At 70.8% G+C, this 53807-nt stretch carries 63 protein-coding genes (2 of these 63 only partly in view); 30 read left to right on the plus strand and 33 right to left on the minus strand.

The genetic code is table 11. The features are described from left to right. Together uraD and AB3X52_RS08205 are read left to right on the plus strand one after the other, a co-directional pair. Nucleotides 1-66: the 3' portion of a 2-oxo-4-hydroxy-4-carboxy-5-ureidoimidazoline decarboxylase gene (gene uraD, locus AB3X52_RS08200; RefSeq protein ID WP_367993133.1), read on the plus strand. It extends 438 nt beyond the left edge of the window; only the last 66 of its 504 coding nucleotides appear in the window; its start codon lies beyond the left edge, outside the window; its stop codon occupies nt 64-66. Next, nucleotides 63-542 (plus strand): nucleoside deaminase, encoded by a 480-nt coding sequence (locus tag AB3X52_RS08205; protein ID WP_367993135.1) that lies wholly within the window; start codon nt 63-65, stop codon nt 540-542. Before uraD ends, AB3X52_RS08205 begins: the two co-directional genes overlap by 4 nt. 22 nt (nt 543-564) lie before the next feature. Here AB3X52_RS08205 and AB3X52_RS08210 read toward each other — a convergent pair whose 3' ends face one another. After that, nucleotides 565-1290: an NUDIX hydrolase gene (locus tag AB3X52_RS08210; protein ID WP_367993137.1), complete on the minus strand. Its 726-nt coding sequence runs from the start codon at nt 1288-1290 to the stop codon at nt 565-567. 88 nt (nt 1291-1378) lie between these two features. Between AB3X52_RS08210 and AB3X52_RS08215 the strand changes: the two genes are divergently transcribed. Both AB3X52_RS08215 and AB3X52_RS08220 read left to right on the plus strand, forming a co-directional pair. Further along, nucleotides 1379-2422: an SPFH domain-containing protein gene (locus tag AB3X52_RS08215; protein ID WP_367993139.1), complete on the plus strand. Its 1044-nt coding sequence runs from the start codon at nt 1379-1381 to the stop codon at nt 2420-2422. After that, complete coding sequence (locus tag AB3X52_RS08220) at nt 2419-3312, plus strand: NAD(+)/NADH kinase (protein WP_367993140.1); 894 nt, start codon at nt 2419-2421, stop codon at nt 3310-3312. Before AB3X52_RS08215 ends, AB3X52_RS08220 begins: the two co-directional genes overlap by 4 nt. A 260-nt stretch (nt 3313-3572) precedes the next feature. Here the strand turns inward: AB3X52_RS08220 and AB3X52_RS08225 are convergent, their stop codons facing one another. The 7 genes from AB3X52_RS08225 to AB3X52_RS08255 form a co-directional block, all read right to left on the minus strand. After that, nucleotides 3573-4289, minus strand: a complete 717-nt coding sequence (locus tag AB3X52_RS08225) for a YoaK family protein (protein ID WP_367993142.1) — start codon at nt 4287-4289, stop codon at nt 3573-3575. A gap of 26 nt (nt 4290-4315) precedes the next feature. Continuing rightward, nucleotides 4316-5791 (minus strand): mannitol dehydrogenase family protein, encoded by a 1476-nt coding sequence (locus AB3X52_RS08230; protein ID WP_367993144.1) that lies wholly within the window; start codon nt 5789-5791, stop codon nt 4316-4318. Then, on the minus strand, nt 5788-6675 hold the full coding sequence (locus AB3X52_RS08235) for a carbohydrate ABC transporter permease (RefSeq protein ID WP_367993146.1): 888 nt from the start codon (nt 6673-6675) through the stop codon (nt 5788-5790). The genes AB3X52_RS08230 and AB3X52_RS08235 overlap by 4 nt, the downstream gene beginning before the upstream one ends. Next, nucleotides 6675-7628, minus strand: coding sequence for a carbohydrate ABC transporter permease (locus tag AB3X52_RS08240; protein WP_367993148.1), 954 nt, complete (start codon nt 7626-7628; stop codon nt 6675-6677). The genes AB3X52_RS08235 and AB3X52_RS08240 overlap by 1 nt, the downstream gene beginning before the upstream one ends. A 22-nt stretch (nt 7629-7650) precedes the next feature. Further along, nucleotides 7651-9015, minus strand: coding sequence for an ABC transporter substrate-binding protein (locus AB3X52_RS08245; protein WP_367993150.1), 1365 nt, complete (start codon nt 9013-9015; stop codon nt 7651-7653). A 152-nt stretch (nt 9016-9167) separates the two neighbouring features. Beyond that, nucleotides 9168-9929 carry a DeoR/GlpR family DNA-binding transcription regulator gene (locus AB3X52_RS08250; protein ID WP_367993152.1) on the minus strand — a complete coding sequence of 254 codons (762 nt, stop codon included), beginning with the start codon at nt 9927-9929 and terminating at the stop codon, nt 9168-9170. Between the two features lie 92 nt (nt 9930-10021). Next, nucleotides 10022-11704 (minus strand): FAD-binding dehydrogenase, encoded by a 1683-nt coding sequence (locus tag AB3X52_RS08255; RefSeq protein WP_367993153.1) that lies wholly within the window; start codon nt 11702-11704, stop codon nt 10022-10024. A 117-nt stretch (nt 11705-11821) separates the two neighbouring features. Here AB3X52_RS08255 and AB3X52_RS08260 point away from each other — a divergent pair, with 117 nt between their 5' ends. After that, the gene (locus AB3X52_RS08260; RefSeq protein WP_367993155.1) at nt 11822-13465 is read left to right on the plus strand and encodes a purple acid phosphatase family protein; all 1644 of its coding nucleotides are present in this window, start codon (nt 11822-11824) and stop codon (nt 13463-13465) included. A 47-nt stretch (nt 13466-13512) separates the two neighbouring features. Here AB3X52_RS08260 and AB3X52_RS08265 read toward each other — a convergent pair whose 3' ends face one another. Next, entirely contained in the window at nt 13513-14088 is a 576-nt protein-coding gene (locus AB3X52_RS08265; RefSeq protein WP_367993157.1) for a helix-turn-helix domain-containing protein, read from the minus strand. 66 nt (nt 14089-14154) lie between these two features. Between AB3X52_RS08265 and AB3X52_RS08270 the strand changes: the two genes are divergently transcribed. Then, the gene (locus AB3X52_RS08270; protein ID WP_367993159.1) at nt 14155-14976 is read left to right on the plus strand and encodes an IclR family transcriptional regulator; all 822 of its coding nucleotides are present in this window, start codon (nt 14155-14157) and stop codon (nt 14974-14976) included. 7 nt (nt 14977-14983) lie between these two features. Here the strand turns inward: AB3X52_RS08270 and AB3X52_RS08275 are convergent, their stop codons facing one another. The 8 genes from AB3X52_RS08275 to AB3X52_RS08310 all read right to left on the minus strand — a co-directional run bounded on the left by AB3X52_RS08275 (nt 14984) and on the right by AB3X52_RS08310 (nt 22410). Then, complete coding sequence (locus tag AB3X52_RS08275) at nt 14984-15373, minus strand: hypothetical protein (protein WP_367993161.1); 390 nt, start codon at nt 15371-15373, stop codon at nt 14984-14986. After that, on the minus strand, nt 15373-16935 hold the full coding sequence (locus AB3X52_RS08280) for an acyl-CoA synthetase (protein ID WP_367993163.1): 1563 nt from the start codon (nt 16933-16935) through the stop codon (nt 15373-15375). Before AB3X52_RS08280 ends, AB3X52_RS08275 begins: the two co-directional genes overlap by 1 nt. Continuing rightward, nucleotides 16932-17819 carry an SDR family NAD(P)-dependent oxidoreductase gene (locus AB3X52_RS08285; protein WP_367993165.1) on the minus strand — a complete coding sequence of 296 codons (888 nt, stop codon included), beginning with the start codon at nt 17817-17819 and terminating at the stop codon, nt 16932-16934. The genes AB3X52_RS08280 and AB3X52_RS08285 overlap by 4 nt, the downstream gene beginning before the upstream one ends. A 79-nt stretch (nt 17820-17898) precedes the next feature. Then, entirely contained in the window at nt 17899-18756 is an 858-nt protein-coding gene (locus AB3X52_RS08290) for an alpha/beta fold hydrolase (RefSeq protein ID WP_367993167.1), read from the minus strand. A gap of 96 nt (nt 18757-18852) precedes the next feature. Beyond that, nucleotides 18853-19443: a 3-phenylpropionate/cinnamic acid dioxygenase subunit beta gene (locus AB3X52_RS08295; protein WP_367993169.1), complete on the minus strand. Its 591-nt coding sequence runs from the start codon at nt 19441-19443 to the stop codon at nt 18853-18855. A gap of 2 nt (nt 19444-19445) precedes the next feature. Then, entirely contained in the window at nt 19446-20723 is a 1278-nt protein-coding gene (locus tag AB3X52_RS08300) for an NAD(P)/FAD-dependent oxidoreductase (protein ID WP_367993171.1), read from the minus strand. A gap of 2 nt (nt 20724-20725) precedes the next feature. Continuing rightward, nucleotides 20726-21061, minus strand: coding sequence for a non-heme iron oxygenase ferredoxin subunit (locus tag AB3X52_RS08305; protein WP_367993173.1), 336 nt, complete (start codon nt 21059-21061; stop codon nt 20726-20728). Then, complete coding sequence (locus AB3X52_RS08310) at nt 21058-22410, minus strand: aromatic ring-hydroxylating dioxygenase subunit alpha (RefSeq protein WP_367993175.1); 1353 nt, start codon at nt 22408-22410, stop codon at nt 21058-21060. Before AB3X52_RS08310 ends, AB3X52_RS08305 begins: the two co-directional genes overlap by 4 nt. A gap of 101 nt (nt 22411-22511) precedes the next feature. On the opposite strand from AB3X52_RS08310, the gene AB3X52_RS08315 reads away from it, so the two are divergent. From AB3X52_RS08315 to AB3X52_RS08330, 4 genes are read left to right on the plus strand one after another with little or no spacing between them, the layout of a single operon-like run. Continuing rightward, nucleotides 22512-23492 carry a zinc-binding dehydrogenase gene (locus tag AB3X52_RS08315; protein ID WP_367993177.1) on the plus strand — a complete coding sequence of 327 codons (981 nt, stop codon included), beginning with the start codon at nt 22512-22514 and terminating at the stop codon, nt 23490-23492. Continuing rightward, the gene (locus tag AB3X52_RS08320) at nt 23489-24433 is read left to right on the plus strand and encodes a 3-carboxyethylcatechol 2,3-dioxygenase (RefSeq protein WP_367993179.1); all 945 of its coding nucleotides are present in this window, start codon (nt 23489-23491) and stop codon (nt 24431-24433) included. The genes AB3X52_RS08315 and AB3X52_RS08320 overlap by 4 nt, the downstream gene beginning before the upstream one ends. Further along, nucleotides 24433-25029, plus strand: coding sequence for a cysteine hydrolase family protein (locus AB3X52_RS08325; RefSeq protein WP_367993181.1), 597 nt, complete (start codon nt 24433-24435; stop codon nt 25027-25029). Before AB3X52_RS08320 ends, AB3X52_RS08325 begins: the two co-directional genes overlap by 1 nt. A 9-nt stretch (nt 25030-25038) precedes the next feature. Beyond that, the gene (locus AB3X52_RS08330) at nt 25039-25512 is read left to right on the plus strand and encodes a DinB family protein (RefSeq protein ID WP_367993183.1); all 474 of its coding nucleotides are present in this window, start codon (nt 25039-25041) and stop codon (nt 25510-25512) included. A 13-nt stretch (nt 25513-25525) separates the two neighbouring features. On the opposite strand, the gene AB3X52_RS08335 is transcribed toward AB3X52_RS08330, so the two are convergent. Then, the gene (locus AB3X52_RS08335) at nt 25526-25912 is read right to left on the minus strand and encodes an iron chaperone (RefSeq protein ID WP_367993185.1); all 387 of its coding nucleotides are present in this window, start codon (nt 25910-25912) and stop codon (nt 25526-25528) included. Between the two features lie 210 nt (nt 25913-26122). Between AB3X52_RS08335 and AB3X52_RS08340 the strand changes: the two genes are divergently transcribed. The 5 genes from AB3X52_RS08340 (at nt 26123) to AB3X52_RS08360 (ending at nt 29323) form a co-directional block, all read left to right on the plus strand. Beyond that, nucleotides 26123-26383 carry a hypothetical protein gene (locus AB3X52_RS08340; RefSeq protein ID WP_367993187.1) on the plus strand — a complete coding sequence of 87 codons (261 nt, stop codon included), beginning with the start codon at nt 26123-26125 and terminating at the stop codon, nt 26381-26383. A 52-nt stretch (nt 26384-26435) separates the two neighbouring features. Then, nucleotides 26436-27368, plus strand: coding sequence for a hypothetical protein (locus tag AB3X52_RS08345; RefSeq protein ID WP_367993189.1), 933 nt, complete (start codon nt 26436-26438; stop codon nt 27366-27368). A 171-nt stretch (nt 27369-27539) separates the two neighbouring features. After that, the gene (locus AB3X52_RS08350) at nt 27540-28580 is read left to right on the plus strand and encodes a hypothetical protein (protein WP_367993191.1); all 1041 of its coding nucleotides are present in this window, start codon (nt 27540-27542) and stop codon (nt 28578-28580) included. A gap of 105 nt (nt 28581-28685) precedes the next feature. Next, nucleotides 28686-28910 (plus strand): hypothetical protein, encoded by a 225-nt coding sequence (locus AB3X52_RS08355; RefSeq protein WP_367993193.1) that lies wholly within the window; start codon nt 28686-28688, stop codon nt 28908-28910. A 134-nt stretch (nt 28911-29044) separates the two neighbouring features. Beyond that, nucleotides 29045-29323, plus strand: a complete 279-nt coding sequence (locus AB3X52_RS08360) for a hypothetical protein (protein WP_367993195.1) — start codon at nt 29045-29047, stop codon at nt 29321-29323. On the opposite strand, the gene AB3X52_RS08365 is transcribed toward AB3X52_RS08360, so the two are convergent. The 10 genes from AB3X52_RS08365 to AB3X52_RS08410 all read right to left on the minus strand — a co-directional run bounded on the left by AB3X52_RS08365 (nt 29304) and on the right by AB3X52_RS08410 (nt 36015). After that, the gene (locus AB3X52_RS08365) at nt 29304-29813 is read right to left on the minus strand and encodes a GNAT family N-acetyltransferase (RefSeq protein WP_367993197.1); all 510 of its coding nucleotides are present in this window, start codon (nt 29811-29813) and stop codon (nt 29304-29306) included. The genes AB3X52_RS08360 and AB3X52_RS08365 overlap by 20 nt on opposite strands. A gap of 57 nt (nt 29814-29870) precedes the next feature. Next, nucleotides 29871-30296 carry a type II toxin-antitoxin system VapC family toxin gene (locus tag AB3X52_RS08370; RefSeq protein ID WP_367993199.1) on the minus strand — a complete coding sequence of 142 codons (426 nt, stop codon included), beginning with the start codon at nt 30294-30296 and terminating at the stop codon, nt 29871-29873. Beyond that, complete coding sequence (locus tag AB3X52_RS08375; protein WP_367993201.1) at nt 30293-30532, minus strand: type II toxin-antitoxin system Phd/YefM family antitoxin; 240 nt, start codon at nt 30530-30532, stop codon at nt 30293-30295. The genes AB3X52_RS08370 and AB3X52_RS08375 overlap by 4 nt, the downstream gene beginning before the upstream one ends. 129 nt (nt 30533-30661) lie before the next feature. After that, nucleotides 30662-31141 carry a GNAT family N-acetyltransferase gene (locus AB3X52_RS08380; protein WP_367993203.1) on the minus strand — a complete coding sequence of 160 codons (480 nt, stop codon included), beginning with the start codon at nt 31139-31141 and terminating at the stop codon, nt 30662-30664. A gap of 4 nt (nt 31142-31145) precedes the next feature. Continuing rightward, a complete protein-coding gene (gene ychF / locus AB3X52_RS08385) occupies nt 31146-32237 on the minus strand; it encodes a redox-regulated ATPase YchF (protein ID WP_367993205.1) in 1092 nt (363 codons plus the stop codon). Nucleotides 32238-32286: 49 nt separating this feature from the next. Then, nucleotides 32287-32520 carry a hypothetical protein gene (locus AB3X52_RS08390; protein WP_367993207.1) on the minus strand — a complete coding sequence of 78 codons (234 nt, stop codon included), beginning with the start codon at nt 32518-32520 and terminating at the stop codon, nt 32287-32289. A gap of 61 nt (nt 32521-32581) precedes the next feature. Continuing rightward, nucleotides 32582-33700 (minus strand): ABC transporter substrate-binding protein, encoded by a 1119-nt coding sequence (locus AB3X52_RS08395; RefSeq protein ID WP_367993209.1) that lies wholly within the window; start codon nt 33698-33700, stop codon nt 32582-32584. Between the two features lie 14 nt (nt 33701-33714). Beyond that, nucleotides 33715-34587, minus strand: coding sequence for an ABC transporter permease (locus tag AB3X52_RS08400; protein WP_367993210.1), 873 nt, complete (start codon nt 34585-34587; stop codon nt 33715-33717). Next, nucleotides 34584-35423: an ABC transporter ATP-binding protein gene (locus AB3X52_RS08405; RefSeq protein ID WP_367993212.1), complete on the minus strand. Its 840-nt coding sequence runs from the start codon at nt 35421-35423 to the stop codon at nt 34584-34586. The genes AB3X52_RS08400 and AB3X52_RS08405 overlap by 4 nt, the downstream gene beginning before the upstream one ends. A 10-nt stretch (nt 35424-35433) precedes the next feature. Continuing rightward, nucleotides 35434-36015 (minus strand): flavin reductase family protein, encoded by a 582-nt coding sequence (locus AB3X52_RS08410; protein ID WP_367993213.1) that lies wholly within the window; start codon nt 36013-36015, stop codon nt 35434-35436. 105 nt (nt 36016-36120) lie between these two features. Between AB3X52_RS08410 and AB3X52_RS08415 the strand changes: the two genes are divergently transcribed. Genes AB3X52_RS08415 through AB3X52_RS08425 form a run of 3 tightly spaced genes read left to right on the plus strand, consistent with a single transcriptional unit; the run spans nt 36121 to nt 38562 of the window. Next, on the plus strand, nt 36121-36921 hold the full coding sequence (locus AB3X52_RS08415) for an exodeoxyribonuclease III (protein ID WP_367993215.1): 801 nt from the start codon (nt 36121-36123) through the stop codon (nt 36919-36921). Between the two features lie 53 nt (nt 36922-36974). Further along, on the plus strand, nt 36975-38060 hold the full coding sequence (locus AB3X52_RS08420; protein WP_367993217.1) for a DNA recombination protein RmuC: 1086 nt from the start codon (nt 36975-36977) through the stop codon (nt 38058-38060). Between the two features lie 31 nt (nt 38061-38091). After that, nucleotides 38092-38562 (plus strand): DUF6542 domain-containing protein, encoded by a 471-nt coding sequence (locus AB3X52_RS08425; RefSeq protein WP_367993219.1) that lies wholly within the window; start codon nt 38092-38094, stop codon nt 38560-38562. Nucleotides 38563-38591: 29 nt separating this feature from the next. Here the strand turns inward: AB3X52_RS08425 and AB3X52_RS08430 are convergent, their stop codons facing one another. Together AB3X52_RS08430 and AB3X52_RS08435 are read right to left on the minus strand one after the other, a co-directional pair. Further along, nucleotides 38592-39218, minus strand: coding sequence for an L-threonylcarbamoyladenylate synthase (locus tag AB3X52_RS08430; protein WP_367993221.1), 627 nt, complete (start codon nt 39216-39218; stop codon nt 38592-38594). Nucleotides 39219-39225: 7 nt separating this feature from the next. Continuing rightward, entirely contained in the window at nt 39226-40236 is a 1011-nt protein-coding gene (locus AB3X52_RS08435; protein ID WP_367993223.1) for a 4-hydroxy-3-methylbut-2-enyl diphosphate reductase, read from the minus strand. A 138-nt stretch (nt 40237-40374) separates the two neighbouring features. Between AB3X52_RS08435 and xseA the strand changes: the two genes are divergently transcribed. Together xseA and AB3X52_RS08445 are read left to right on the plus strand one after the other, a co-directional pair. Continuing rightward, the gene (xseA, locus tag AB3X52_RS08440) at nt 40375-41628 is read left to right on the plus strand and encodes an exodeoxyribonuclease VII large subunit (RefSeq protein ID WP_367993225.1); all 1254 of its coding nucleotides are present in this window, start codon (nt 40375-40377) and stop codon (nt 41626-41628) included. Beyond that, nucleotides 41621-41842 (plus strand): exodeoxyribonuclease VII small subunit, encoded by a 222-nt coding sequence (locus tag AB3X52_RS08445; protein ID WP_367993227.1) that lies wholly within the window; start codon nt 41621-41623, stop codon nt 41840-41842. Before xseA ends, AB3X52_RS08445 begins: the two co-directional genes overlap by 8 nt. A 22-nt stretch (nt 41843-41864) precedes the next feature. Here the strand turns inward: AB3X52_RS08445 and AB3X52_RS08450 are convergent, their stop codons facing one another. Next, nucleotides 41865-42455, minus strand: a complete 591-nt coding sequence (locus tag AB3X52_RS08450; protein ID WP_367993229.1) for a DUF4245 family protein — start codon at nt 42453-42455, stop codon at nt 41865-41867. A 46-nt stretch (nt 42456-42501) separates the two neighbouring features. Between AB3X52_RS08450 and AB3X52_RS08455 the strand changes: the two genes are divergently transcribed. The 7 genes from AB3X52_RS08455 (at nt 42502) to AB3X52_RS08485 (ending at nt 49055) form a co-directional block, all read left to right on the plus strand. Next, nucleotides 42502-43815 (plus strand): SLC13 family permease, encoded by a 1314-nt coding sequence (locus AB3X52_RS08455; protein ID WP_367993231.1) that lies wholly within the window; start codon nt 42502-42504, stop codon nt 43813-43815. Between the two features lie 110 nt (nt 43816-43925). Further along, nucleotides 43926-44315: a TOBE domain-containing protein gene (locus AB3X52_RS08460; protein WP_367993233.1), complete on the plus strand. Its 390-nt coding sequence runs from the start codon at nt 43926-43928 to the stop codon at nt 44313-44315. Continuing rightward, nucleotides 44316-45095 (plus strand): molybdate ABC transporter substrate-binding protein, encoded by a 780-nt coding sequence (gene modA / locus AB3X52_RS08465; protein WP_367993235.1) that lies wholly within the window; start codon nt 44316-44318, stop codon nt 45093-45095. It abuts the gene before it with no gap. Next, on the plus strand, nt 45073-45951 hold the full coding sequence (locus AB3X52_RS08470) for an ABC transporter permease (protein WP_367993237.1): 879 nt from the start codon (nt 45073-45075) through the stop codon (nt 45949-45951). Before modA ends, AB3X52_RS08470 begins: the two co-directional genes overlap by 23 nt. Beyond that, a complete protein-coding gene (locus AB3X52_RS08475) occupies nt 45948-47078 on the plus strand; it encodes a sulfate/molybdate ABC transporter ATP-binding protein (RefSeq protein ID WP_367993239.1) in 1131 nt (376 codons plus the stop codon). The genes AB3X52_RS08470 and AB3X52_RS08475 overlap by 4 nt, the downstream gene beginning before the upstream one ends. Nucleotides 47079-47087: 9 nt before the next feature. Further along, nucleotides 47088-48125 (plus strand): class II fructose-bisphosphatase, encoded by a 1038-nt coding sequence (glpX, locus tag AB3X52_RS08480; RefSeq protein WP_367993241.1) that lies wholly within the window; start codon nt 47088-47090, stop codon nt 48123-48125. Between the two features lie 6 nt (nt 48126-48131). Then, a complete protein-coding gene (locus AB3X52_RS08485; RefSeq protein WP_367993243.1) occupies nt 48132-49055 on the plus strand; it encodes an alpha/beta fold hydrolase in 924 nt (307 codons plus the stop codon). Nucleotides 49056-49076: 21 nt separating this feature from the next. On the opposite strand, the gene AB3X52_RS08490 is transcribed toward AB3X52_RS08485, so the two are convergent. After that, a complete protein-coding gene (locus AB3X52_RS08490) occupies nt 49077-49706 on the minus strand; it encodes a ribonuclease H family protein (RefSeq protein WP_367993245.1) in 630 nt (209 codons plus the stop codon). A 125-nt stretch (nt 49707-49831) separates the two neighbouring features. Between AB3X52_RS08490 and AB3X52_RS08495 the strand changes: the two genes are divergently transcribed. Next, the gene (locus AB3X52_RS08495) at nt 49832-50845 is read left to right on the plus strand and encodes a cytochrome c oxidase assembly protein (protein ID WP_367993247.1); all 1014 of its coding nucleotides are present in this window, start codon (nt 49832-49834) and stop codon (nt 50843-50845) included. A gap of 51 nt (nt 50846-50896) precedes the next feature. Here the strand turns inward: AB3X52_RS08495 and AB3X52_RS08500 are convergent, their stop codons facing one another. After that, the gene (locus tag AB3X52_RS08500) at nt 50897-51979 is read right to left on the minus strand and encodes an ABC transporter ATP-binding protein (protein WP_367993249.1); all 1083 of its coding nucleotides are present in this window, start codon (nt 51977-51979) and stop codon (nt 50897-50899) included. A 282-nt stretch (nt 51980-52261) separates the two neighbouring features. Here AB3X52_RS08500 and AB3X52_RS08505 point away from each other — a divergent pair, with 282 nt between their 5' ends. Both AB3X52_RS08505 and AB3X52_RS08510 read left to right on the plus strand, forming a co-directional pair. Continuing rightward, nucleotides 52262-53524 (plus strand): extracellular solute-binding protein, encoded by a 1263-nt coding sequence (locus AB3X52_RS08505; RefSeq protein ID WP_367993251.1) that lies wholly within the window; start codon nt 52262-52264, stop codon nt 53522-53524. Further along, nucleotides 53521-53807, plus strand: partial view of a carbohydrate ABC transporter permease gene (locus AB3X52_RS08510; protein WP_367993253.1) — the start only. The gene runs 673 nt beyond the window's last position; the window shows 287 of its 960 coding nt (coding positions 1-287); the start codon lies at nt 53521-53523; its stop codon lies beyond the right edge, outside the window. Before AB3X52_RS08505 ends, AB3X52_RS08510 begins: the two co-directional genes overlap by 4 nt.

The following is a 53807-nucleotide window of genomic DNA, read 5'->3' on the forward strand; positions in this document are numbered from 1 at the left end:
ACCCGGGAGCAGCTCGGCGAGATCGCGCTGCTGCGCCTCCAGCAACTGTTCGACGTGGCGCCATGACGAGCACGGACGAGCACTGGCTCCGGCAGGCGGTCGCGCTCGCGGTCACCAACGTGACCGAGGGTGGCGGGCCGTTCGGCGCAGTCGTCATCCGCGACGGTGAGCTGGTCGCCACTGGCCAGAACCGCGTCACCCGCGACCACGACCCGAGCGCCCACGCGGAGGTGCTGGCGATCCGCACGGCCTGCGCGGAGCTCGGCGCCTTCTCCCTGGCCGGCGCCACCCTCTACGCCTCGTGCGAGCCCTGCCCCATGTGCCTGGCGACGACGCTGTGGGCGCGCCTGGACCGGGTCGTCTATGCCGCCGACCGGGACGACGCGGCGCGCGCCGGGTTCGACGACCGCGCCTTCCACGACCTCTTCGGCACCGACCGTGCCCGCGCCGGCTGGCCGAGCCGCCTCGAGCAGCACCGGCTGGACGAGTCCGATGCGCCGTTCGACGCCTGGCTGGCGAAGGGCGACCGCGCCGCCTACTGACCGCCGCCGGGCACGGCGTCCGTCACGGCGTCCGTCGCAGCAGCGGCGGGTAGAGCACCTCGACTCCCCCGCGCCGGAAGAGCTGCGCGGGGCGACCGCCGTCCCGGCTCGTCGTGGCACCCGTCGGCTCGAGGAAGCCCTCGGTCCGGGTCACCTTGCGATGGAAGTTGCGCGGGTCGAGCGTGACGCCCCAGACGATCTCGTAGACCCGCCGCAGCTCGGCGACGGTGAACTCGGGTCGGCAGAACGCCGCCCCCAGCGGGGTGTACTCCAGCTTCGACCGCGCCCGCTCGACGCCGTCGCGCAGGATCGCCGCGTGGTCGAAGGCGAGCTCCGCGCCGCCGCCGGCGAGCAGCTCCTCGACCGGGCACCACTCCGCCCCCGCGGCGTCACCCCCGGCGGCGGGTGTCGGCAGGTCGGGCGCGAGCGCGAGGTGGGCGACGGTGACGACCCGCATCCGCGGGTCACGATCGGGGGCGCCGTACGTCGCCAACTGCTCGAGGTGGACCGCCCCGGGGGTCAGCCCCGTCTCCTCGGCGAGCTCGCGGACAGCGGCGTCCCGCAGATCCTCCCGCTCACGGACGAACCCGCCCGGGAGCGCCCGCCGGCCGGCGTACGGCTCCTCGCCGCGGCGGACGACGAGCGCACAGAGCGCGTCGTCGCGGACGGTGAGCACGACGAGGTCGGCCGTCACGGCGAACGGGGGGAAGTCGGCGGGGTCGTAGTCGGCGCTCGAGATGTGAGCCATGCCGCCCATCCTCCACTAATCATCATCTTGACGACAAGTGCCGTCGTCACTTATCGTCAGTTTAACGATAACCACTCAGGAGGTTCCGATGGCCGACATCGCCCGCTACCCCTTCGTCCGTCACCTGCGCGGGACGGCGACCACGCACGTCCAGCACGTCAAGGGAGGCCGGACCGTCCACAGCGGCACCGGCCAGTCGTTCTGGTTCCGGCCGCTCTCGGCGGTCCTCTCCGAGGTCCCGGTCGACGACCGCGAGCTGCCGCTCTTCTTCCACGCCCGCACCGCCGACTTCCAGGACGTCACCGTGCAGGCGACGGTCAGCTTCCGGATCGTCGACCCGGCCGTCGTCTCGGCGCGCATCGACTTCTCCCTCGACCCGGAGAACGGCCGCTGGCGCGGCAGCCCGCTCGACCAGGTGGCCGGGCTGCTCACCGAGACCGCGCAGCAGTACGCGCTCGACCTGCTCGCCGGCACGACCCTCACCGCCGCGCTCGCGGCGGGCGTCGGGCCGGTCCGCGACGCCATCGCCGCCGGCCTCGCCGCGGACAGCCGGATCACCGAGACCGGGCTCGCCGTCATCGGCGTCCGCGTCGTCGCCCTGCGTCCCGAGCCCGAGGTCGAGAAGGCCCTGCTCACCCCGACGCGCGAGCAGGTCCAGCAGGACGCCGACAAGGCGACCTACGAGCGTCGGGCGCTGGCCGTCGAGCGCGAGCGGGCGATCGGTGAGAACGAGCTGCAGACCCAGATCGAGCTCGCCCGCCGCGAGGAGCAGCTGGTCGCCCAGCGCGGCGCCAATGCCCGCCGCGAGGCGGAGGAGCAGGCCGCGGCCGGCCGGATCGCCACCGAGGCGACGGCGGAGCGCACCCAGGTGATGGCCGAGGCCGACGCGGCCGCGACCCGCGTCACCGGGCTGGCCGCCGCCGACGCGGAGAGCGCCCGCCTGGCCGCCTACGCCGACCTGCCCGAGGGCGTCCTGCTCGGCCTCGCCGCCAAGGAGCTCGCCACCCACCTGCCCGCCATCGACAACCTGGTCCTCACCCCGGACCTGCTCGCACCGGTCCTGGCGAGGCTCGGCGCCGGCAGCGCACGCCGTACGGCCGGGCCCGAGGGCACGGCGAGGAGCGAGTCGTGAGCGTGGCACCCCGGGTGGTCGTCGTACGCCGCCGGACGGAGCTCGAGGAGCTCGTGGCGCACCACGGGACGATGGGCCAGGTCGGCTTCTTCCTCTCGACGCGCGGTCGCGACCTGGCGGAGGTCCGCGACCGCCACGAGGCGACCCGGGCGGCGCTCGACACGGTCACCGCGGCCATCCCGCTCGACTGGCGCCAGGGTGCGGTCGAGCGGGCCGACCTCGACCGGTTCCTCTTCGCGCCCGAGGACATCGTGATCGTCGTGGGACAGGACGGTCTGGTCGCCAACGTCGCGAAGTACCTCACCGGGCAGCCCGTCGTCGGCATCGACCCCGAGCCGGGCCGCAACCCGGGTGTCCTCGTCCGCCACCCGGCCGACGCCGCCGGCGCGCTCCTCCACGACCTGGCTCGGGGCCGCCTGGGCCTCGAGGAGCGGACGATGGTCGAGGCGGTGGCGGACGACGGCCAGCGTCTGCTCGCGCTCAACGAGGTCTACGTCGGGCACGCCAGCCACCAGACCGCCCGCTACCGCCTCACCGCTCCCGGCGACGCCGGCGAGGACCAGGCCTCGAGCGGCCTGATCGTCGCGACCGGAACCGGCGCGACCGGTTGGTGCCGCTCGACCTGGCTGGAGCGCCACAGCGACCTCGTCCTGCCACAGCCGGCCGAGGCGCGGCTCGCCTGGTTCGTCCGTGAGGCCTGGCCCTCTCCCGCGACCGGGACGCGCTGCACGGAGGGCGAGCTGCGCGACGCCGAGGAGCTGAGCATCGACGTCGCCTCGGACCGGCTCGTCGTCTTCGGCGACGGCATGGAGAGCGACAGCCTCGCGCTGGGCTGGGGCCAGCGGGTCGTCGTACGACGCTCCGCGCGGACGCTCCGGCTCGCTGCCTGAGCGTCCTGCCCGCCCACCGGCGGGGCCGTCTACGGTTCATCGAGCCGCGACAGCTGCGTGGCCGGCCGCCTCCCACCGGCTTCGGCGGCACGGCTGGGTCTCGCCGTTGCCGAGGACGCCGAAGGAGCCGGGCGCGTTGACCGACCGTTCGGTCAATGCCCGCACCACGTCCTCGACGAGCCGCGCGGAGCTGCGCGCGGCCGGGGGCCAGGTGGCCGCAGTCGGCCGACGACGCCAACGCGGGCTCGCGCGCCCCGATCTCAGAGGATCGTGGTCACGGCCCGGTGGTGCCAGCTGCCGACCGCGGTGGTGACGGCGATGACGACGCCGGCCGTGAGGAGCCCGGCGCCGAGCTCCACCCGGAGCAGCCCCGCCCCGACGAGGGCACCCAGGAGGATCAGCGCGACGGCGACGAAGCGACGCGCCGTGCCGCCGTCGAGCCAGCCGGCCTTGCCGGCGCCGATCGGGCTGTCGGCGGCGAGACCCGTGAGCGTGCTGGTGACGACGACGGTCGTGACGTCCTTGACCGCGATGTGGCGGGCGGCCGCGGCCTGGGTGCCCATGGCGATGGCCGCGAGCGTCGTCGTGATCGTCATCACCGCCCGCGAGGGGTCCTCGCCGGCCGAGAACAGCAGCGCGGCGAGACCCAGCATGATCGCCGCGACCAGGGCGAAGAGACCGGTGGCGCGCGGGCTCCACGGCTCCTTCTCCGCCTTGAGCACCCGCCCGCCGAACGCCGCGCCGGCGAGGAAGCCCAGCAGCGCGAGCGCAGGGCCCACGACCGGGAGACCGGTGTCGCCGACGAGCGCCATGCCGAGGACGACCACGTTGCCGGTCATGTTGCCGGTGAAGACCTTGTCGAGCCCGAGATAGCCGACGGCGTCGTTGATGCCGGTGGTGAAGGTCAGCACCAGCATCAGCCACAGGTGCATCGTCTCGGTCGGGACGGCGCGGAGTCTCTCGGTCACGGCCGCCATTGTGGGGGACGACGGCGCGGGACTGCTCAGAAGGCCTCCCCGACCTCCAGCGTCCGGCGCGCGCCGACCTCGTGGAGGGACGCCAGCGCGGCGAGGTACGGCTCGGTGAAGCGCGCCTCCTCGGCGAGGGGCCCGAAGAGGTCGGGATCGCGCAGGAAGGCGAGCGGGTCGTCCCGCTGCTGGGCCGCGCGCGCCATCACCTCGTCGCGGCGGCGGTCGACCACCGCGATGGGCTCGCCCTGCTCGTCGACGCCCTCGGCGTAGCGGGCCCAGGATGCGACGACCAGCGCGGACCGGCGGATCTCGCCGCCGTGGTCGAGCTGGTGGCGGATCACCGGCACCAGCCACTTCGGGATCCGGTCGGAGCTCTCCGCGCACAGCCGTGCCAGGGTGTCGCGGATGTGGGGGTTGGCGAAGCGTGCGACGAGCTCCTCGCGATAGGCCGCCAGGTCGACGCCCGGCACGGGCGCCAGCGTCGGCGTCCCCTCCTGCTCCATGTAGCCCAGCAGGAAGCCGACGAAGAGCGGGTCCTGGCACACCTCGTGCGCATAGCGGTAGCCCGCGAGATAGCCGAGGTAGGCCAGCGCCTGGTGGCTGGCGTTGAGCAGGCGCAGCTTCATCAGCTCGTAGGGCTCGACGTCGTCGACGACCTGGACGCCGGCCTTCTCGTACGGCGGCCGCCCGTCCCCGAAGCGCTCCTCCAGCACCCACTGGGTGAACGGCTCGCAGACGACCGGCCAGCCGTCCTCGACGCCGAAGCGGAGCGCCAGCAGCTCACGGTCGTCGTCGGTGGTGACCGGCGTGATCCGGTCCACCATCGAGTTGGGGAAGGCGACCTCCGCGGCGATCCAGGCACCGAGCTCAGGGTCGCGAAGCGTGGCGAAGGCGCCGATCATCCTGCTCGCCACGTGGCCGTTGCCCGCGATGTTGTCGCAGGACATGACCGTGAATGGCGCGACGCCGGCCGCGCGTCGTCGCGCGAGCGCCTCGACGAGGAACCCGAACGCGGTCCGCGGCGTCGCGCCGGGTCGCAGGTCCGCCTGGATCTCCGGGTCGCCGGGATCGAACTCACCGGTGGCCTGGTTGACGTGGTAGCCACCCTCGGTGACGGTCAGCGAGACGATCCGGGTGGCCGGGTCGGTGAGCCGGGCGAGGACGGCGTCGGGGTCGTCCGGGGCGAACAGGTAGTCGACGATCGACCCGATGACGCGCGGCCGCAGCTCGCCGTCGGCCTCCTTCTCGACCAGCGTGTAGAGACACTCCTGGGCGTGCAGCACGTCGCGCATGTGCGCGTCCTGCGGCATCAGCCCCACCCCGACGATCCCCCAGTCGAGCGCCAGCCCGTGGTTCATCAGCTCGTCGACGTACCTGGCCTGGTGCGCGCGGTGGAAGCCGCCGACGCCGAGGTGGACGATCCCCGGCGTCACCGCGCGGCGGTCGTACGACGGGACCGGGACCCGCTCGGCGAGAGCCCCTAGCGTGGCGGTGCCGAGCCGGGTCACTTGACCGCTCCGAGCGACAGGCCCTGGACCAGCTTGTCCTGCGCCGCGAAGCCCGCGATCAGCACCGGGATCGAGATCATCGTCGCGCCGGCGGAGAGCTGGGCGAGGTAGGAGTGCTCGGTCTGGATCAGCGTGTTGACGAAGACCGGCCCGGTCTCCGCGGTGACGCTGGTGAGGACCTTGGCATACAGCTGTTCGTTCCAGGCGAAGATGAAGCAGATGAGCGAGGTGGCCGCGACGCCCGGCATCGCGATCGGCCCGATGATCCGGGTCATGATGGTCATGGTCCCGGCACCGTCGATCGACGCGGCCTCGACGAGGGCGGGCGGCACCTCGGCCAGGAAGGACCGCATCATCCACACCGCGATCGGCAGGTTCATCGCGGTGTAGAGCACCACCAGCACGAACACGTTGTCGGGCATGTGGATGATCTTCGTGGTGAAGAGGTACACCGGCAGGATCCCCGCCACCATCGGCAGCATCTTCGTCGAGAGGAAGAAGAACATCGCGTCGCTCCAGCGGCGGACGGGCTTCACCGCGAGGGCGTAGGCCGCCGGGATCGCCAGTGCCAGCACGATGAGCGTCGACACGACGCTGCAGAACAGCGAGTTGAGCAGCGGCGCCCCGATGCCGTCGGACGTGGCGAAGAGATCGTGGTAGTTCGAGAACGTCAGCGGCGCACCCCAGCTGGGCGGGTAGGTCTGCGCGTCCCCGGGATGGTGGAGCGAGGTCAGCACCATGTAGAGGATCGGCACCACGAAGATGATCCCGATCACCCAGGCGAGGAGCCCGAGCAGCATGGTCGCGGTCCTCCGCTTGCGCCGGACCCGGGCGACGTGGGCCACGGTGGCCGGCGCGTGCGCAGTGCGGGCGATGGCGGTCATCAGCTCTCCTCCTCGGTGAGCAGCGAGGACACGACGCGCAGGCCGAAGGTGGCGACGATGATCGACCCGACCACCACGACCACCCCGAGGGCGGACGCGACGCCGTAGTCCTTCGCGGAGTAGAAGACCTCGTAGACGGCGTACGGGATGTTGGTCGAGTTGAGGCCACCCGTCATGCCGAGCACGGAGTCGAAGTTCTGGACGATGAAGATGGTGCCGAGGACGACGCTGAGCTCGAGGTAGCGACGGATGTGGGGCAGCGTCATGTGGACGAACGTCTGCCAGGCGCTGGCACCGTCCATGCTGGCCGCCTCCATCACCTCCGGGTCACGCGACTGCAGCCCGGCGAGCAGGATCAGCATCATGAACGGCGTCCACTGCCAGATGAGCTCGATCTCGATCGCCAGCTTGGGGTGGCTGGTCAGGAACGAGATGTTCTGGGCATCGTGGACACCCAGCTGGCCGAGCAGCCCGTCGACCAGGCCGAAGCCGGTCTGCAGGACGCCGTTGCCCCAGAAGACGGCGGCCGCGATCGGCACGATGAGGAACGGCGCGATCATCATCGTGCGGACCACTCCGCGGCCGAGGAACTTCCGGTCCAGCAGGAGCGCGATGACCAGCGCCAGCACGGCACTGACCACGACGATCGTGACGGTCATCTCGATCGTGGTGAAGACCGCCTGGCGGTAGGCCGGGGTCGTGAACACCGTCTTGAAGTTGTCGAACCCGGCGAACGACTTGCCGGGCGCGTCCGGCTGGGCGCTCCATCTGATGAACGACATGACCAGCGTCGCCACGAACGGCAGCTGGGTCACCACGATGAGGAACACCAGCGCCGGCAGCAGCGGCGCGCGACGCGCCCAGGACTCGCGCCCCCACTTCCGGTAGGCCGCCACGGGCGGTCCGGCGCTCGTCGTCCTCACGACGTCGTTGTCGGCCACGGTCACGGTCATCTCTGTTCCCTCCTGCGCCCGTTCACTGCTTCTGCCGCTCGCCCGCGGCCTGGGCGAGGCTCTGGCAGCTGTTCAGCGCGGAGTCGGTGCTCTGCGAGCCGGCGATGGCACTGCTCATCAGCTTCGCGCACTCCGTGCCGAAGTCGGTGAAGGACGGGATCCCCACGAACTGGATGCCGGAGTAGGGCCGCTTCTGCACACCCGGGCTCTTCGCTGGCGCGTGCTCGATCGCGCTGCGCGTCGGCTTCGCGAACGCCGAGGCGACCTTGAGATAGGCCGGGTCGGAGTACGTCGACAGCCGCTTGCCCGCGGGGACGTTGGTCGGCCCGCCCGTGTCGCTCCCCGTGTCCTGCTCGACGAGCTTCTCGTACTCCTTGCTGGAGGCCCAGCTGACGAACTTCATCGCGTCGGCCCGGTGCTTCGAGGCCTTCTCGACGGCCCAGGCCCAGGTGTAGAGCCACCCGGACCGCGGGGTCTGGTCGTGCGGTGCGGCGACGTAGCCGATCTTGCCCTTGACCGGCGAGTCGGGGGCCTCGAGCGACCCCGCACCGGCCGTGGAGTCGTACCACATCGCGACCTTGCCCTGCTGCAGCGCGTTGAGGCACTGCGGGAAGCTGAAGGTCGCCGCGCCCGGCTCGCCGTGCTTGCGGACGAGGTCGACGTAGAAGTTCGCCGCCTTCTTGAAGCCGTCGGTGTTGACCTGGGCGTTCCAGTCGTCGTCGAACCAGGTGCCGCCCATCGTGTTGACGACCGTCGTGAGCGGCGCGAGATTGTCGCCCCAGCCGGCGAGACCGCGCAGGCAGATGCCCTTCATCCCCTGCTCCGACTGGTCGACCTTGGCCGCCCACTGGGCGACCTGGTCCCAGGTGGGGTCGGTCGGCACGTCGATGCCGAGCTTGGCGAAGACGTCCTTGCGGTACATCAGGAACGAGGACTCGCCGTAGAACGGCTCGCCGTACACGGTGCCGTCGTACGACAGGGCCTGCGTCATCGACGGGAAGATGTCGGACTGGTCGAAGGAGGGGTCCTTGGCGACGCTCTCCATGCTCGCGATCCAGCCCGCCTTGGCGTAGTAGGGGATCTCGAAGTTGGACAGCGTCGCGACGTCGTAGACCCCGGACTGGTTGGCGAACTCGGTGCTGGCGGTGTCGCGCATGTCCTGCTCGACCTTGACCACGAAGCGCACCTTGATGCCGGTGTCCTTCGTGAAGTGCTTCGCCGTGAGCTTCTGCAGCTCGAGCATCTGCGGGTTGTTGACCATCAGCACCGTGACGGTGTGGGCCCCGCCGCCGACGAACTGCCCGGCGCCGGCCGCGCACCCGGTCATCGCCCCGCCCGCCAGCGCGAGCGACGCCATCGCGGCGGCGGCCCTGGTCGTTCCACGCATGCTGTCTCCTCGTGACGTCGGTCACAGGAAACGATGGTCCAGATCAGCCTCGGACACCTAGCCCGGTGAGGGCGCTCGGGGTGCCCGGTTCATGCCCGGTTCAGGGTCTGCTCAGGCCCGCCTCAGCACGCGCTCAGGCTGAGCAGCCCTGCTCAAACGCGCAGGACGGGCGCGCCGAGCGCGGCATACCGATGCGCCTCCGCGGCCGGGAGCTCCACTCCGGTCACGACCGCCTCGAAGTCGCGCAGCTCCGCGAAGCGGCACAGGCTGCTGGCGCCGAACTTCGTGTGGGCGCCGAAGAGGATGCGGCGCCGGGACCGCTCGATCGCCGCCCGCTTCACGGCCGCGACGGCGGGATCCTGGGTGGTCACCCCATGGTCGCGGGAGATGCCGTTGGCGCCGATGTAGGCGAGGTCGACGACCAGCTCGCCGAGCATCCGGACGGCCCAGTGGTCGACGGTCCCCTGGGTGTGGCCGCGGACGCGTCCGCCCAGGAGGAGCACGGTGACGTCCGGCTCCACCGACAGGCGCGTCGCCACCGGCAGGGACGGCGTCACGACCGTCATCGGGCCGGAGCCGACGAGCGCCTCGGCGATGAACTGCGGCGTGGCCCCCTCGTCGATGTAGACGGTCTCTGCGCCCTGGCGGCGCTGCGCGGCCGCGGTGGCGACACGGTGCTTCTCGGTGACGTCGGAGGCGGAGCGGAAGTCGAGGTCGGTCTCGAAGCCCGCGGTCTCGACCGCGACGGCACCGCCGTAGACCCGCTGCACGACACCGCGGTCCGCGAGGATCTTCAGGTCGCGACGGAGCGTCTCGACGGCGACGCCGAGCTCGGGCGCGAGCGTCGTCACGCTGACGCGTCCCTCGGCGCGCGCCCGCGCGAGGATCGCCTGATGCCGGGCCTCGACCTCCATCCCGCCATCATGCCCGATCCGTGCCCGGAACGGACGGATCGGGCGCCCGGTCCGCGCCCGGTCGACGCACGATGCGGGTTCGCGGGGTGGCGTCAGAGCGCAGCGGCGGCCGCCCGGCCCGCCGTACGCCCGGAGAAGAGGCAACCGCCGAGGAAGGTCCCTTCGAGGGCGTTGTAGCCCATCATTCCGCCCCCGCCGAAGCCGTTGACCTCGCCCGCGGCGTAGAGGCCGGGCAGGGGTACGCCGGCCGACGTGAGGCAGCGACCCGACAGGTCGGTCTCGAGGCCCCCGAGCGTCTTGCGGGACAGGATGTGGAGCTTCACCGCGATGAGCGGACCGGCCGCGGGGTCGAGGAGCGCGTGCGGTTTCGCCACCCGGGAGAGCTTGTCGCCGCGGTAGTGGCGGGCAGCGTACATGGCCGTGATCTGCGCGTCCTTGGCGTAGGGGTTCGCGATCTGGCGGTCGCGCGCCTCCATGATCCGGCGCAGCTCGCCCTCGTCGATCCGGGGGCCGGTCGGCTCCACCTCGGCGAGCCTGTTCATCCCGGCGACCAGATCGGTCAGGGTGTCGGCGACGACGAAGTCCTCGCCGTGCTGCTTGAACGCCTCGACCGGCCCCGGCCCCTTGCGTGCCCGGTCGATGACGCCGCGGACGTCCTTGCCGGTCAGGTCGGGGTTCTGCTCCGAGCCGGAGAGGGCGAACTCCTTCTCGATGATCCGCTGGGTCAGGACGAACCACGAGTAGTCGTAGCCCGACTCCCGCAGCACCTTGAGCGTGCCGAGGGTGTCGAAGCCGGGGAAGTTGGGCGCGGGCAGTCGCTTGCCGGCGGCGTCGAGCCACAGGCTGCTCGGGCCGGGGAGGATCCGGATGCCGTGGTTGGCCCAGATGGGGTCCCAGTTGCGGATGCCCTCGACGTAGTGCCACATCCGGTCGTCGTTGATGATCCGCGCGCCGGCGTCGCGGGTGATCTGGATCATCCGGCCGTCGACGTGGGCGGGCACGCCACTGACCATGCTCGCCGGCGGGCTGCCGAGCCGGGCGGGCCAGGCCTTGCGGACCAGGTCGTGGTTGCCGCCGATGCCGCCACTGGTCACAATCACCGCCTGGCCCCGCAGCTCGAAGTCGCCGACCTCCACCCGGGAGCTGGCGGTGCCCCGCTCGAAGGCCGGCGGCACCGGCTCCAGCACCTTCCCGCGTACGCCGACGGCGGCCCCGCCCTCGACGGCGACCTCGTCCACGCGGTGCCGGAACGCGAAGGCCACTCGCCCCGCCTCCACATGCGCGCGGACCCGCCGCTCGAAGGGCGCGACGACCCCGGGGCCGGTCCCCCAGGTGATGTGGAAGCGCGGCACAGAGTTGCCGTGACCGTCGGCGCGGCCGTCGCCGCGCTCGGCCCAGCCGACGACCGGGAAGATGCGGTGGCCCATCTGGTGGAGCCAGGCCCGCTTCTCGCCCGCGGCGAAGTCGAGGTAGGCCTCCGCCCAGCGACGCGGCCAGAAGTCCTCGTCCCGGTCGAACTGCGCGCTGCCCATCCAGTCCTGCAGCGCGAGCTCACGCGAGTCCTTGATCCCCATCCGGCGCTGCTCGGGACTGTCGACGAGGAACAGCCCGCCGAGACTCCAGAAGGCCTGGCCACCCAGGCTCTGCTCCGGCTCCTGGTCGACGAGGAGCACCTTCCTCCCGGCGTCGGCCGCCTCCGCGGCGGCGACGAGGCCGGCGAGGCCGGCGCCGACGACGATCACGTCGGCCTGGGACACGGCGGTGCGCTGCGACATGGATCGCATACTAGGGAGTAACCATGGGCGGCGTCAGCCGCGGCGCCGATGACGATTCGCCGGACGTTCGCCTGTGCTTAGCGTGGCTATCCATCTGGGCGCGCCAGCCTGACGTCCGTGACTGACACCACCACTCCTGTCTCGGGCCCCTCCCCCTCTACCCAGGGCTCCGACTTCTCCCGCCGCAGTCTGCTCGCCGCCCTCGGCGCCACCGGGGCGGCCGCCACCCTCGGCCTCGTCCCCGGCAGTGCCGACGCGCAGCCCGCCGGGTCCGTCGCGCCTGCCGCGCACACCGGCCACTCCCCCGTCCCGTCCCCGTCGCCCACGCCGGCCGCTCCGGTGCCGCCGGTCGCCGGCCTGCACGTGACCTTCGGCGCTGACCCGACCACGTCGGCGAGCGTCACCTGGCACGCACTCGAGACGGTCAAGAACCCGCGGGTCCTGATCGCGAAGGACGGTGGTGCCTACGAGCAGACCGTCCGAGCGGTCGCCGCCTCCTACACCGACGCCAAGTCGGGCACGTTGGTCCACGCCTACCACGCCCGCGCGACCCGGCTCCGCCCGGACACGGCGTACGTCTATCTCGCCGTGCACGACGGTGCGGCGCCGGAGTTCGGCACCTTCCGGACCGCGCCGAAGGGACGCCAGGCGTTCCGCTTCACCAGCTTCGGCGACCAGGGCACGCCGACGATGGGCAAGCAGGTCAACGGCACCTATGTGAACGACAACCTCGGCTCGCCCGCGGCAGGCGACACGACCGCCGGCGTGGAGAGCCTCAGCCCGCTGCTCCACCTCTTCAACGGCGACCTCTGCTACGCCAACCTCGCCACCGACCGGGTCCGGACCTGGTCGGACTTCTGGAACAACAACACCCGCAGCGCCCGCCACCGCGCGTGGATGCCCTCGCCCGGCAACCACGAGGACGAGCTCGGCAACGGGCCGATCGGGTACGCGGCGTACCAGACCTACTTCGACCTCCCGAGGCAGGCCGGCCAGACCGACGTGACCCGCGGGCTCTGGTATGCCCTCACCGTCGGCGCGGTGCGGTTCGTCTTCCTCGCCAACGACGACGTCTGCTACCAGGACGGTGGCGACAACTACGTGCGCGGCTACTCGAACGGCGCGCAGAAGGCCTGGCTGGAGAAGACCCTGAAGGCGGCCCGCGCCGATCGGGACATCGACTGGATCGTCGTCTGCATGCACCAGGTCGCCATCTCGACGGCCAACAACTTCAACGGCGCCGACCTCGGCATCCGGGAGGAGTGGCTGCCTGTTTTCGACGAGTACGGCGTCGACCTCGTCGTCTGCGGCCACGAGCACCACTACGAGCGGTCGAAGGCGATCCGCGGACAGCAGGACAACCAGACCAGGACTCCGATCCCGACCGTCGACGCCCTCGACGTCGTCGACACCACCAAGGGCACCGTCCACATGGTCATCGGCGGTGGTGGCACCTCGGCGCCGTCCAACCAACTGCTCTTCGACCCGCCGCGGTGCCGCGTCATCGTCTCCGTCTCCGCGCCGCCCGCCGGCGGCGGCAAGCGCACGCCGACCTACGTCCGCGAGGACGCCGTCTGGTCCGGGACCCGCGACGCCGCACACTCCTACGGCTTCGCCGCGTTCGACGTCGACCCCGGTGACGCACCGGGCGGCCTGACGTCGATCAAGGTCACCTACTACGAGGTGAGCGGCCCGTACGGCGCCCTCACGCCGTTCGAGACGTTCACCCTGCAGCGGCCGCGGCGCGACGGGCGGCGATGAGGCGGGCTCCGTGGGCTGACTCACCGGTCAGTCAGCCCACGGAGCACTCACCGCACCGGCGCCACCTGTCGCAGCTGCGGCTCGGTGGAGACCACGAACGCGACCACCTTCTCGGTGAGCGGCGCCAGCACGTGCGGCACGTCGCCGGGGTAGCGCGCGAAGTCGCCCGGCCCGAGCTCGACCGGCTCGCTGAGCGGGCCGGTGCGGAGCCGGCCGGAGATGACGTAGAGGTGATGCAGGGTGCCGGCCGTATGGGCGTCGATCTCCGGCCGCTGGTGAGCGCGGCGGTCGAGGCGAAGCAGGAGCGTCCGGACATAGCCGGAGCCGTAGACCTCGTCGAGCAGCCGCTCGCGCCACTGGGCGTGGTCGGCCCATTCGGCACCGGCGGCGCGTTGGACGTAGACCGGCGTGCCCCACTCGGTCAGGAGCCGGCGCAGCGACACGTCCAGTGCGTCGCCGAGCAGCGCCAATGTCTCGACGGTCGGGTTGCCCTGACCCTGCTCGATGGTCGACAGCGTCTGTTTGGCTAGACCCGCGCGCCGGGCGAGCTCACCCATCGAGAGGCCCCGCTCCTGCCGGAAACGGCGGACATTGCGCGCGACGAGCTGCTGATGGGAGGACACGGTCGTCAATTATATTGGACCATCGTCAGGTTGAAGCGCCCATCACTGGTTGGTCATGATCAGCCTGTGACGACCGACACCTTCCAGGCGGGACGCGACGACCGCGCCGCCGTCGACAAGGCGATCAGCCTGCTGGTCTCCTTCGGCGCCGACGCCGCCTCCGGCGTGGGCGTCAGCGAGCTCGCCCGGCGCGCCCACCTGAGCAAGTCGACTGCGTTCCGCGTCCTCGGCATGCTCGAGCGCAACGGCGTCGTCGAGCGGATCGGCCGCGACTATCGGCTCGGCGCGCGCCTCCACGAGCTCGGACGCTCGGTCTACTCCTCCGGCCTCGAGCCGCTGCGCGACCGACTCATGCCCTACCTCTGCGACCTCTACGAGGCCACCCACGAGACCGTGCACCTGGCCGGCCTGCACGGCACTGACGTGGTCTACCTCGCCAAGCTCTACGGGCATCGCCACGTGAAGTCACCCTCCCGGATCGGCGGCCGGGTGCCGGCGTACGCCACCGCGGTCGGGAAGGCGATGCTCGCCCACGACCCCGATGCGCTCGAGCTCACCCTCGCGCGCCGGATGGTGCGCTTCACCACCGCCACCGTCGCCGATGGTGAGGCGCTGCAGGACCAGCTCGCCGACGTACGCCACCGTGGCATCGCCCGGGAGGACGAAGAGGTGGTCCCGGGGCTGGCCTGCCTGGCCGCACCGGTCTTCGGCCCGACCGGCCGACCGGTCGCGGCCATGTCGATCTCGGTCCCGGCGGGCCGCCTCGACCAGCAGCGCCTCGAGCCGCTGCTGCGACAGGTCACCGGCGCCGCGACGAAGGCCCTCGCCCGCACCCGGGCGGCCGCCCCGTCCCGCCCCACGCGCCAGCAGCTGGCCGTCTCCGCCTGACGCCGCGTCAGGTCTGGGGGACGTGGTCGAGGTCGGGATCGACCTGGGTGACGAAGTCGGGCTCGCGGACCAGCAGGGACAGTTCGAGGGTGCCGTCGTGGCCGTCGGGGTGCGGGCCTGCCGGGTCCGCCGCGATGTCGACATCGACGACATAGCGGAAGCCCGCCGCCTCGGCCGCCTCCATCACCGCGACGTCACCAGCGGGCGCGGCGAAGACCACCTTCCGGCAGGCGGGTTCCTCACGGAGGATCCGCTCGGACTCCGCCGTGAGCACCGCCGCGAGCTCCTCCGTGGGCACGCCCGACACGCGCAGCTCGAGGTCGTGGCGCGCGGCCGGGTAGGCGGGGCCGAGCCGCCCGGTGAGGGTGTGCTCGACCGTGATCCTCGGTGCAGTCATCAGCCCTCCAGAAGCGAACGGATCGAGACCTTGTCCAGCTTGCCGGACGCGTTGCGCGGAACCATCTCCACGATCTTGAGCCGCCGGGGCAGCTTGTAGCGGGCGACCCGCTCCGCGGCGTACGCCCGGACGTCCTCGAGGGTGATGTCGTGGCCCTCGGCGATCGAGCAGACCGCGACGACAGTCTCGCCCCACTCGTCGTCGGCGGTGCCGACCACGGCGACGTCGGTGACGCCGGGCATGTCGGAGAGCACCCGTTCGACCTCGGCCGGGTAGACGTTCTCCCCACCGCTGATGATCATGTCCTTGAGCCGGTCGACGATGTAGAGGTAGCCGTCGGGATCGAGGTAGCCGATGTCCCCGGAGTGGAACCAGCCGTCCTCGTCGAACGCCGCCGCGGTGGCCTCCGGATTCTCCCAGTAGCCGGGCGTGACGTTGGGGCCGCGCACGACGATCTCCCCCGACACCCCGGCCTCGACCGGCACGTTGGTCGTCGAGTCGACCACCCGGACCTCGGTGTAGGGCATCGGGATGCCGGCCGAGCCGAGCCTCTCGACCGTCTTCTCGGCCGGCAGGTGGGTGGCGAACGGCGCGGTCTCCGAGAGCCCCCACGCCTGCTGCAGGAGTACGCCGGCGGCGGCGAACTGCTCGATGAGCGACGGCGGCACCGGCGCACCGGCGACCACGACCGAGCGCAGCGCCGAGTAGTCCTTCTCGAAGACGCCGGGCACGCGGGTCAGCGCCTGCAGCATCGCCGGGACGACGAACATCGAGTTGACCTTGAGCTCGAGGAGATCATCGATGAACTGCTGCGGGTCGAAGGTACGCCGGATCGCGACCGTTCCCCCGCGCACGAGCATCCGCAGCGCGAAGGAGTTGAGCGCGCCGATGTGGAAGAGCGGCGCCGAGGCATAGGTGATGTCGCCACGCCGGGTGTCGAGACGGGAGTCGACGTTGACGGAGTTCCACCACACGTTGCCGTGGGTGAGGATGACGCCCTTCGGCAGCCCGGTGGTGCCGGAGGTGAACATCAGCACGGCCGGATCATCGAAGGTGCGCGGGATGACCGTGGGATGCGGCGCCGCGGCCACGATCAGCGCGCTCCAGCCCTCCCAGCCGGCGCCCGGCTGCTGCGACACAGGCACCGCGGGGTCGTCGTCGACGAGCAGGAAGCGCTTGAGCGCGGTGCCGTCCTTGATCGAGTCGACCTCCGCCCGGTGGCCCTCCTCGACGACGGCGGTCACCGCTCCGGACTTCTCGAGCACGGCCCTTAGCTCGGGACCCGCCAGCCGGAAGTTGACCGGCACGTAGATCGCGCCGAGCCGGAAGGCCGCGAGCATCGTCACGAAGAAGGTCGCGGAGTTGAGCCCGACGTACGCCACCCGGTCGCCGGCGCCGACCCCGCCCTCGGCGAGGACGGTGGCGAGCCGGGCGGCGCGGTCGTCGAGCTCCGCGTAGGTCAGGTCGCCGCCCTCGTAGCGCACCGCCACGGTGTCGGCGAAGCAACGTGCGTTGGCCGCGACCGCCGCGGCAGGGTTGATATCGGCGTTGGTGCCGGTCATGCGGGGGCTCCCGTCGCAGGGTCCGTGACAGTGTCGGAGACGAGGTCGAGCAGGTGGTCGCCGCCCGCGGGCGAGGCGAAGCCGCGGACGCCGATGCCGCCGTCGACGCTGATCACCTCACCGGTGATCGGGCCGCTCTGCTCGCGCGCCGCGAGCAGGACGTACGCCGCCGTGAAGTCGGCCGGCTCGACCGAGCTGTCGTGCAGCGGGATGACCGCCTTCGACCCCGCGTTCTTGGCGAAGGACGCGCTGATCGACCGCTCCTCCAGCCCGACCGCCGCGGGGCCGCGGAGGTCGGTGTTCATGCCGCCGGGCGCGACGCCGTTGACCCGCACGCGCGGGGCGAGCTCATAGGCGAGCTCCCGCACCAGGCCGAGGCAGGCATGCTTGGCGGCGGTGTAGACCGGTCCGCCGCCGGCTGTGTAGAAGGAGGCGTTGGAGAGCGTCATCACGATGCACCCCCGGGTCTTGACCAGCTCCCGCCAGGCGGCCTCCGCGGCGAGCAGGTAGCCCTTGACGTTGACCGAGAAGAGCTCGTCGAAGGTCCGCGACAGCTGCGCTCCCGACAGCCGTGTGAGCTGCCGCTGGAAGTCCCAGATCCCGGCGTTGGCCACCAGCGTGTCGAGCTTGCCGAAGCGCGCGACCGTCGCGTCCACCGCAGCATGCAGCGCGTCGGTATCCCGCACGTCGGCGACGTACGACGCCCAGCGGCTGTCGCGAACGTCGTCAGGCTGCGCGGCGATGGTCGCCTTCAGCTGGGCGTCGTCGTGGCCGACGATGACGACCGAGGCGCCCTCGGCGACGTACCTCTCGGCGACCGCGCGACCGAGTCCGCTACCGCCGCCGGTCACCAGGGCGACGTTCCCCTCGAGCCAGCCGCTCATGCCGCCACCTCCGTCGGAAGGACCAGAGAATACGGACGCGGCGGCATGACCGATCGCCTGGTCGCTCGCTGGCGCTCGCTCATGCCAAGAAATCCGTCACGAGGCGCTCGAACTCGGCCTGTCGCTCCAGCTGCACCCAGTGGCCGCAGTTGCCGAAGACGTGCAGCTGCACGTCCCGGAGGTACTTCAGCATGATCTGGGCACCTTCGAGGGTGATCGTGCGGTCGTCGCGACCCCACAGCAGCAGGGTCGGCGCCGTGACCTTGTGGAGATCGCGCCAGAGCGGATCCATGCCACGACGCTTGGCGAAATGGTCGTTGAGCCGGTGGTAGAAGTCCACGTGGCTGGGCTCCAGCGAGGCGTCGTAGCGCGCCTGCGCGGTCTCGGCCCACTTCTTGGGCTGGGCCGTCATCACCCCGATGAAGGACTTCATCTTCTTCAGCGTGGGGCCCTCGCCGTTGTAGTACTTCCACATCTCCTTCTGGCCCTCGGTCGGCGTCGGGCCGAAGGGCAGCCAGCCGCCGCCCGGCGCCATCAGCACCAGGCGGCTGACGCGGTCGGGGTGCTGCTGGGCCAGCGCGATCGCCGCGGCGCCGCCGAGGCTGTTGCCGAGCAGGTGGAAGGAGCCGACGCCGAGCGCGTCGAAGGCCTCGACCAGGGCGTCGACCGCGATCTGCGTGATCGACTTCGCGTCCAGCTCCGCCTGGTCGGGGCGGTAGGAACCGCCGAACCCGGGCTGGTCGGGCAGCAGCACGCGGAACCGCTTCGTCAGCGCCGGGAGATTCTGGTGGTAGTTCGCGATTCCGGACGCGCCGGGGCCGCCGCCATGGAGCATGACGAGCACCGGCGCGTCGGCCGACCCGGCCTCGGCGATCGCGACATCACCGGCCGTGGTGGAGACGGTGTGCTGGGTGAGTTCGGGGACCTCAAGAGTCACTGACGGGCCTTTCGTGGGAACCGATTGCGCCGAGTCGCGCCGTTTCTCGCCTCGAGTCGGCATGCCTGTACGCGACTCGAGGCGGTGCGGCGCGGTTCAGAAGAAGGTGGAGATGTTCTTGGACGGGAGCACGTTGGCGTCGAGGAGGATCTCCCTGCGTGCGACCTGCAGCCGGCCGGTCGTGACGCCCTCGGGTGACGACAGCCGACGCAGGACGTCCGTCCGCTGGCCGGCGAAGACGTTCTCCTCGCGCTCGAGTCGGTTGCGGTAGAAGAGGAAGTTCGACCGCGCGACGAGGTCGTCCTCGGTGAAGCCCTCGTGCTCTGCGGGGTTCACGTGGGTGACCCGCACGTTGGTGACGAGATGACGGGTGCGTGACGGCGGGTCCTCCGCCCACGCCATCCCGGAGTCGAAGCGCCGGATCCGCCAGGCCAGCGACTCCTTGGTCTCGTCGTAGTACGCCGCCTCGCCGCGCTTCGCGATCGAGAGGGCCTGCTGGCGACGGAGCCGGTTGGTCCGGGTCGGCATCCAGTAGTCGAGGTCGTCGGCGAGCAGGTCGAGCCAGTCGACGTAGCGGCCGTCGTCGAGGAGCTCGGCCTCCTCGTAGTAGAACTGCTCGACCTCGAAGTGGAGGTCGCGGCCGGCGCGCTGGCCCGCCAGGGTGTCGTCGAGGACTGAATGGGTCATCGTCAACCTCTCAGGAGCTTGCGAAGGTCGGTGCCGGGGTCGGCGAGGTGCTGGGGGTCGACGGCGATGCCGCGGTCGATCATCCGGCGGGCGGCACGCACGGCGTTGGAGTCGTCGACCGCCACAGCGCCCACGACCCGGTGGCCCTCGCCCTCGCGGCGGAGCGTGAAGACGGAGAACGGCGGCTCGCCGACGGTCCCGCGGACCACGACCCGGGTCGTCGCGTCGGGGTCGCGCATCTCGCCGACGCCCTCGACGTGCAGGTGGTAGCGGTCGGTCCAGAACCACGGCGTGGTCGGCGCGGGCGGGTCGAGGCCGAGAATGGTGGCGGCAGCCCGCTGGCCGTCGTGCTGCGCGGCCTCCCAGTGCTCGGTGCGGCGGTGGTCGCGCAGTCGCGCACAGTCGCCCACGGCGAGTACGTCGGGGTGGCTGGTGACCTGCCGCTCGTCGACGATGACCCCGCGGTCCGTGACCAGGCCGGCGGCGTGTGCGAGCTCGGTATCGGGCCGCATGCCCACCCCGAGGAGGACGATGTCGAACTCGCGGCTGTCGGCCTCACCCGTGAGCTGTGCCGCGACGCCGGTCGGTGTCTCCTGGAGCGACTCCAGCGTGGTCACCAGCGTCTCGACGCCGTGGGCGGGGTGGAGGCTCTGCAGCCAGGCGGCGACGTCACGCCCCACAGCCGCGGCGATCGGCGGGTCGAGTGGGTCGACGAGCACGACCTCGCAGCCGAGCTCGCGGGCGGTCGAGGCCGCCTCCGCGCCGATCAGGCCGGCGCCGACGACGAGCAGCCGGGCGCCGGGGACGAGCAGCTGCCGCAGAGCGTCGGCGTCCTCGGCCTCACGCAGCACGTGGACGCGCGGCGAGTCTCCGCCCGGGATCTGCGGGCGCACCGCCCGGCCACCGGTGGCGAGCACGATCTTGTCGGCAGTCACCACCCGGCCGTCGGCCAGCTCAACCTCGCCGAGCGCGGGACGGACCGCCACCGCGACCGAGTCGCCGACCAGGTCGATCCGCTGGTCGTCGTACCACTCAGGCTGCTGGAGCGCGACGGCCTTGAGGTCACGCGAGCCGGCGAGGTACTCCTTGCTCAGCGGCGGCCGGTCGTAGGGGAACTCCGCCTTCTCGACGAGGACGATCTCCCCGACATAGCCACCGCTGCGCAGCGCGGCGACGGTCGCGACCCCGGCGATCCCGCCGCCCACGACCACCACACGGTTCTTCACCCCACGACGACGCGCTTCGCTTGCCTCGTCGCGGAGACCCCGGTTCTCGGCCACGGCTACGGCTTCTCGCCCGGGAAGAGGTAGACCTCGCCGTCACGGACCTCGACCCGGTGCGGGACAGTATCGACGGTGGCGGGCAGACCCTGAACCTCACCGGTCTTGAGGCAGAACTTCGAGGAGTGCAGCGGGCACTCGACGTAGCCGTCCTCGACCCAGCCCTCGGCCAGCGAGGCGGTCTCGTGGGTGCAGGTGTTGTTGAGCGCCCAGCAGGTGCCTTCCTCGTCGCGGAGGATGGCGATGTCGTCCTCGGTGCCGGTCACGTCGCGGGAGATCTCGATCCCCTCGCCCTCGGGGATGTCGTCGAGGGCCGCGACCCGGATTCCAGTGCTCACTTGCTGTTCTCCTCGTGCCAGGCGGGGGTGTTCATGAGTTCGCGCCAGCGGGCGTAGAACGCGCGACCGGCGGCGTCGGAGTAGAGCTCCGAGGTCTTGCCCGGGTAGGTGCCGTCGTGCTCCTCCGAGCCCAGACCCATCTGGTAGTTCAGCGGGACGCCGTTGGTGATGAAGCCGTGCGAGATCGCCTGGACCTCGGACCAGTTCTCGCCGTCGTCCTGCTCGAAGATGCCGCTGGGACCGAAGGTGCGCAGGTTGTAGAGGCGCTGCGCCTCCTTGACCTCGTCGGGCCAGGACTTGTCGACGATCGTCCACGCCCAGACCTCCATCTTGTCCGGGCCCTTGGGATGCCAGATCCGGATGGAACCGTTGACCGGGAGATAGGAGAAGTTCGGGAAGACAGTGGCGTGACCATTGGTCAGCGGGCCCTCGACGCGCGCCTCGCCGAGCCGCTCGCGCAACGCTGCGTAGTCGACGTGCTGGTGGACGGTGCGGGCATCGAAGCGGTTCTTGGGGTGCACCGGGAAGCCGGCGCCGTGGCCGAGCTCGTTGGCGAACTGCCGCCCGCTGCGGTGGACGATCTCGTCCTTGGGGCCCTTGCCGGTCGGGCTCATCACCATCAACGCCGAGGCATGGGACATGTTGACGTGGTACCAGTCGGTGGCGAACTGCTCGGCAGAGAGCTTCCAGTTGCCCTCGAGCACCCACTTGTGGACGCCGCCGATGACCTCGGTGCCCTCCTCGTCGTGGTCGAGCATCGCGTCCATGTACCACGCCATGTCGCCGAGCGCCTCGACCAGCGGGACCGGCTCGGGATTCCAGGTGCCGAAGATCAGCCCCTGGTACGTCGCGATGTGCGGCACCTCGACCAGGCCCCAGTCGGCCATCGAGAAGCTCTCGGGGTATGCCGCCTGGTTCGGTGCCGAGACCAGCTGACCGTCCAGGTCGTAGGACCAGCCGTGGTAGGTGCAGGTGAAGTTGCGCGTCTGCCCGAAGTCGGCGCGGCACACGCGCGCACCGCGATGGCGACAGTTGTTGAGGAACGCCTTGATCTCGCGCTTCTTGTTCATCGTCACGATGACCGGGTCCTCGCCCATGTACGTCGTGAAGAAGTCGCCGGGCTTGTGGAACTGGTCCGCGTGAGCCAGGAAGAGCCAGCTCGGCGCGAAGAGGCGGCGCAGCTCCTGCTGATAGAGCGTGCCGTCGGTGAAGATCGCCCGGTCGACGTACCCGCCTTCGGCGTCGACGAGCCCGGAGACGTCGACCGGCCGGAAGAGCTCCGCCGGTCGCTGCAGGCTGCCGCTCGGGGCCCCGGTGGCGAGGCTGCGGCACGCATCTGTCGCTGTCATGCCGACGACTCTCACGGTCGTCTCCGGCGACCTCAACGCAACGTTCCGCGGAACGGCACGACCGCTGGCTGCGCGTGTCGGCAGCCGTGAGGGTCGGTGCCATGCTCGCTGCGACCGCTGTCTCACAAAGTGCCTCCGACCCGTTGTCAGGCCTGATGCTCGGCGACGTCCCCAAGCCCGAGGTGAGGCCCGGATGGTCGCTCGTCCGGGTGCTCGCCTCCTCCCTCAACATGCACGACGTGTGGACGCTGCGCGGTGTCGGCCACCCCGCCGACCAGCTGCCGCGGATCCTCGGCTGCGACGCGGCCGGGTACGACGAGGACGGCAATGCCGTGGTGGTCTACCCGATCATCGCGTCGGCCGACCGGGGTCGCGGTGACGAGACCATCGACCCGCAGCGAGCGCTCCTCTCCGAGCGTCACGACGGCGCCTTCGCGGAGTGGCTGACGGTGCCGACCCGCAACCTCGTCCCCAAGCCGGAAGGGCTCAGCTTCGATGAGGCGGCCTGCCTCCCGGTGGCGTGGGGCACGGCGTACCGCATGCTCTTCACCCAGGCCGCGATCAAGGCCGGTGACCGGGTGCTCGTGCAGGGCGCGGGTGGCGGCGTGGCCTCGGCGGCGATCAAGTTGGCGCTGGCCGCGGGTGCGGTCGTCTACGCCACCTCGCGGTCGGAGACGAAGCGGAAGCTCGCCGAGTCGTGGGGCGCGCGCACGGTCGAGTCCGGCGGCCGGCTCCCCGAGAAGGTCGACGTCGTCGTCGAGACCGTGGGCGAAGCGACCTGGTCGCACTCGCTCAAGTGCCTGCGGCCCGGCGGCACGCTCGTCGTCGCCGGTGCGACCTCGGGCTACAACCCGCCCGCCGACCTCGGCCGCGTCTTCTACCAACAGCAACGCATCCTCGGCTCGACCGGCTGCACCCGGACCGAGTTCGTCGACCTGCTGCGAATGATGACCTCGACCGGCGCACGCCCCGTCGTCGACCGCACCATGCCGCTCGCCGACATTCACCAGGGCTTCCAGCTGATGATCGACGGCGACCTGACCGGCAAGGTCGTCGTGAACCCTCCGAAGGAGACCGCATGACCGCCGCCGCGGTGGGCCTGTCCCACTCCCCCCTGATCGGCAAGAACGACCCCGCGCCGGAGGTGCTCGCTCGCGTCGAGGACGCGGTCGCGGGTGCGAAGGCGTTCGTCGAGGCGTTCGACCCGGGGTTGGTCGTGCTCTTCCACCCCGACCATTACAACGGCTTCTTCTACAAGGAGATGCCGCCGTTCTGCCTCGCCACCGCGGCGAATGCCGTCGGCGACTTCGAGTCACAGGCCGGGCCACTCTCGGTGCCGACCGACCTCGCCAACCGAGTGGCGCAGGGCGTGCTCGACCGCGGCGTCGACCTCACCGTGTCGGCGCGGATGACCGTCGACCACGGCGCCGTCCAGCCGCTCGAGGTCCTCTTCGGCGGCATCGACCGGGTGCCGGTCATCCCTGTCTACATCAACGGCGTGGCCACACCTCTCGGCCCGATGTCGCGGATCCGCGCACTCGGCGAGGCCATCGGCGCCGCCTGCGCGAAGCTCGACAAGCGCGTGCTGTTCCTCGGCTCCGGCGGCCTCTCCCACGACCCGCCGGTGCCGGTGCTGGAGGGCGCGCCCCCGCGGGTCGCGGAGGCGCTCATCGAGGGCATCCCGCCGACGCCCGAGCAGCGGGCGCGCGGCGAGCAGCGCGTGATCGACGCGGGCAAGGCCTACGCCGCCGGCGACACCACGATGATCCCGATCAACCCGACCTGGGACAACGCCCTGCTCGACATCCTGGCGAACGGCACGCTGTCGGACGTCGACGGCTGGACCGTCGAACAGATGAACGCCGAGGCCGGTCACTCCTCCCACGAGGTACGGACCTGGATCGCCGCGTTCTCGGCCCTCGCGGCCACCGGCGCCTACACGATGGACTCGCGCTTCTATGAGGCCATCCCGGAGTGGATCGCCGGCTTCGCCGTCGCCACCGCGTCGCAGGCGGGTGCCTGATGGACCCGCGCACGACCGCCGTGTTGCTGGTCCACCTCGAGGGCGACATCGTCACCGCCGAGGGCGCCTTCGGGCCGGTCTTCGCCGCACAGGTCGCCGAGCGCGACGTCCTCGGTGCGACGGCGCGCTTCCTGGAGTCCGTGCGGCCGCGCGGGGTCACGCCGGTCTTCCTGCGGATCGCCTTCACGCCGTCGTACGACGACCTGGTGGCCACCATCCCGCTGCTGGCCATGACCGAGCACGCCGGCGCACTGAAGGACGGCACGCCGGGAGCGGAGATCGTCGCCCACGTGGCGCCGCTCGACGGCGACGTCGTGGTCACCCATCAGCGGCCTGGCCCGTTCCACGGCTCCGTGCTTCAGGAGACGCTCGCCGCGCGCGGCATCACGACGGTGCTCGTCGGCGGTGTCGCGACCAATGCCTCAGTCGAGATGACGTTCCGCCAGGCCGCCGACCACGGCTATGAGACCGTGCTGGTCGAGGATCTCTGCTCCGCCGCCGACCAGGCCGCCCACGAGGCGTCGATCGGGTCGATGAGACTCTTCGGCCGGATCGCCTCCTCGGACGAGATCCTCGCGGAGCTGGCGGGCCCCTAGGCTCCGGTCATGGACTTCTTCACGGGTGACGAGCGGACGCTGCTCGGCGGGCTTCTCGACGTCCAACGCGGCCAGGTCGCGGCGCTCCTTGACGGCCTCTCCGAGGAGGAGGCGCGCGCCCGGCTGGTGCCCTCGCTGACCACCGTCGCGGGCCTGGTCAAGCACGCGATCTTCGTGGAGAAGGTGTGGTTCCACTCCCGGGTCGCCGGCGTCCCGCGCGCCGAGGTCGGGCTGCCCGACAGCATCGACGAGAGCTTCGTCCTGGCGCCGGACGACACGGTCGCCTCCCTGCGTGAGGGCTTCCTCACCGCATGCGCGCGGTCGCGAGACATCGCCGCCCAGCATGAGCTCGACGAGGAGTTCCCCTGGCACGAGGAGCCGGTGAGCCTGCGGTTCGTCTACGCGCACATGATCGCCGAGCTCGCCCGGCACGCCGGCCACGGCGACATCCTGGTCGAGCAGCTGCGGGCGCGCCGAGCGTAGAAGACGCAGCGGGTCAGCGGCCCGACCACACCGAGCCGGTCTCGGCGAACTCGTCGAGGCGGTAGGTCATGAGCCGCGCGCACAGCTCCTCCGGCAGCTCCCGGTCGTAGGGCAGCTTGATGAAGCCCTCGCCGGTCTCGTAGCCGGCCGCCTCGACCTCCTCGCGGTGGAGGCCGAACTGGTGGGTGGGGAACCGCAGCGAGCAGTGCTGTTTGAACGACTGCAGCATCCACAGCCGCACCCCGTCCTGAAGGTAGACCGGGGTGTTCCAGTGCAGCGTCTCGACCAGGTCGGGGGCCGCGGCGCGGCTCAACTCCCGGAGTCGCTCCAGGTGCGGGCGGGCGACCTCCGGGAGCTGGCGGTAGTAGTCATCGACATCCACGCGCTTCGGCATCGGCATGGCCCGAGCATAGAGAGCCGGGACGGCTTAGGGGCCCGTGCGCCTCCCCGGCCGAACCGTGTCCGTTCGGGTCAGCTGGCCTCGCAACACAGATCTACAAATCAGATCTAGGAAGATAGATCTGGACCGATATACAAGAATGCCGCACTCTGAGGTCCCCCTCACTGGGACCCCTTTGGTACTTTGGTACTTGAGCAGGAGGGCAGGGCCATGGCCACCGCTACTACGCCGATCAAAGTCGACGCCGCCACTGACGAGCTCGTGTCGCACGCAGCTCACTTCATGTCCCGTTCGAAGAAGGACATCGTTGACGCTGCCGTGCGGGAGTACATCGACGCCCACCGCGACGAGATCAACGCCGGGATCAAGGCTGCGCTCGGCCAGCTCAACGGCACTGACGCCGCTGCTGTATCGCTGATGACCGGCCTCAGCGCCGACGAGATCGACGACCTCGGCGGCTTACCGAAGTAACAGACGCATCGCCGTCCGCTGGAGCGTCGGACCTGGCCGCTAGATTCGCCACATGGTCTCGGAACCGATCTCGGTACCCCATCCGGCAACATCGTGTGCGATTGAGGAAGCGCACCGCGTGTGCTCGATGTTCGAACCGCAAGCATCCGGCGGCGCCGTTTGGTGGCGCGGCCGATTCAACGTGGCTGGAGATCATTACACAATCGGCAGGCCCCGCGGAGAGTTCCCCGACGCGCCGCAGCCAGGTCTTTTCCTGGGACGTGGCGGGCTCCTCGTCATCACGGGGCTCAATACGACCGCGGTTGAGCTAGAGGTTCGCTGCCGCATCACTGAAGCACACGACACCGGGTTCGATGCGATCGCCGAGGTTCCCCAGCGTGGCTGGCGATTACGAGCGGAGTACGAAGACGTCGCCGAACGGTCGCCGCGCCCGCTACTAGGTCGGGGCCAGTGGGGCATCGCGCTCCAGCGCACCGATCCGGACTTCCGAAGCCGTATCGAGCAGCATTCGCTCACCCTCTATCCCCTCGACGACCAGGCGCTGGACTTCGCCCAACGCCGCCGCCCCTACGCCCCGTCGGTGGCGCCGACGGGGCGTGACGTATGGGACGACGACTGGTACCCGAAGCCCGGGCGCTATGTGGTCGGTGTGCGCAGAGCTAGCGACGCCACGCTCGCAGATGCCGAGCAGATCGTTCACGAGCGAGAGGCAGAGTGGTGGCTGACCGTGAAGCGCGGCCGCTGGTCCCCAACGGGCGAGAAGTGGGCGATACGACGCAAGTGGACGCTACGCGATGGTGACGAACTCGTCGTCGCCGACAGCGCAGGGAGTGTCCCAGACGGGATGCGGTGCCCCATCGCCAAGGGACCTGCCGCAGTTCGACTTCTGACGCAGCGCCCCGATGTCGGCGACTTCGTCAACGACCAATGGGTTTCCCCAGACACAGATGGTATCCGGCTTGACGTGTTGCTCGACGGCCCCTGACGCCGATCTCCCTTCGCTGTCATAAGCCCCATTATGAAAAGCCTGCGTCGGCCCCCTTGAAGCCAGCGACGGTGGCGACACCGGCATCGTCGTCGCCCGCACGGACCCTATGCGGGAAGAACGACAACACCACCGCTCCACAGGTTTTCACCTCCTCTCGGGAGACCGCTCATGACAACCACGCCCGACGCCGTGAACGAGCACGAGTCCAACGTCCGCATGCCCACCGCGCGCTGCCTGACGGAGCCGAACGTCGGAAAGATCAGCGCCTGGGACGCCATCGCACTCCGCGACCGCTGGCGGGAAGAAGGCGGCATCAAGCCCACGTTCCGTTGCCTGTGCTGTGACGCGTGGGTCCACCCGCGCCGCAACAGTCGTACGGAGACAAAGCAAGGCGGCGAGCCGTTCTTCGCTCGCAACGCCAGCCCGCAGACCGGTCCGCGCAACGCCCACGCGCCGTCCTGCGGATTCGCTCTCAGCCACCGTGTGCGCGAGATCCAGAAGGAGAGTGGCGGCGCGCTCACGAGCCGATTCGAAGACGGCCAGGTTGTCTACCGCCTGTCACTCCCCAAGACATTCGCCCCTTCGGACTCGGACCACGGTGGTGCTGGACCCAGCCCATCGGATCAGGAGTTCACCTTGGAGATCAGCAAGGTGCTCAACACGGCGATCAAGATCACCCAGATGTTGGCAGAGTTCGAACGAGCCGGGGCGACTGTTGAAGCAGACTTCCGCGCGACCTGCGACGGTAAAGACGTTGCCTGGCTCGACTTCATGTACACGCCCGGCCGCATCATCACGCTCGCCCGACGAATCGAGAACAACGGACCTTTGACACACCCAGTCGCAGTTGTCGTCAACCCCGCCAAGAACCCCGAGCGCCACTTCAACACGGGGAGATGGAGGACCTTCGCCTGGATCAAGCGGCCTGCTGCTGACGAGGGACGGCGCAACTTGTTCATGTACGCGCCTGACCCAGACTGGCTGCCCAAGAAGGGGCCTCGCGGCCACGTCGGGTACGGAATGTGGTACCTCCGGCCAGCCCGACCCTACGAAGATCACGACCCGCTCTGCCTCGACCTGCCCGACCAGGATTGCTCTGCGCCGCTTCCCGTGGGGATGACGCCGAGCGTTCTGGATGCATGGGCTGGCGGTGCGGTTCTTCGTTCGGCCCGGGTGACGCCGGAAGACCAACTCGAAGAAAGCCCGTGAACTGAGGCACTCCCGCTACTTCTTGGACCCAGACGTTAGTCCGTGGCGGAACTCCACCAGGCGCCCATCCTTCTTGTGTCCGCGCAGCCAGAGTATGATGTCAGTATGAGCGCGAAGGTTCGCAAGACACTCACCCTCGACCCGGACGTCGTCGAGACCTTCGGCGACGACACCAGTGCGCTGTCGGCAACCGTGAACACAGTGCTGCGTGACGAGATGGAACGCCGTTCGCGTCGAGCTGCCCTTGCAGCGCTTGTCGCCTCTCTCGATGCCGAGTACGGCGAGCCCGACCCCGTCGAGGTCGACCGCTTCAAGCGCGCGCTCGGATGAGCGCCCTCATCCTCGACTCAGAGGCCTTCTCTCAACTCGCTAGATCCCGTTTTTCGGGGCACGCGCCCGGAGCCGTTCATGCTGCCCTGTCGGCAGCCGCCGAGAGCGGTGCCGACGTCATCGTGCCCGCAGCCGTGCTCGCTGAGCAGTATCGCGGCGGTCGCTACGACCAGATCGTCGACTCCTGCCTCGGCCGCCACACCGGCATCGGAGTCGCCGACACGACTCGGATCCTGGCTCGTACGATCGGCAACCTCCTCGCCCGAGCAGGCCGCGGCTCTGCCGACCATGTCGATGCCTCGGTCGTCGCGGCCGCGCTCGCTGCGGGAGGCGGCGTCATCGCCACCGGCGACCCGGACGACCTGAACGGCCTCGCGGCCGACCTCCCCGGAGTCAGGATCGAGCCGCTGTGATGTCAGTCCGTCTGCCCAACCGAAACCGCATCTGCGGCAAGAACCTTCCTGGGATCGAGCCGCTCTCCGAGCGTCCGGTCGTCTCAGCACCATATTTGGCGTAGAAACTCTCAGCGCCGGGATCGGCATCGAGCACCAAGGACCGGAAGCCGTGCTCTACCGCCATCTCCAACGCGTTGGTCAGCAGTTCGTGTCCCAATCCCGCGCCGATCAGATCATGGTCGACGAAGAGCGCGGAGAGCTGACCTTCTGGGGGTGAGCCGGCGAGCATGTAGAAGCCACCGATGCGGCCGCCTGTCATCGCGACGACCACGTACCCGGACTCGCACTCTTGAGGCGACACCGTCAACTCCGCACGACAGGCCTCAAGAAACTCGGCCGAGTAACCCCAGTGCCCCTTCGACCGCAGCGCCAGCGCCGAAAGCTCGCTGGCTTCCTGCGGACGAGCAGGACGAATATCGGCAGCGCCAACACGCTCGAGTCGTCGCATTGCTACTTCTTCGCACCAGACGTTGCTCCATGGCGGAACTCCACCACGTCCGATTCCTCAGCCATTCTCGGACCAGGGGTCGACGACGGCCACGCCCATCGGCTCGAAGTCGGCTACGTTGCGCGTCACGACCGTCAGATCATGGACCACCGCCGTCGCAGCGATGAGCGCATCGCGCTCGGGCCGAGGATTGGGTACATGGAGTCGTGCCGCTTGACGCGCCACCGGCACATCGATGGACAGCACCCGGCCCGCGAACACCTTGAGCACGTCATCCTCCAGCCACGTCCGTAGCCGGCCAGCCTGGGTTTGATCGCGTCTGCTCAACCGGCCAATGCCGACCTCGATCTCCAGAACTGTTATCGCAGACAGATGCAGGTCAGACGGAGCACGGGACGACACCCATGCCCGGACCGCCGGCGTGGCCCGGCGTTCCGGTTTTCGCAACTCACTGATCACATTGGTGTCGAGCAGATAACTCACAGTTCGGGGACCTTCAGGTCCACCTGGATGGGCTCGAACTCGATGTCGAAGTCATCGTTCATGCTCAGCCGGTCAACCAGGTCGGCGCCCTTCTCACCCAACCGGCGATACTCTTCGACCGAGAGCAGCACGTAGGCTGGCTCGCCTCGATCAGTGATCACGACAGGACCTGATGCAGCCTTTCGCTTGGCTGCGCTGACATCACGGTTGAACTCACGAGCCGTCATCGTCACCATCGCGACCACCCCTAATGTAGGTACGTACCTACGTTAACGTGGCGCGGCTCGGCGTACAACCGCCTCGATCCTCCTTGCCGCTTACGTCGATGGTGGCGCGATTCCACCAGGTATCACTGGTGTTGCTGCTCATGACGGTGTCCACTCACCCGCGCCGACAACCATCAACTTCTGCGGATCGGGGAACGGAACGAACCCGGCCTTCGCATACACCTGATGCGCGTCCACGGTGGAGAGCATGAAGCGCTTGAGTCCGAGCGGACGGACCGCGTCGACGATCACCTGGGATAGCGCTGTCCCGAGGCCCCGGCCGCGTGCCACGCGCGCAAGGTAGACGTCACACAGCCACCCGAATGTCACACCGTCCGTCACTACCCGCGCGTAGCCGACCTGCTCACCCTCCGGGTCGTAGACGCCGAAGTTCACCGAGGCATCAGCCGCCCGCGAAACGGCTTCAAGCGAACGACCGATTGCCCAGAAGGCATCCGTCGACAGCCACTCGTGCACCCGAGCGAGATCAAGCCGCGCGCGGGCGGTGTCCACGACGAACCCGTCATGAAGATCGACTCGAACGCTGAGCCCCTGCACACCGCCGTCCACGCTCGCCATACCGCTACTTCTTACCGCCAGAGGTTGCTCCGTGGCGGAACTCTACGACGTCGCCGTCCTGCATGACGTAGTCCTTGCCCTCCATGCGGACCTTGCCGAGCTCACGCGCCTTCGCGACGGTGCCGGCGGCCATGAGGTCGTCGTAGGAGACGATCTCGGCCTTGATGAAGCCCTTCTGGAAGTCGGTGTGGATCACGCCGGCGGCCTCGGGGGCGGTAGCGCCCTTCTTGATCTCCCACGCGTGGACCTCCTTGGGTCCGGCGGTGAGGTAGGTCTGCAGGCCGAGGGTGTCGAAGCCGACGCGAGCAAGCACGTCGAGGCCGGGCTCGTCGACGCCGGCCTCAGCGAGGAACTCCCGGGCCTCGTCCTCGTCGAGCTCGACGAGCTCGGACTCGAACTTCGCATCGAGGAAGATCGCTTCGGCAGGGGCGACGAGCTCGCGCATCTTCGCCTTGAGGGACTCATCGGCGAGCTCATCGGAGTCGCAGTTGAAGACGTAGATGTAGGGCTTGGCGGTGAGCAGCATGAGCTCGCGGAGCCCGTCCCGGTCGATCTGCGTTGCGATGATCGGAGTGCCCTCCTCGAGGGCCGCCTTCGCGGCGACGGCGGCGTCGAGCACCGGCGCGAGGTCCTTGTTCTTCCGGGACTCCTTCTCCAGTCGCGGGATCGCCTTCTCGACGGTCTCGAGGTCGGCGAGGATCAGCTCGGTCTGGATGGTGGAGATGTCGTTGCCGGGATCGACCTTGCCGTCGACGTGGGTGACGTCCTCGTCGCGGAAGACGCGGGTCACCTGGCAGATCGCGTCGGACTCGCGGATGTGGGCGAGGAACTTGTTGCCGAGCCCCTCCCCCTGCGACGCGCCGCGCACGATGCCGGCGATGTCGACGAACTGCACCGTGGCCGGCACCAGCTTCTGCGAGCCGTAGATCTTCGCCAGCTCGGCCAGACGCGGGTCGGGCACGCCGACGACGCCGACGTTGGGCTCGATCGTCGCGAACGGGTAGTTCGCCGCGAGGACGTCGTTCTTGGTCAGCGCGTTGAAGAGCGTCGACTTGCCTGCGTTGGGGAGTCCGACGATGCCGATGGTGAGAGCCACGACCGGCGAGTCTACGGGCGTACGCCGCCGGCGGCCGAAACGCGGGACGCTACTCGAAGCGCTGCTCGGTGACGGTGCGCTCCTCCGCGTCGGCGGTGTCCCCGTGGTGCTCGGTCTCGCGGGTGACGACCACCTTCCGACGTACGCGCGCCCGCCAGCAGAACGCCAGGCCGCCGAGCATGAGGATCACGCCGAAGACGTGGGTGTGGAGCCACGGCGAGTCGATCTTCAGCGCGAAGGCGAAGACCGCGCCGAGGATGATCAGGATGATGCCGGGGGCCATGGTGGCTCCGGTGCCCAGCGGCACGCCCGGGCTAACGACCCGCCGGAAGCGCCGGACGTGGTCACGGCGCCGGCCAGATGACCTTCCCGGCCCGGTCGACGACCGTGGCGGCATACGAGCCGTCGAAGTCGGCGACGGCCTGGGCGGGGGTGACCTTCTGGTCGGCGTAGGTCGTCATCAGGCCGGCCAGCTTGCGCACGTTGGCGAGGTCGACGCTCCCCCACCGGCCGGGGACGGGGTTGTCCTGGCCGAGCTCGACCTCGGTGTTCCACACCGCGGTCTCGTGCTGCTCGTCGAACTGCTCCTTGCCCTCGTAGGCGCCGACGAAGCCGACGCACTCCTTCACGTGGGCCGGTTGCGCACAGTACTGATAGGCCTTGAAGGCCGCCCGCAGGAAGTCCTCGACGACGGTGCGGTGATCCTTCGCGAACGTGGGGTTCGTGGCGAGGGTGACGATCGAGCCCGGGACGCCGAAGTCGGCCGGCTGCCACACCTTCGGCTCATAGCCCTGGGCCATGAGGAGGTTGGGCTCGTTGGAGGCGAACCCCGTGAGCGCGTCGACCTGGCCGCGGGACAGCACGGACGGGTCGTAGCCGACCTTGACGAGCCGCAGGCTCTTCCAGTCCACGCCGGCCTTGATGAGCATCGACTGGACGGGGAGCGGGACCGAGCCCTTGTCTCCGACGGTCTTGCCGTCGAGCTGCGTCAGGTCGGTGACCGAGGACGGGGTCAGGAGGACGTCGAGCCCCGCGTCGGCGTACGACGCCAGCCCGGTCACCTTCGCGCCGGTGAGGTTGGCGCTGATGACGTCCTGCTCCGCGAGCCCGGTGAACTGCACCTTCCCGGCGGCGAGCAGCTTGGCGTTCTGCGGGGTGTCACCGGAACCGGGCTGGACGTCGACCCGGAGGCAGACGTCGTTGAAGTAGCCCAGCTTCTCCGCCGCGAGGACCTCCAGGATCGATGCGGAGGCCTGGTAGAAGTAGCTGGTCAGGTAGGTGATCGGGCCGGCCTTCCGGTTCTCCGCGCAGCGCTGCGTCGAGACCGCCGAGCCCGTCTTTCCTGCCTGCGACGACGTGTGGTCGTCGCTGCCGCACGCGGCCAGGCCGGCGAGCAGCAGCGTCACGGCGGCCACCAGAGCGGTCGCGCGCAGGCGGGGGCGCAGCGGGGCGCGGGCGGTCATGCGATCTCCTCGGTTCAGCGGGACTGGTGCGAATCGTGCCAGTGCAGCACCCGCCTCTGCACAACGGTGATCGCCAGCAGCAGCACCGCGCCCATCACCGCGAGCACGAGGATGGCGGCCCAGACGAGGTCGAGGTTGTTGCGCCCCGACGCGACCTGGATGGTGGTGCCCAGCCCGTCCGCGGAGCCGGCGGCGTTGAGCTCGGCGACCACCGCGCCGATCACCGAGAGCGGCAGCACGATCTGGAGCGAGGCGAACACGTAGGGCATCGCACCCGGGATCCGCAGGTGGCGCAGCATCTCCCAGCGCGACGCGTGGATCGACCGGTAGACCTGCAGCACCGGAGCCGGCACGGAGCGCAGCCCGACGGCGGTGTTGATGAGGATCGGGAAGAAGCAGATCAGCGCGGTCACCACCAGCTTCGGCACCATGCCGAAGCCGAACGCCACGACGAGCGCCGGCGCGATCGCCACCAGCGGCGTCACGTTGAGGACCACGGCCACCGGCATGATCGCGCGGCGCGCGAGCGCCAGCTCGCTGACCGCCACCGCGATCACGAACGCGCAGACGAACGCGATCCCGAGCCCGAGCAGCGCCTCGCGCAGCGTCACCCAGGCGTTGTGGAGGAAGAAGCCCGGGTCGCCGGCGAGCTCGCTGCCCACATCGGAGAGCGGCGGCAGGAGGTAGGGCCACCGGTGCGCCCCCAGGCGCCACAGCAGCCCCAGGACGACGAGCATGACGGCGAACGGTGCCCAGTACGCCGGGTGCAGGACCCGCAGCCGGCGGCGCAGCAGCCGGCGTCGTACGACCGAGGGCGAGGGGTACGACGTCGCCGGCGGCAAGGCGGCCGACTGGTTCACGGGCAGCTGGTCGGGCAACGGGTTCACGCGGGTTCCCGTCCGTGCTCGAACGCGCCGCGGAGCAGATCGCGCACCTTCAGCTCGTAGGCGTGGAACTCGGCCGAGGTGAGCAGCTCCTGGGTGCGCGGGCGCGGGAGATCGATGTCGACGACCTCGACGATCCGGCCGGGCTTGGGCGCCATGACGACCACCTTGTCGGAGAGCCGGACGGCCTCGCTGATCGAGTGGGTGACGAAGAGGACGGTCGCCTCCAGCTCGCCCCACAGGTCGAGCAGCAGTTCCTGCAGGGCCTCACGCGTGAACTCGTCGAGCGCGGAGAACGGCTCGTCGAGCAGCAGGACCTCCGGCCGGAGCGCCAGCGCGCGGACGATCGCGGTGCGCTGTCGCATCCCGCCGGAGAGCTGCGACGGGAGCTGGTGCATGACGTCGCCGAGGCCGGCCTTGCGCAGCAGCTCCTCGGTCTCCGCGCGGTCGGCACCCCGGCGCGCGGCGCGACGGTTGAGCCTGGTCGGCAGGGTGACGTTGCGCAGCACGGACAGCCACGGCAGCAGCGCCGGCACCTGCGGCACGAAGCCGAGCAGCTTCGCCTCCGCCGCCTGCGTGGGGGTGCGACCACCGAGCGAGATCACCCCTCCGTCCGGCGCCTCGAGGCCGGCGACCAGGCGCAGCAGCGTCGACTTGCCGCAGCCGCTCGGCCCGATGATGCTCACGAACTGCCCCGGCGCGACCGACAGGTGGACGTCGTGCAGCGCCAGCAGGTGGCCCAGGTCAGGCAGCTCGTAGACGCGTCGGGCGCCGTCGAGCTCGATCGCGCACGCCACCTCCTCCGGCCCGCTCTGCTGCGCTGGCGCTCCAGATCGCACGGCCACCGCCTCAGGCCTCGAGCCGGCGGAACGACCGGCGGTGGTAGAGCAGCGGCTCGTGGCGCACCGGCGTGACGACCCTAGGCGTCGCGAGCAGCAGCACATGGTCGCCGAGGACGACCCGCTCGGTCACCTCCCCCACCAGCGTGACCATGGTGTCCGCCAGCACGGGCGCGGCGTCCAGGCCCTGCTCCAGGCACGGGTCGAGGGCGAGCTCGGCGAACTTCTCCGCGCCACGCGTCGCGAAGCGGCCGGCGACCTCCGCCTGGTGCTCCCCGAGGAAGTTGAAGGCCACGGTGCGGGCGCGGCAGAACGCGTCGTACGACGCCGCCGAGTCGGCCAGCAACACCCCGACCAGGGGCGGGTCCATCGAGACGCTGGTGAAGCTCGTCGCGGTGAACCCGACCGGCACGCCGTCGACCGTCGCGGTCACGACGACCACCGAGGCGGCCAGCGCCGCCAACGCCTCCCGCAGCTCGGGGATGTCGGCCGAGTCGTCGAGGCCCGAGGCATGGAGCCCCGAGGTGGTGACGCGGCGCGGGGCGGGGTCGGTCGGCGTGTCGTTCACGGTGTCGTCAACGCTGTCAGCCACGAAGTCCATCCAAGCGGGTCGAGATTTCGATGCGGTCACGGGTCCGGTACCCCGCGGCGGCCGCCGGGTCCGTGCGGGCCCGGGACCCCCTACTAGTCTGCGCGGGTGCGCATCGCCACCTGGAACGTCAACTCCCTCCGCTCCCGCATCACCCGCGTCGAGGCGTTCCTCGAGCGCCATGACGTCGATGTGCTCGCGGTCCAGGAGACGAAGGCGAAGATCGACCAGCTGCCCCTGATGGGCCTGCAGTCGATGGGGTACGACGTCGCCGCGGCGGGCATCAGCCAGTGGAACGGTGTCGCGATCATCTCCCGGGTCGGGCTCGACGACGTCCGGGTGGGCTTCCCCGGCATGCCCGGCTGGGGCGACGCCCAGGAGCAGGAGGCCCGCGCCGTCGGGGCCCTGTGCGGCGCGAAGGACGGGCGCGGCGGCGTACGCATCTGGTCGCTCTACGTGCCGAACGGCCGCAAGCCCGGCGACCCGCACTACGTCTACAAGCTCGACTGGCTGGCCCGTCTGCGCGAGGCCGCGCAGGCGTGGAGGGACGAGGACACCGCGCTCGTCGGCGACTGGAACGTCGCGCCGTTCGACGAGGACGTCTTCGACATGGCGCAGTTCAAGAACTCCACCCACGTCACACCGGCCGAGCGTGCCGCCTTCCACGCGTTCGTCGAGGACGGGTACGCCGACGTCGTCCGCCCCTTCGCGCCGGGGCCCGAGGTCTATACGTACTGGGATTACTTCCGGAACCGCTACGAACGCAACCGCGGCCTGCGGATCGACTTCGTCCTCGGCTCGCCGTCGTTGGCTCAGCGTGTCACCGGAGCGTTCATCGACCGCGAGGAGCGCGCCGGGACCGGCGCCTCCGACCACGCCCCCGTGGTCGTCGACCTCGCCGACGGCTAGGGCATTGCGCGACGGCGCCGGGAACTGTCGGTGGCCCCTGCCAGGCTGAGGACATGGAGATCCTCACCCTGGTCCTCGGCCTGCTGATCGGGCTGGCGCTCGGCGCGCTGGTCGGTGTGCTCTGGAGCCGTGCGCGCCGCGTGGACACGGTCGCCGCGGGCATGGTCGACCAGGCGGAGGTGATGCAGGGCCTCGACCGGCTCAGCGACCAGATGCACCACCTCGACCGTGCGCGGGCCCAGTGGCAGGGACAGTTCGACACCCAGGTCGAGCAGTTGCGGTTCGAGACCCGCTCCCTCTCGACGGCGCTCCGCAAGCCGCAGGTCCGCGGCCGGTGGGGCGAGCTCCACCTCCGCCGGGCCGTCGAGCTCGCCGGGCTCGTCGACCGCTGTGACTTCACCGAGCAGGTGCGGCTCGACGACGGCGCGCAGCGGCCTGACCTCGTCGTCCACCTCGCCGGCGGCAAGGAGATCGTCGTCGACGCGAAGGTGCCGCTCGACGCCCATCTCGACGCCGTCGCCGCCGAGACCGCCGACGACGCCGACGCCCGGCGGAGCCATCTCCTGCGCCATGCCCGCCAACTGCGGGCCCATGTCGACCAGCTCGGCGCCAAGGCCTACTGGAAGGCGCTGCCCGAGACGCCCGAGTTCGTGGTGCTCTTCGTGCCGGCCGAGTCCTTCCTCGCCGCCGCGCTGGAGAGCGACCCGACGCTGATCGAGTACGCCGCGGAGCGCCGCGTCGTGCTGGCGACGCCGACCACGCTCATCGCGCTGCTGCGGACGGTGGCGCACGGCTGGTCCCACGAGGCCCTGGCCGACCGCGCCCGCGAGATCCACCGCCTGGGCCGCGACCTCCACCAGCGCCTCGCCACCCTCTCGGGCCACCTCGACGGCGTGGGCCGGTCGCTCAACGCCGCGGTGACGAAGTTCAACCAGGCGGTCGGCTCGCTCGACGCCCGCGTCCTCGTCTCCGCCCGCCGCTTCGCCGAGCTGGGCGTCACCGACGACGACCTTCCCGCGCCGCGATCGGTCGGTCTGCGGGCCGTCGAGCGGCTCTCCGCGGTGGGCGAGGAGCCGTCCGACCCGGTCGCGACCTTCGGCGCGCCGCCGCACGCCGACGATTCCTCCGCTCTACCGTGAGCGCAGGAGGACGAGGACGGTGAGGCCTGCTATGACCCACGCCCGGACCATCTGGGAAGAAGGACGCGAGCCCGGTCGCCGGGTGGTCGCGCTCGGTGTCGCGCTCGCCCTGACCGTGGCGGCGCTCGACCTGGAGCTGACCGGCCGGATGAGCCTGCTCTTCGACCTGGTCTTCATCGCGCTCAGCGTCATCGTGGCGCTGCTGGTGCACCCGCGGGACTTCTTCGCGATCGGCGTGCTGCCGCCGCTGCTCATGGTCGGCGTCTTCCTGCTGCTCGCCCTCACCCGGCCCGAGACGATCGCCAACCACGGCGACGGCGTGGTGCAGGCGGTCGTCAGCGGGCTGGGCCATCACAGCATCAGCCTGTTCGTGGGCTACGCGCTCTGTCTCGGCTCTCTGGCGATGCGGCGCCATGTGCTCGCCCAGCGGGCCGAGGCCGCCGCTTCTCGCGAGGCGCACGACCCTCGCAACGCCGACGAGTCACTCGTTCCGGCCGAGTAGTCCGCGCTGACCAGCGACGGATCGGCCGGTCAGCCCAGGAAGCGCGACGGGTCTCCGGCCCCCTCGCGGACGACGACCGGCTCGTCGCCGGACCAGTCGATGACCGTGGTGGGCTCGGCGGGCGTCTCCCCGGCCTCGATGACGATGTCGATCTGGTGGTCGAGCTCCTCCTTGACGTTCCAGCCGAAGGTCTGCGGCGCCTCCTCCCCCGGCAGGATCAGCGTGGAGGAGAGGATGGGCTCACCGAGCTCCTCGAGGAGCGCGCGTACGACGACGTGGTCGGGGATCCGGACGCCGACTGTGCGCTTCTTGGGATGCAGCAACCGGCGCGGCACCTCCGGCGTGGCCGGCAGGATGAACGTGTAGGGGCCGGGCGTGGTGGCTCGGATCGCGCGGAACGCACTGTTGTCCACGTGGACCAGCTGGCCCAGCTGGCTGAAGTCCTTGCAGACCAGGGTGAAGTGGTGCCGGTCGTCGAGACCGCGGATGCGCAGGATCCGGTCGCGGCCGTCTCGGTTGCCGATGCGGGAGCCGAGGGCATAGCCGGAGTCGGTGGGATAGGCGATCAGCGCGTCGTCGTCGCGCAGCGCGTCGACCACCTGACGGATGAGTCGAGGCTGGGGGTTGTCGGGATGGACGTCGAGATAACGGGCCATCGTCGGCTCAGGCGCCGGTCGAGCCCGCCGCGGCCGCGGCCTTGAGGTCGCGACGCAGCTCCTTGGGCAGGGCGAAGATCAGCGACTCCTCGGCGCTGCGCACGACGCGGGGGTCGGGATAGCCCTTCTCCGCGAGGAGCGCGAGCACTCCGTCGACCAGCTTCTCGGGCACGCTCGCCCCGGAGGTCACCGCCACGCTGCGCACGCCCTCGAGCCAGCCGTCCTGGAGCTCGCCGGCGTCGTCGATGCGGTGGGCGGCCTTCGCTCCGGCCTCCTTCGCGACCTCGACCAGCCGGACCGAGTTGGAGGAGTTGCCCGACCCGACGACCAGGACCAGGTCCGTGCCGGTGGCGATCTCCTTGACCGCCTGCTGGCGGTTCTGGGTGGCATAGCAGATGTCGTCGCTCGGCGGGTCGAGCAGCTCGGGGAAGCGCCGGCGCAGCGCCGCCACGGTCTCGAGGGTCTCGTCGACCGACAGCGTCGTCTGGGAGAGCCACGCGACCCGCGACGGGTCCCGGACGACGATCCGGTCGACGTCGTCGGGCCCCTCGACCAGCTGGATGCGGCCGGGGGCCTCACCCATCGTGCCCTCGACCTCCTCGTGGCCGGCGTGGCCGATGAGGAGGATGTCGTAGTCGTCGCCCGCGAAGCGCTTGGCCTCGTGGTGGACCTTGGTCACGAGCGGACAGGTCGCGTCGATCGTCTTGAGCTCGCGCTCCGCGGCCGCGGCATGGACCGCCGGCGAGACGCCGTGGGCGGAGAAGACGACGGTGGCGCCGGCCGGCACCTCGTCGAGCTCCTCGACGAAGATCGCGCCGCGCTCGCGGAGGTCGTCGACGACGTGCTTGTTGTGGACGATCTCCTTGCGGACATAGATGGGAGCGCCGTACAGGTCGAGCGCCTGCTCCACGGTGACGACGGCACGGTCCACACCGGCGCAGTAGCCGCGCGGAGACGCGAGCAGGACGGCCTTCTCGGTCTCGGAGAGGACACGCGGCGTACCGAGGTCTGTGCTCATGGCCCCGAGTCTACGGTCCACCGAGTCGGCGCAAACGGTCGGCCGAGTCGGCGTCCATCTACGCCGACTCGGCCGGTGGGCAGGGAGCGAGTCGGCGCAGATGGTCGGCTGTCGGTGGCGGTCAGTAGGGTCACCGACATGCCCTTGGAGACCTCCCCCGAGTCGCCGGCCCCGGTCCGGCAGATCGCGAACGCGATCGCGAGCTGGATCGACCGGCTCGGTGCGGTGTGGGTCGAGGGCCAGGTCGCCCAGGTCAGCCGCCGCCCAGGGCTCAACACCGTGTTCCTCACCCTCCGTGACGCCGTCGCCGACCTGTCCGTTCCGGTCACGTGCAGCCGGGTGCTCTTCGACGGTCTCAACCCGCCCCTCGTCGAGGGCGCGAGCGTGGTCATCCACGCCAAGCCGTCCTACTACGCCACCCGCGGCACCCTCTCGCTCTACGCCCGTGACATCCGGATGGTCGGCCTCGGTGAGCTCCTCGCCCGGCTCGAGCGTCGCCGCCAACTGCTCGCGGCCGAGGGACTCTTCGCCGCCGAACTCAAGCGGCGACCCCCGTTCCTGCCGACGAAGGTCGGCCTGGTGACCGCGCCGCGGTCGGCCGCCGAGCGCGACGTGCTGGAGAACGCCCGGCGCCGCTGGCCCGCGGTCCGCTTCGAGATCGCGTACGCCGCCATGCAGGGGCCCCGCAGCGCGACCGAGGTCGTCGAGGGGCTGCAGCGCCTCGACCGCGACCCCGAGGTCGACGTGATCGTGATCGCCCGCGGTGGCGGCTCGGTCGAGGACCTCCTGCCGTTCTCCGACGAGCACCTCCTCCGTGCGGTCCACGCGGCGCGCACCCCCGTCGTGTCCGCGATCGGCCACGAGCCGGACAGTCCGCTGCTCGACCTCGTCGCCGACGTCCGGGCCTCCACCCCCACCGACGCCGCCAAGCTGGTCGTCCCCGACGTGGTCGAGGAGCTCCGCCTGGTCGTGACCGCTCGTGACCGGATGCGCGCGGGCCTGCGCTCGTGGCTCCACCGCGAGCAGACGGGGCTCGACGCGCTCCGCTCCCGCCCCGCGCTGGCCGATCCTCGGTCGCTGCTCGATGCCCGCGACGACGAGGTGACCGCCCTGCGCGAGCGCGCTCGCCGCTGCCTCTCCCACCAGCTCGACCGCGCGGCCGACGACATCGGCCACCACCGTGCCCGGGCCCGGGCGCTCTCGCCGCTGCAGACCCTCCGGCGGGGGTACGCCGTGGTGCAGGATGCCGACGGCCACGTGCTGAGCAGCGTCGCCGGCGTCGACGCCGACCGGGCGATCACGGTCCGACTCGCCGACGGCCGCCTCCACGCGGTCACGACCGGCGCCATCCCCGACTCCACCAGCGACCCCGAGGAGCCCACCGATGAGTGACGAGACGCCGTCCTACGAGCAGGCCCGCGAGGAGCTGGTCGAGGTCGTCCGCCGGCTCGAGGCGGGAGGAACGACGCTCGAGGAGTCCCTGGCGCTCTGGGAGCGGGGCGAGAAGCTCGCGACGGTGTGCCAGCAGTGGCTCGACGGTGCCCGTCAGCGGCTCGACGCGGCCATCGACGGCTCCCCGGACGACGCCGCCGCCGACGAGGGCTGAGTCGGGTCGGTGGCCGCCCCGCTCAGCGCAGCGGCTTGGTGGTCAGCAGCCCGAGGAAGGCCCGCACGTCGGCGTCCTTCGGGCCCCACACGATGAGCGTCGAGCCGCCGACCTTCCGCGAGTAGCCGTGGTCGCCGCCCGCGTCGCTCCACGGCGTCCAGGAGTCGCCGACCGCGGTGTCGATGGTCACCGGCTTGCCGGCCTTCGGGTTGGCGTCGATGTTCTTCTTCGCGAGCGAACGCGGCGTGCCCGGGCCGAGCTCGAGGCCGACGTAGCTGCTCTCCCCCTTGGCGAAGTTCATCGTCCAGACGGGGTGCTTGCCCGGCTGGAAGCCGGGCTCGGTGTTGGCGTACCAGCCCGTCGGGAGGGTGCGCGGGTAGACGACGCGGATCTTCACCCCGGTGTCGCCCTGGGCGCTCTGCACGGTGCGGACCGTGCCGACCCAGTCGGCGCCCTGGCTGAGGCCGAGCTCGTCGTTGGCCTGGTCGCGGCGAGCGTCGCCCCACCAGTGCGTGACCAGGACGAGGGGGACGACGACCACGACCAGCACGATCATCGAGCCGATCAGGCCCCCGAAGGTGCGTGGGTACCGCCGACTGCCCTGCTCGCTCACGCCCTCCATCGTCCCATCCCGACCCCACTGCCGGAGAATGGGGCCCGTGCCGCTGCCCGCCCCCGCCCAGGACGCCGTCGGCGTGGTGGCGCTCGTCGCGCTCCTGGTGACGGCCCATCGCCATCCTCGGCCGCGCACGGAGGCCGTCGTGAGCATGCTGGCCGCCGCGGTGGCGCTCCTCGCCGGTCCGCTCGACGCCGGCCGTGCGTGGGACGCGATCCGCCCGCTGCTGCCGGTCGTCGGCTTCCTGGTCGCCATCCTGGTCGTCGCCGAGGTGTGCGCGCGCGCCGGCGTCTTCACGGCTGCGGCCCGCGTCGTCGCCCGGCTCAGCCTCCGCGCGCACGCGGACGGGGACGAGGTGACCCCGAGGCCACAGCTGTTGTTGCTCGGTGTCCTCGTCGTGGCCGTCCTGGTCACGACGCTGCTCAGTCTCGACGCGACCGTCGTCCTGCTGACGCCCGTCGTGCTCACCGCGACGGGCGGGCTCGGCCTGTCCCCGCGCCCGGCGGCCTACGCCTGCCTGCGGATGGCGAACTCCGGCTCGCTGCTCCTGCCGGTCGCCAACCTGACCAACCTGCTCGCGATGCCGCACCTCCCGTTCGGCTTCGGCGGCTTCGCCGCCCGGATGGCGGTGCCGCTCGCCGTCACCCTCCTGGTCGAGTACGCCGGCCTGCGACTGCTCTTCCGGGCCGAGCTGCGCGTTCCGGCGGCCGAGCGGGCGGAATCCGCAGCCACGTCGGCGGCGCCGGCGCTGCCGAGTGCGCCGCGCATGCGGTCGCTGCTCGTCCCGATCGTCACGGTCGCGCTGATGCTGACGGCGTTCGCCGTCCTCTCCCCGGTCGGCGTGGAGCCGTGCTGGCCCGCGGCGGTCGCTGCCGTCGTACTCCTGGCGTGGGGGCGGCGTCGCCGGCTGCTCGCCGTCCGGGACGCGGTCCATGCGGCCCATCCGAGCTTCGTCCTCTTCGTCCTCGCCCTGGGGCTCGTCGTCGCGGCGCTCGCGGGCGGCTTCCTCGGCGAGGTGGCGCAGGCCCTGCTCCCCGGCGGGACGGGCTTCGCCGACCTGCTCCTCATCGCGCTGGTCGCGACCGTGGCCGCGGCGCTGCTCACGAACCTCTCCGCGACGCTGCTGCTGGTGCCGCTGCTCGCGTCGCACGGCGCGACCGCCGTCCTCGCCGCGCTGCTCGGTCTCGGCATCGGCGCGGGTCTCACCTGGACCGGCAGCCTGGCCAACCTGCTGTGGCGGCGGACGCTGGTCCGGCAGGGGGTCCGCCCCGCGCAGCTGTCCTTCCACCGGGTCTCGCTCACGCTCACCCCGGTGTCGCTGGTCGTGGCGACCGCCGCGCTGGCCCTGGTGACCTGAGCCGCCCGGCCACCCGCCGGCCACGCAGGTGCGGAGACGTTTTCCTCGTTCTCACGCAGATGCGGACGATGTCACGACACCGTGACATATCTGCGGCATGATGCTTCCTCGTGACCGCCTACCGCATCGCCGAGGCCGCGGCGCTCCTCGGTGTCAGCGACGACACCATGCGCCGCTGGATCGACGCCGGCCGGGTCGAGGCCGCCACCGAGGGCGGCCGCACCGTCGTCCCGGGCGCGTCCCTCGCCCGCCTCGCCGTCGAGCTCGCCGATGCCCCGGACCCCCAGCGGGCCCGGGCGGTGAGCGCCCGCAACCGTCTGCTCGGTCTCGTCACGAAGGTCACCAAGGACACCGTGATGGCCCAGGTCGAGCTGATCTGCGGGCCCTACCGGATCGTCTCGTTGATGAGCAGCGAGGCGGCCGACGACCTGGGTCTCGAGCCCGGCGTCACGGCGGTCGCGTCCATCAAGTCAACCAACGTCGTCGTGGAGCGTCCCTAGATGAAGAAGTCCCTGGTCCGGCCGCTGTTCGCGGCCCTCGCGGCCGCCACCCTCCTGCCCCTCTCCGCCTGCGGCAGCAGCGACGACAGCGCGAGCGGAGGCAGCGACACCACGACGCTGACCGTCTTCGCGGCCGCCTCGCTGACCGACACGTTCACCGAGATCAAGAAGGAGTTCGAGGCCGCTCACCCCGGGGTCGACGTCAAGCTCGACTTCGACGGCTCCTCCACGCTCGTCTCCCAGATCCAGGGCGGCGCCCCCGCCGACGTCTTCGCCTCGGCCGACACCGCCAACATGGACAAGCTCACCCAGGACGGCAGCGCGCAGGCCCCGAAGGACTTCGCCACCAACGTCCTCGAGATCGCCACGCCGCCGGACAACCCGGCTCACATCACGAGCTTCGCCGACCTCGGCAAGAGCGGCGTCAAGGTCGTCGTCTGCGCCCCGGAGGTGCCGTGCGGCGCCGCCACCCAGCAGATGGAGCAGAAGACCGGCGTCACGATCAAGCCGGTGAGCGAGGAGCAGTCCGTGACCGACGTGCTCGGCAAGATCACCTCCGGTGAGGCGGACGCCGGACTGGTCTACGTCACCGACGTGACCTCGGCGGGCGACCAGGTCAAGGGCGTGCCGTTCCCGCAGTCGTCCAAGGTGGTCAACACCTACCCGATCGCCACGCTCAAGGACGCGAAGAACGCCGACCTCGCCGAGCAGTTCGTCGACTTCGTCCTGGGCAGCGACGGCCAGAAGGTGCTGAAGAATGCCGGTTTCGGCCAGCCGTGACCCGCTCGACCCAGCAGTGAGCGTCCGTGACCGGCGGCCGCGGCGGGAGCGATCCGCCGCGGCCGCCGGCCCCGGCGTCGACGTCGGCCTCCCCCGCTGGCTGTGGCTGCCGGCCGCCCTCGGCGGGGTCTTCGTGCTCCTCCCCCTCGTCGCGATGGTGGTCCGGATCCACTGGGCGGACTTCCCGGCGCTCATCACCTCCCACGAGTCGGTCGAGGCTCTGACGCTGAGCCTCAAGACCGCGGTCGCCGCCGTCGTGATCTGCCTCGTGCTCGGGATCCCGATGGCGGTCGTCCTCGCCCGCACCGACTTCCGCGGCCAGTCCCTGCTCCGCTCGCTGGTGCTCCTTCCGCTGGTCCTCCCGCCGGTCGTCAGCGGCATGGCGCTGCTCTACACCTTCGGCCGCCGCGGGCTGCTCGGTCATACGCTCGATGTCCTCGGCCTGTCGCTCTCGTTCACCACCGCGGCGGTCGTCATGGCGCAGTCGTTCGTCGCTCTCCCCTTCCTGGTGATCAGCCTCGAGGGCGCGCTCCGCTCGGCCGGGCGCCGGTACGACGTCGTCGCGGCCACCCTCGGCGCCCGCCCCACCACGGTCTTCTGGCGTGTGACGATCCCGCTGGTGCTTCCCGGGCTGCTCTCGGGGGCCGTGCTCGCCTTCGCGCGCTGCCTGGGCGAGTTCGGCGCCACGATCACCTTCGCCGGCAGCCTCGAAGGCACCACCCGGACGATGCCGATCCAGATCTACCTCTACAACGCGGGCTCCGACCCCGACTCGGCGGTCGCGCTCTCGATCGTGCTGGTGGTGGTCGCCGTGCTCGTCATCGGCGTCGCGCGAGTGGGCAGGTCCGCGTTGTGACCGGCCTGCACGTCCGCGCCCTCGTCCGGAACCGCGACGTCGACCTCGAGCTCGACGTGGCCGCCGGCGAGACGGTGGCGGTCCTCGGCCCCAACGGTGCCGGCAAGTCGACCCTGTTGTCGGTGCTCGCCGGGCTCCTCCGTCCCGACGAGGGGACGGTCGTCCTCGGGGGACGCCCCCTCGACGGCACGCCACCCCACGCCCGTGGGATCGCCCTCCTCGCCCAGGACCCGCTGCTCTTCCCGCACCTGACGGCGCTCGACAACGTGGCGTTCGCACCCCGCGCCCGAGGCGTACGACGCGGCCCGGCCCGTTCCGCCGCCCACCGGCACCTCGACGCGGTCGGCGTGGGCCACCTCGCCGCGCGGAAGCCCGCCCAGCTCTCCGGCGGCCAGGCCCAGCGGGTCGCCGTAGCCCGTGCCCTGGCCGCCGAGCCCGACCTGCTGCTGCTCGACGAGCCCATGGCCGCCCTCGACGTCGACGTCGCGCCGGCGCTGCGCCAGCTGCTGCGCTCCGTCCTCGCCGACCGCACGGCGCTCATCGTCACCCATGACGTCCTCGACGCGCTGCTTCTCGCCGACCGGGTGGTCGTCCTCGAGGGCGGCCGGATCGTGGAGCAGGGCCCGACCCAGCAGGTGCTGGCGACACCGCGCTCGGCCTTCGCCGCTCGCCTCGCCGGGCTCGACCTCGTCCCCGGGACCTGGAACGGCGAGGTGCTCGTCGCTCCCTCCGGCCTGACCGTCGCGGGGCTCGCGGAGGCGGACCTCTCCCCCGGCGACGCCGTCGCCGCCCTCTTCCGCCCGTCCTCGGTCGGCGTCTTCGCCAGCCCACCCGGTGGGAGCCCGCGCAACCACGTCGAGGTCACCGTCGGCGACCTCGAGCCACTCGGTGACCGCGTGCGCGTGCGGGCGGTGGAGCAGGCCGCCGCCGGCGTACGCCTGGCCGCCGACGTGACCCCGGCCGCCGTCGCCGAGCTCGGCCTCGCCCCCGGAGTGCGCGTGACGTTCGCGGTGAAGGCGACCGAGGTCGCGATCTATCCGACCGGACAACCCTCCGACGCCGGCAGTCGCGACTCTGGAACGTTCAAGCGACCGGCGCCGGCGAACTCCCCCGTCTCCGACCGATAGAGTCGGCACATGACCGACCACCACCTGCCCGAGACCCTCGACGTGGCGCCGGCCGCGCCCGACCGCAACCTCGCTCTCGAGCTGGTGCGCGTGACCGAGGCGGCCGCGATGGCAGCGGCGCGCTGGGTCGGGCGCGGCGACAAGAACGGCGCCGACGGGGTGGCGGTCAACGCCATGCGCGTCATGATCTCGACCGTCGCCATGGACGGCACCGTCGTCATCGGCGAGGGCGAGAAGGACAACGCGCCGATGCTCTACAACGGCGAGCGCGTCGGCGACGGAAGCGGCCCGGCGTGCGACGTCGCCGTCGACCCGATCGACGGCACCACGCTGACCGCCAAGGGCATGAGCAACGCCGTGTCGGTGATGGCGGTCGCGCCGCGCGGGTCGATGTATGACCCCAGCGCGGTCTTCTACATGGAGAAGCTGGTCACCGGCCCGGAGGCGGCGGACGTCGTCGACATCCGCCTCCCGGTGGCCGAGAACATCTCCCAGGTCGCCAAGGCCAAGGGCACCAAGCCCTCCGACATCACCGTCATCGTCCTCGACCGGCCGCGTCACGCGGAGCTCGTGGAGGACATCCGCGCCACCGGGGCGCGGATCAAGTTCATCACCGACGGCGACGTCGCCGGCGCGATCTCCGCGGCCCGCGCCGGCAGCGGCGCCGACCTGCTGCTCGGCGTCGGCGGCACCCCCGAGGGCATCGTCGCGGCCTGCGCGATGAAGGCTCTCGGCGGCACCATCCAGGGCCGGCTGTGGCCGAAGGACGACGAGGAGCGCCAGAAGGCCCTCGACGCGGGCCACAACCTCGATCCGGACTTCGTCCTGCGCACCGACGACCTCGTGACCGGCGACGACTGCTTCTTCGTCGCCACCGGCATCACCGACGGCGACCTGATGCGCGGCGTGCAGTATCGCCCCGGCGGCTCGATCGTCACCGACTCGCTCGTCATGCGCTCGCGCTCCGGCACGATCCGCAAGATCACCAGCGAGCACCAGCTCGCCAAGCTCCAGGCCTACTCCGCCATCGACTTCCAGGGCGCCTGACCGGCGATGACGGTCGAGCAGACCCAGGTCGAGGAGTCCGCCGAGCAGCTCGCTCCGGTCGGGCGCGGTGTCGAGCTCTGCTACCAGACCTACGGCGACCCCGCGGACGAGCCGCTGCTGCTCGTCATGGGGCTCGGCGGCCCGATGACCTGGTGGGACCCCGAGTTCTGCCGTGAGCTCGCCCGGGCCGGCTTCTACGTCATCCGGTTCGACAACCGCGACATCGGGCGGTCCACCAAGCTCGACAGCATCGCCAACGCCCGGGTGACGTTCCCGAAGCTCGCGAAGGCGTTCCTCGGGCTGCGCGTGACGCCGCCCTACACCCTGACCGACATGGCCGACGACGCCGTCGGGCTCCTCGACCACCTCGGGGTCGGCTCGGCCCACCTCTTCGGGATCTCGATGGGCGGGATGATCGTCCAGACGATGGCCATCACCCACCCCGACCGGGTCCGCTCGCTGGTGTCGATGATGTCGACGACCGGCCGGCGCACGGTCGGGTTCCAGCATCCGTCGCTCATCCCGACGCTGCTGGCCCGTCAGGTCGGCCGTCAGGCCTACGTCGAAGGCTCGGTCAAGATCTGGCGGCTGATCGGCTCCCCCGGCTTCCCGTCGACCGAGGCCGAGGTCCGCAAGCGCGCCGAGGACACCTACGAGCGCGGCATCTCGGGCTCCGCCGTCGCACGGCAGATGCTCGCCGTGGTCAGCCAGCCGGACCGCACCACCGACCTGCGCCGCGTCACCGTCCCCATGACGGTCGTCCACGGGCTCGCCGACAAGATGGTCCACGTGTCCGGTGGCCGCGCGACGTCCATGGCCGTCCCCGGCGCCGAGCTGCTCCTCATCGACGGGATGGGCCACGACCTGCCGCAGGCGCTCTGGCCGACGTACGTCGCCGCCGTACGCCGCACCGCGGACCGCGCCCGCTGACCGGCGCCACGCGCCGGGCGCTCAGACCCGCCGCGACGCCTCGACCGCGAGCCGGTCCGCCTGCTCGTTGAGCCGGTGGCCGGCGTGGCCCTTGACCCAGCGGAACGCGATGTCGCCTCGGGCGGCGACCAGCTCGATGAGCGGCTCCCACAGGTCGCGGTTGGCAACCGGCTTGCGGGCGCTGTTGACCCAGCCACGGGCCAGCCAGCCCTCCCACCAGCGGTCGCGGAAGCAGTTCACGACGTAGGTCGAGTCGCTGACGATCAGCAGCGGTCCCTCGAGCGCCCGGGCCGCCTCGAGCGCGGCCTGGATCTCCATCCGCTGGTTGGTCGTCGCCCGCGCCCCGCCCGCGTCGCTGCGGCCGTCGGCGACGACCCACGCCCAGCCGCCCGGCCCCGGGTTGCCCCGGCAGGCGCCGTCGGTAAAGACCTCGAGCGCCCCGGGCACGGACTCCATCTGCGGACGCGTCCTGCGCGCCGTGGCCCGGGTGGCGGCGGCCGTCGTGCTGCCGGTGGTCGTCGTACGCCGCCCGGCGCCTCGGCGCGCCGGCCGCGCCGGCCGCGAGGACCGCGACCCGCTCCCTGCGGAGGCAGGCGCCCGGCAGTGGGCGCACTCGGAGACGAACAGGTCGGTGACGTCGCAGCGCTGCACCCGGTGAGGCTAGGACACGGCGTTGCGAGACCTGCGGGCGGCTCCGCCCGACGCCGCCTGCGGGGCCGCACCGCCCCGGCGACCTCGGTTGGGACCCGCCGAGGTGGCGGGACTACCGTTGCTTCATGCACGACCATGGCATGGGCATGTCAGATCTCCCCCAGCTGGGCTGGTCGGAGTTCTTCGGCACTTGGAGCCTCTCACCCGGGTGGCTCGTCGCGGTCGTCCTGATCGGCGCGCTCTACCTCGCCGGGCGCGGCCTGGCCGGGCCCGCGACCTCGGTCCCACGCTGGCGGGTGGCCAGCTTCCTCACCGGCCTCGTCCTGCTGTGGGTCATGGTGGCGTCCGCGATCGGCGGCTACGCGATGTCGCTGGCCTGGATGCACATGGTCCTGCACCTCACGCTGATCATGGTCGTGCCGACGCTGCTCGTGCTCGGCCATCCGCTGACGGTGCTCGTGGAGTCGTTCCGCGAGCAGGGTCAAGCCCGGGCCCGGCGTGTGCTGCGGTCCCTGCCGTTCGCGGCGCTGTTCAGCCCGGCGTTCGGCCTGCTCGTCTACACCGTGGTCATCGTCGGCACCCACCTGACCTCGTTCATGGACCACATGGCCCGGCACGAGTCGCTGATGGTCGGCGAACAGGTCGTCTACGTCCTGGCCGGCTGGTTCTTCCTGCTCCCGCTCATCGGCGAGGAGCCGGTCCGCTCCGACCTGCCCTACCTCGGCCGGATCGCCCTGCTCGTCGTCGGCATGGTCCCCGACACGATCGTCGGCATCGTCATGCTGCAGACGAACCACGACATGTACCCGGTCTACAGCGGCATGCGGCCGGACTGGTCCCTCGACGCCGTCCGCGACATCCAGACCGCCGGCGCCCTCATGTGGGCCGGCGGCGACGGCGGGATGATGTTCATCGCCATCGGGCTGGTCATCGCCGTCATCACCTCACCCATGCGACGCGCGAAGATGACCGGCGCGTTCCTCGAGGGCGTCCGGCGCCAGACCCTCGTCGAGCACGTCAGCGACTCCGGCGCCGAGGCGCCACACACCGTCGACGGTGCCGACCTCGACCCCGATGGGGACGAGGCGCTGGCGGCCTACAACCGGATGCTGGCGCGGTTCGCCGACCACGAGCGCTGACCGACGTCGACGGGCTCGGCGGATGTCCGCCGAGCCCGTCGAGGTGGCTGGTCAGTCGGAGAGCCGCAGCCCCGACGCGGTGTCGAAGACGTGGACGTCGGCCGGGTCGGTCGTGACGTGGATCGTCTCGCCCTTGGCGACCTGGTCCTTGGCGGACACGCGCACGATGATCGTCGAGGGCGTGCCCTCCACATCGGAGGAGCCGTAGACGAACGAGTCCGAGCCGAGCTCCTCCACCACGGTCACCGTCACCGGCAGGCCGCCCTCCTGGGGCCCGACGAGGCGCCAAGCCTCGGGGCGTACGCCCACGGTGATGTCGCCGGCCATCTTGGCCGCCGCCGCAGGGTCGACCGGGACGAGGTAGTCGCCGATCTTCGCCTGGCCGTCGGCGGCCTTCGCCTGGATGAGGTTCATCTGGGGCGAGCCGATGAAGCCGGCGACGAAGAGGTTCACCGGGCGGCGGTAGAGCTCGAGCGGGGTCGCCACCTGCTGCAGCTCGCCGGCGTTCATCACGGCGACCCGGTCGCCCATCGTCATGGCCTCGACCTGGTCGTGGGTGACGTAGACGGTGGTGATGCCGAGGTCGGCCTGGAGCTTGGCGATGTCCGTGCGCGTCTGGACGCGCATCTTGGCGTCGAGGTTCGACAGCGGCTCGTCCATGCAGAAGACCTGCGGCTCGCGGACGATCGCGCGGCCCATCGCCACGCGCTGACGCTGACCACCCGAGAGGGCCTTGGGCTTGCGGTCGAGGTATTCGGTGAGGCCGAGCAGCTTCGCGGCGTCCTTGACGCGCCGGTCACGCTCCGCCTTGTCGACCTTGGCCATCTTCAGCGAGAACGCCATGTTCTCGGCGACGCTCATATGGGGGTAGAGCGCGTAGTTCTGGAAGACCATCGCGATGTCGCGGTCCTTCGGCGGGACGTTGGTGACGTCTCGGTCGCCGATGAGGATGCGGCCGTCGGTCACCTCCTCCAGCCCCGCGAGCATGCGCAGGGTGGTGGACTTGCCGCAGCCGGAGGGGCCGACGAGCACCATGAACTCGCCGTCCTCGATCTCGAGGTCGATGCCCTTGACCGCTGGGGTGGGTGTCCCTGGATACCAGCGCTGGGCCTTCTCGAAGGTCACAGATGCCATGTTGAGTTTGCTCCTTCACCGGCAGGTACGTGCCGGACGATCCGTCGTGAAAGAAGTGCCGCACCGACGGCGTGGCCTGGCTCACTGTACGGCATCGGCCGAGGCACGCCGCCGACGCTGCTTCAACCGGACCGTGCAGTGGTCTGGGCCAGCGGCGCATGTCGCACCCCGGTATGGGTCACCCCGTGTGACACCTGTGGACAAAGTGCCCATAGGGGACTACACCAGTGACTCAGATCACTGTGCGATCGACGCGGGGTTACCCGGGAAGGGGCGGCGCGCATGACGCGAGCGCGAAGAGGGAGGGGAATCGCGGCCTGCGCCGCAGGCGCCGTCGCGTCGGCGACGCTGGTCGCCTGCGGCTCATCGAGCGGTACGCCGGAGCTGGTGTGGTACACCAACCCCGACAACGGCGGCCAGGCGGCCCTCGCGAAGGACTGCAGCACCCCGCAGTACAAGATCACCACGCAACTGCTCCCCCAGGACGCGACCCAGCAGCGCGTCCAACTGGCGCGGCGGCTCAACGCACACGACGACTCCATCGACCTGATGAGCCTCGACCCGGCGTTCACGGCCGAGTTCGCCAACGCCGGCTACCTCGCCACCATCCCCGACGACCTGGCCAACACCCTCGAGCAGCAGTCCTTCAAGGGAGCCGTCTCGGCCTCGACGTGGGACGGCAAGCTCGCGGTCGCCCCGTTCTGGTCCAACACGCAGGTGCTCTGGTACCGCAAGTCGGTCGCCCAGAAGGCCGGGCTCGACATGAGCAAGCCGGTGACCTGGGACCAGATCATCGACGCCGCCCAGAAGACCGGCACGAAGGTCGCCGTCCAGGCCAACAAGTACGAGGGCTACGTGGTCTGGATCAACGCCCTCGTCGCCGGGGCGGGCGGCGACATCGTCGGCGACGTCGAGAAGGGCGTGGATGCCTCGATCGACATCAACTCCGACGCCGGCAAGACCGCAGCCGGCATCATCGCCAAGCTGGCCCACAGCAGCGCCGCACCGCCCGACCTCTCGGTCGCCCAGGAGGGTCAGTCCGAGGCGTCGTTCGTCGCCAAGAACGGCGGCTTCCTCACCAACTGGACCTACATCTACTCCGCCGACGGCCCGACCCTGAAGGACGACCTCGGCTGGGCGCCGTACCCGGAGTCGGTGCAGGGCCAGCAGTCGCGGCCGCCGTACGGCGGTATCGGGATCGGCGTGAGCAAGTACTCCAACCACGTCGACGAGGCGATGAAGGCCGTCTCCTGCCTCACCTCGGCGCAGAGCCAGGGCAAGTACGCCGTCGCCGAGGGCAACATGCCGGCGAGCGCCGGCGGCTACGACTACCCGGCGCTGAAGAAGAAGTATCCCGCCGATCTGCTCGAGCTCTTCCAGCAGAGCGTCGACCAGGCCGCGCCGCGGCCGGTGACGCCGTACTGGAGCGACATCTCGAGCGCCATCCAGTCGACGTGGCACCCGGCCTCGTCGGTCTCGCAGCGCACTCCGGCGAAGTCGGCGTCGTTCATCGATGACGTGCTGCACGGAAGGAGCCTGCTGTGACCTCCACCGTCGCGACTCCTGCCGCCGCCGGATCCCGCGTGCGTACGTCGGGCACCGACCGCGCGATCGCCGAGAACCGCCTGGGCCGCAAGCTGGTCGCCCCGGCCGTGATCGTGATGCTCATCGTCACCGCGTGGCCGATGATCCAGGCGCTCTACCTCTCGCTCTTCCGCTACCGCCTGACCACGCCGGACGACAAGGCGTTCGTCGGACTCGCGAACTACGGCACGATCCTCTCCGACTCGCTGTTCTGGAAGGACACGCTCAACACCGTGATCATCAT

It is taken from the genome of Nocardioides eburneus, assembly GCF_040838215.1.
Taxonomy (GTDB): Bacteria; Actinomycetota; Actinomycetes; order Propionibacteriales; family Nocardioidaceae; genus Nocardioides; species Nocardioides eburneus.

Coding starts and splice junctions, on each gene's coding strand:
- AB3X52_RS08310 (WP_367993175.1), bottom strand. CDS start 22,410: ATGACAGCGACAGATGCGTGCCGCAGCCTCGCCACCGGGGCCCCGAGC.
- AB3X52_RS08275 (WP_367993161.1), bottom strand. CDS start 15,373: ATGACTGCACCGAGGATCACGGTCGAGCACACCCTCACCGGGCGGCTC.
- AB3X52_RS08365 (WP_367993197.1), bottom strand. CDS start 29,813: ATGCGACGACTCGAGCGTGTTGGCGCTGCCGATATTCGTCCTGCTCGT.
- AB3X52_RS08395 (WP_367993209.1), bottom strand. CDS start 33,700: ATGACCGCCCGCGCCCCGCTGCGCCCCCGCCTGCGCGCGACCGCTCTG.
- AB3X52_RS08345 (WP_367993189.1), top strand. CDS start 26,436: ATGGTCTCGGAACCGATCTCGGTACCCCATCCGGCAACATCGTGTGCG.
- AB3X52_RS08350 (WP_367993191.1), top strand. CDS start 27,540: ATGACAACCACGCCCGACGCCGTGAACGAGCACGAGTCCAACGTCCGC.
- glpX (WP_367993241.1), top strand. CDS start 47,088: ATGACCGACCACCACCTGCCCGAGACCCTCGACGTGGCGCCGGCCGCG.
- AB3X52_RS08325 (WP_367993181.1), top strand. CDS start 24,433: ATGGACCCGCGCACGACCGCCGTGTTGCTGGTCCACCTCGAGGGCGAC.
- AB3X52_RS08320 (WP_367993179.1), top strand. CDS start 23,489: ATGACCGCCGCCGCGGTGGGCCTGTCCCACTCCCCCCTGATCGGCAAG.
- AB3X52_RS08355 (WP_367993193.1), top strand. CDS start 28,686: ATGAGCGCGAAGGTTCGCAAGACACTCACCCTCGACCCGGACGTCGTC.
- AB3X52_RS08375 (WP_367993201.1), bottom strand. CDS start 30,532: ATGGTGACGATGACGGCTCGTGAGTTCAACCGTGATGTCAGCGCAGCC.
- xseA (WP_367993225.1), top strand. CDS start 40,375: ATGCCCTTGGAGACCTCCCCCGAGTCGCCGGCCCCGGTCCGGCAGATC.
- AB3X52_RS08505 (WP_367993251.1), top strand. CDS start 52,262: ATGACGCGAGCGCGAAGAGGGAGGGGAATCGCGGCCTGCGCCGCAGGC.
- AB3X52_RS08280 (WP_367993163.1), bottom strand. CDS start 16,935: ATGACCGGCACCAACGCCGATATCAACCCTGCCGCGGCGGTCGCGGCC.
- AB3X52_RS08335 (WP_367993185.1), bottom strand. CDS start 25,912: ATGCCGATGCCGAAGCGCGTGGATGTCGATGACTACTACCGCCAGCTC.
- modA (WP_367993235.1), top strand. CDS start 44,316: ATGAAGAAGTCCCTGGTCCGGCCGCTGTTCGCGGCCCTCGCGGCCGCC.
- AB3X52_RS08235 (WP_367993146.1), bottom strand. CDS start 6,675: ATGACCGCCATCGCCCGCACTGCGCACGCGCCGGCCACCGTGGCCCAC.
- AB3X52_RS08255 (WP_367993153.1), bottom strand. CDS start 11,704: ATGTCGCAGCGCACCGCCGTGTCCCAGGCCGACGTGATCGTCGTCGGC.
- AB3X52_RS08420 (WP_367993217.1), top strand. CDS start 36,975: ATGGAGATCCTCACCCTGGTCCTCGGCCTGCTGATCGGGCTGGCGCTC.
- AB3X52_RS08425 (WP_367993219.1), top strand. CDS start 38,092: ATGACCCACGCCCGGACCATCTGGGAAGAAGGACGCGAGCCCGGTCGC.
- AB3X52_RS08225 (WP_367993142.1), bottom strand. CDS start 4,289: ATGGCGGCCGTGACCGAGAGACTCCGCGCCGTCCCGACCGAGACGATG.
- AB3X52_RS08315 (WP_367993177.1), top strand. CDS start 22,512: ATGCTCGCTGCGACCGCTGTCTCACAAAGTGCCTCCGACCCGTTGTCA.
- AB3X52_RS08380 (WP_367993203.1), bottom strand. CDS start 31,141: ATGGCGAGCGTGGACGGCGGTGTGCAGGGGCTCAGCGTTCGAGTCGAT.
- AB3X52_RS08470 (WP_367993237.1), top strand. CDS start 45,073: ATGCCGGTTTCGGCCAGCCGTGACCCGCTCGACCCAGCAGTGAGCGTC.
- AB3X52_RS08215 (WP_367993139.1), top strand. CDS start 1,379: ATGGCCGACATCGCCCGCTACCCCTTCGTCCGTCACCTGCGCGGGACG.
- AB3X52_RS08445 (WP_367993227.1), top strand. CDS start 41,621: ATGAGTGACGAGACGCCGTCCTACGAGCAGGCCCGCGAGGAGCTGGTC.
- AB3X52_RS08435 (WP_367993223.1), bottom strand. CDS start 40,236: ATGAGCACAGACCTCGGTACGCCGCGTGTCCTCTCCGAGACCGAGAAG.
- AB3X52_RS08205 (WP_367993135.1), top strand. CDS start 63: ATGACGAGCACGGACGAGCACTGGCTCCGGCAGGCGGTCGCGCTCGCG.
- AB3X52_RS08330 (WP_367993183.1), top strand. CDS start 25,039: ATGGACTTCTTCACGGGTGACGAGCGGACGCTGCTCGGCGGGCTTCTC.
- AB3X52_RS08390 (WP_367993207.1), bottom strand. CDS start 32,520: ATGGCCCCCGGCATCATCCTGATCATCCTCGGCGCGGTCTTCGCCTTC.
- AB3X52_RS08245 (WP_367993150.1), bottom strand. CDS start 9,015: ATGCGTGGAACGACCAGGGCCGCCGCCGCGATGGCGTCGCTCGCGCTG.
- AB3X52_RS08295 (WP_367993169.1), bottom strand. CDS start 19,443: ATGACCCATTCAGTCCTCGACGACACCCTGGCGGGCCAGCGCGCCGGC.
- AB3X52_RS08485 (WP_367993243.1), top strand. CDS start 48,132: ATGACGGTCGAGCAGACCCAGGTCGAGGAGTCCGCCGAGCAGCTCGCT.
- AB3X52_RS08250 (WP_367993152.1), bottom strand. CDS start 9,929: ATGGAGGTCGAGGCCCGGCATCAGGCGATCCTCGCGCGGGCGCGCGCC.
- AB3X52_RS08285 (WP_367993165.1), bottom strand. CDS start 17,819: ATGAGCGGCTGGCTCGAGGGGAACGTCGCCCTGGTGACCGGCGGCGGT.
- AB3X52_RS08340 (WP_367993187.1), top strand. CDS start 26,123: ATGGCCACCGCTACTACGCCGATCAAAGTCGACGCCGCCACTGACGAG.
- AB3X52_RS08500 (WP_367993249.1), bottom strand. CDS start 51,979: ATGGCATCTGTGACCTTCGAGAAGGCCCAGCGCTGGTATCCAGGGACA.
- AB3X52_RS08430 (WP_367993221.1), bottom strand. CDS start 39,218: ATGGCCCGTTATCTCGACGTCCATCCCGACAACCCCCAGCCTCGACTC.
- AB3X52_RS08495 (WP_367993247.1), top strand. CDS start 49,832: ATGCACGACCATGGCATGGGCATGTCAGATCTCCCCCAGCTGGGCTGG.
- AB3X52_RS08240 (WP_367993148.1), bottom strand. CDS start 7,628: ATGACCGTGACCGTGGCCGACAACGACGTCGTGAGGACGACGAGCGCC.
- AB3X52_RS08210 (WP_367993137.1), bottom strand. CDS start 1,290: ATGGCTCACATCTCGAGCGCCGACTACGACCCCGCCGACTTCCCCCCG.